We start from the raw sequence: 57671 nt of genomic DNA, 5'->3' as shown, positions 1-57671 counted from the left end.
CTAAGCAGGCACGTGAAAATGGAGCTCTCATCAAGAAAGGAGAACCGTCAGTTCCTGTGTTCAAATGGGGATTGAATGTCAAGGATGAAAACGGCAAGCGCCTGAGTGAGGAAAAATTCCTTCTCCTTTCAAAGGATGAACAGGAAAAATGCCAGGTTCGACCTTATTTGAAGGTATATAATGAATGGAACATAGACCAAACCACCTTGGAAGAGGTCAACAAGAAAAAGTATGATGCCATTCTATCGCGCTTTAACATCATTCCGCTGAAGGATGATGTGGGTATGTACAAGAATGCACCCCTTGACAGAATGTTTGAAAAGCAAGAATGGCTCTGTCCTATTCAGGTAAATTTGGAAACACCAGGTGCCAGCTATAACAAGTCGCATGATTTCATCAAGGTTCCTAAGAAGGCGCAATTCAATATTCATGAGGATATCGAAGAAATCTTCAAGGATGGACAGGAGTTCTACTCTTCTGCCCTTCATGAAATGGCTCATTCTACAGGTCATCCGTCCCGTTTGGACCGTCTTCCTCAGGCCTCTTTTGGTTCAGAAGAGTATGCCAAGGAAGAGTTGGTGGCTGAAACTACCGCTTTTGTCATAGGTAATGCACTGGGATTCTCCAGTAGAATTTCAGAAAATAATGCCGCCTATGTGGATAGTTGGATAAAGACGCTGCGTGAGCAACCCAAGTTCATTGTTACCATCATGTCAGATGTAAACAAGGCATCGCGCATGATTTTGGAAGAAATAGACAAGCAGAAAATAGCCCTGGGAGAAAAAGCCCTCTTAGAGGGTAATCTCGATGGTATTGATGAACAAATTAAAAACGATAAACAATTGGAAGAAATGAAGCAACAGAAAGAGCAAAATGTAGAAACTCCTGATAATTCAAAGGAAAAATCCCTTTCTTCTGCCGAGGCATATTTCTCGTCACTGATAAAAAATATCACTTCTGACACGGAAAGTGAGCATACTGTTCTCGCCGTTGAAAGCATCCCCGAGCTTAGAGCTTATTTTCAGGACAATGAGGTGCTGGGAAGCTGGATTGACGATGTAAGTGATGAAAAGCTTCTCTCGCTTGGAGCCAATCTCCTTCCCAAGCTTCATGCTCATGGGGAGGTCAATGAAACCATAAAGCAGAATGGCAATATGAATGATTCAGATGAGAGTAAGGGGATGAAAGATGATTCTCAGAAGAGAGATTATTATTTCTCGTATCAGTATTTGCAGAGTACTGACAGTACGGACGAGTTTGACCGTCTCACCAAATTGGAGAAATGGGAAGATTTGCTTGTTTTAGCTGAGCAGTATGACCAGGGAGATTCACTCCTTCAAAAAGACACCTTCAAAAATGCGGCCAGACAGCATGGTGATGATCTTCTTGTGGAGAATGATCACTATGCCATTGTCTATAACAATACTGTGGGTGGTACTTATGAACTTTTACGTAGAGTCAGCGAACAGGATATCCAACTTTCCATAGAAAGGTATGGATTGGAAAGCGATGCTAGCCAGGATGTGAAAAACATCGCCAATACCATGGAAAGTCAAGAGGTGGAGCAGCCCATCAGAAATGGAAAGGTAGATGCCCAACAATCTCTGTCGGCAGAAACCAAGAAAGAGGAAGAAGCGTTTCTTGATGCTGATGTGAAATCCCAGATGGAAGCTGAATTGGATGCCATAGACCAGAATTTTCCAGAAGATCATCCCAACCCACATGAGGATAGCGATATCACCACTGATGTTGCAGGCAAAGCTGAGCAGATTGCAGCCACAGGAGTTCCTATGCATGAGGCCGAGAAAGAGGCCAAAGCCATCATTGATGATGAGAAACATAGTAACTATCATGAAGAGAAGAGTCACATGATAAAGCAGGAGGAAGAAAAGAAACAGCAGGAAATGACTTCCATTGCCAATGAAAATGCTGCCAAGAAAGAAAAGAAAAGCGAAGCACATCCTGCCTCTCATGCAGATCTGCTTCTTGCTGCACTGGAAAGGGCAAAAAATCATGATGGAGTTTGGATGAATGAAAAAGGCAAGGAAAATGCTGCGTTTCTGGATTCCTTCAAGCCTATCACTGCCTTCAACAACATCATGATGAACTTGCAGAGTGATCTTGAAGGCTTCAAGACCAACCTCTATTCGAGTTATAACAAGGCCAAGGAAAACGATATGCCGGTGATGAGAGGGCAAACCTCGCTTCCTTTCAACTGGACGAAATGGGAATATCAGAACGTGGCTGACCATACGGATACGATATCTAGAGAAGAGTATAACTCTTTGCCAGAGATGGAAAAGACCAACTATGCCATCCATGCCAACCGTCAGCGACACCACGTTTATAATATTGATCAGACCATCCTTTCATCAAGTGATGCGCAACGCTATTCTTCGCTGATCAAGGAGAAGGGGCCGCAGATTGAGAACTTTGTTTCAAAACTGGGTACCTCGTCAGAGCAGCAGACTCTCCAATATGTAAGATTACATGAGGTAAAGAACCCGGAAACGGTCATTATGGTCAAAAAAGATAACTTCTATGAAGTTTTTGGTGAAAAGGCAAAGGTAGTCTCACCCATCATTGGTATCGCTTCAACGGAGAAGGATATTGCAGGTGAGAAAGTTGCTCATCTTTCTTTCCCTTCATATGCTCTTGATACTGTGTTGCCTAAGGTGATTCGGGCAGGTAACCGGGTTGCCATCTGTGATACTGTCCATGAACCAAAACTAGGCAAACAGGTTATTCCTGCTACATCTATCCTATCTAAGGCCTATCAGACGGCAGAGAATGTAGCCAAGTCCTCAGGTATCAAGTATGAGCGTGTGATGGTTTTACAGGATGCCAAGTTCGATAACAAGGCAAATACACTGACTATTAGCAGAATGAGCAAAAAGGATGGTAATGAGCACGTCAATGCGATTATGAAGGCGAATGATATTTACCGTGCCGTGGTTGCAACCACAGGAGTGGAAAGTCGTCTTGACCGCTCTGGCAGAAACAACTTCCTTCCGGATGATGATGCAAAGCATGAAATGCTTGTGAGGGAACTTACAGCAGGAGTAATGATGGCCCGTCAGGGATTACCGGCAACTTTCTCACAGGACAGCCAGAAGCTCATCCCATATTGGGAAAGAGAACTGAGAGAAAATAGAAATCTCATGGGTATCATAGAACGCGATGTAAACCTTGCATTGGAGACCATAGATAATCTGGCAGAGAAGCGTAAGGTCAATTATGAGGCCATTCGTGGTCAGCTTCCTTCCAAGGACGTTCTCTCCTCAGGGAAAGACTACTCCATCTCGGCAGATCTCAATAGATTACCTTCCATGGAATCCAAGGAAATGGTTGTGGTACTCGACAGAAAGCAGAAAACTGCCGATATCATTCTTCCTGCCGGTGCTTCCCTTTTGGTAAACAATGAGGTACCAGGCATGAACAAGACTAGAATTGGTATTGCCCTGAAGAAAGAAGGTGTGAAGATGGTTAGTTTCTATAATGCCGGTGGAAGTCTTGCCCTCAAGGAGCCAAACAGCTATTATAAGGATAAGGAAGTTACGGTGAGCAAGCTCAAGCAGTTCACTCTTCTTCCTCTTCAAACCTTGGATGTAGCAAGTCTAGCGCAGGAGAAAAAGGAAACAAAGATTGAGAAATTCCAGGCAATTCAGGACTCAGAGGGCAAATATGCTTTCTTCATCAAGCCTGAAAACGAGAAGTCTTTCTCTATATATCCCATGAAGGAGCATCTGAATGCCTACTTCAATGTAATGGGCAAGGACAATAAACTCCAGATGCATAAGGCATTGGCCCAAAAATATTATGATATGGCCTATAGATATCCTGATGCCAAGCAGCAGCTCATCATGCCAAATACGGATGGCATTGACATGAGCCGCCTGGAAAAGGTTAGAATTTGCGCAGACAAAAATGATCCCAAGACAAAGGTAGTGATAGCCACTGTAGATGGGGAGAGAATGCAAAAGCCAATTTCGAAACAGCAATGGTATAATCTCTGGCTGGCTGATGATATGGATGCCTACAAGAGAGCTGTTGCTGCCATTACCTTTATCCCGCGTATCAATCAATCAGTCCAAGCATCACTTCAGCCTGCTCAGGAAAGAGAAGCAAGGACAGCTGCTCCTCAGGAAACACCTCAGAAAGAAGAAGTACAGCAAGAAGCAAAGACACATCGCGGATTTCATCGTTAACATCCAGCCATGGGAAGCTGTTCCCATGGCTATCACCAGGGAAAGAATATGGCAATCAATAAAAATGAATTTTATGAAAAGTATGCCCCAATAGCCATTGAACAGCAGATCAAATATGGTATTCCTGCGTCTGTCACTTTGGCACAAATGGGATTTGAAAGTAGTTTCGGAACATCCCGACTGGCCAGAGAAAGCTCCAATTTCTTTGGAGTGAAGCAGGGAAGCTCCTGGAAAGGACCTATCAGCTATCATATAGATGACCATAATCATCCGGAGGCTTTCCGGGTGTACCAGGATGTGAGAGCCAGTGTTGAAGACCATTCCAAGGTTCTGCTGCTTCCTAGATACCAAAAGCATTGTGGCTCAAAGAGTTCACAGGACTATCAAGGATGGGCTGATGGGATCATGGCGGGGGGATATGCCAGCAAGGAAGATTATAAATCCGACTTGATTGGAGAAATTAAACGCTACCATCTTGACAAATATGATGAGATGGCTGTCATTCAAGCCAGGAAGATGGGTGTAGAAATGGGTTATGCCAAGCATCAGAAGAACCCACAAATTCCCATGTCAAAGGATTATGCCCTACCGATTCAATTCGAGAATCTCAAGGTAACAGGTCTGTTCCATGAAAAGAGAAGTGGTCATCTCCATGGAGGGGTTGATATTTCCACTAGTGGAAAATATTTGCCTGTATATGCTACAGAAAACAATGGTAAGGTCATTTCTGCCTGTTACGGCAAAGATACCGGAAACATGATCAAGGTTGAATATGCCCAGGATGATGGAACCACACTTCAATGCACCTATATGCACCTGAGTCAGATTCATGTGAAGGTTGGAGATACTGTACAGGCCGGACAACAGATAGGAATGTCAGGCAATACCGGACGTTCTAGTGGCGCCCACCTTCATTTTGAAACCAAGATAAAGGACCTTTCCGGTAAGATTGAGGCATTCAATCCTATCTCTTATCTCGCAGCTATAGAGGGTAAAACCGGCAAACAAACGCCACTTTTGAGAAACGGCGAAGATCTGCTGGCTGTGGAAAGAAGCAAATATTCCCCTTCTGTTCAACCGCAGGTAAAGGAAAGTAACTGGAAGGAACTTTTAGCCAATGTCACCCATTCCAATGATCCAACCAAATGGCTTGCCTATTTGATGAGCCAAAATAAGGAATATGGCAGGGATAATGATAAGGATGCGTTTTCTGAGCTGATCTCGACACTCTTTTCTGCAGCTCTGACCATGGCAGCTAAAATAAAGGCCTCAGAAATGCTGGCAGTAGTCAACAAGGATGCAAAGTTATCAGAATCTGAAGAAGTGAAGGACGATTCCTCCTTGATTAAAAGAAACAGGGAAAAGGTTGATGCTTCCAGGCTGCAGATGCTGGCTAGTACTATCTTTGAAACTGAGATTCCAGAGAACAAGCAAGCTGTTGGACTCAAGACAAGCTTGACATGACATAAATGTATCATCAATCATTAAAACTATAACAATATGATTAAATGTAATGTAACAGCCTGTGGCATTATCGTCAGCAGTGCAGTAGAGAAACAGAACAAGGAAGGGGGAAAATTCCTCGCCTTCACTTTAGTTGTCCCTATTGAGGGAAAAGACAAGAGCGTCAAGGAACTCCATATCGGGGTAACAACGGAAGGTGATCAGACCACCGCCGCTAATTATTCTGCCGGTCGTCGAGTAACTATTAAAGGCAACCTCTACATCAGAAAGGTGGAAGAAGCCGTATATTACAATCTCCGTTCAGAAGGCGCCATTGAACAGAATGAATCTTCTGCTCAAGACCGTCTGGAAGGAAGTATGGAATTCCGAGGTAAGATTGGTCCAAAGGGTATTGAATGCAAGACAAGCAAGAAGGGTTCTGCTTTCAAGGTATTCTCTGCCTTCTCTTCAGATAAAGATGGAGAAAAGCGTGCCTTTACCTGGGTTAGCTTCATGGTCAATCCATCGGTTGAATGTACTGTAGAGGCCGGTAACTATGTGGAAGTACATGGTGACTTGCTGCTTGATGTTTTCAAGAACAATCTTCAGCTGAACTGTCGCGTCAATAAGATTTCCCCTTGGGATATGAACACGGAAAAAACGGCCCCAGCTGCGGGATAAGGTAAAAAATCAATCTAGATAGAAATTCATTGCCAGTCAAAGTGGTCACTACCTATGACAAGCAATGAATTCTATCTACTCATTCATCAACGGGAATAGCAAAATATGAACGATCAAATCAATAAAGGCATTGGACATCGTCTCAAGAAGGGATGGAACAGTCTCTTCAAAAATAGTTTGAACGAGGCGTTGAAACCATTTCCGAAAGACCATTTCTTTACTAGAGAAGAGATTGAGTTCCTGAATTGCTCCACAGGTGAGCTGACTCTGCTTGAAAAATGGGCTCTCCAACTCAGCAATTGGGCAAAAGACAAGGCTGAGTGCGCTCCAACTCTACCAGCCGTCAAATGGCAGAATGGACAGTTGACAACCTGGATTGGTGGTAATGAAGTCATGGAATCCAATAGCCAGCAGGTAGAAAGACTGAAACAGCTCAAGACTGCAGGTTATAAGCTACCTGCATTATATGAGTCTATGATTGCTGAGAAACATGGACTTGATCTGGTGGGTACGTATTTTAAAGATCAATCGGGAAAGAATGAATGCATTATCCAGGTTGAGAGGTTTATCAAAGGGGATGAGACTCAAAAGCCCTCCATCGCCTACTCTCAATTCTGCAGTCCTACATCTGCCCCCATACTCCATACCCTACCCTTGCAGGCATTTCAAGACCTCATCCAATCCCATGATATAGTTAACCTGCAACCCTGTGAATTGAAGAAATGGTTAGAAATAAGAGAAAGAGTGAATACTGCTCATGAAGAGTTCCTGGGCTTGGTGGAGGTAATCCATCAGTCGTATCCCCTTATCACAGCAGGTATCCTGCCAGATAAGGAAACTTCTTCACTCTACCTCAAGCAAACTGAAAAGGACTTCCTTCCGATGTCTTGGAGTATGAGTAGTTCTGATAGCCTGATAGTTAGTGGCTATGTGGATGATAGAAGAGATAATCTTCAGAATATATATATTACCCAAGAAAATGCGCATGAACATGTAATGCTTATAAGACTTGTAGAACAACAGGTTGAAAAGGACTGCCTGAATGCTCATTTGGAAAAACTCATGAACACCATGGGAAACAGGATTGGTGATAGTATTCTGTATATACCGGCCAATTCTGATGGAATCCAAATTACTAAAGGTCATGTAGATGGTATTCTTCTTTCCAACAATGGAAAACTTTCTGCATTTAGAAATCCAGAAAATAAAGAGGTACCTTTAAGCGAAGATGACCTTCAACTCATCAAAAAGGGCTTGATCGAGGAGGGTGTCAATCAAATAGTCGGGGTGAAGAGAAATCAGATGCCAGTGACAAGGCAGGTTAATCAACTTACCAAGGAATTGCCTCTGATTCTTGGTGGAATGGAGTTTTTCAATCAACATTTGGATAAGGCTCAAGAAGTTCAAGTGTCACCCCAAAAGGAAGCAGAAGTCAAAGCTATAAAAGTTCATTCCAATTCAGATGAAGAAGTCTTCCTAATGAGAGACTATGTGCTTTCGCTTCAGGATCCACTTTGTCCACTCTCCGGCAACAAAGAGTTGCTGCCTCCAGATTCTGATGTAAAACAAATTCTAAATCAACAGGAAAAACTGGAGGAAGAATATGATGAATATGTCACCACCATGGATTTGGAAGCCCAGAATCAGATGGAAGAAAAGATCCAGGAAGCCTCTTGCAGATATGAGGAGAAACTCGCATCTCTGGTCAATGACTATCTTTTTCAAAATCAGGATTCCAAGCAGGAACCATCGAACATCGAGAATGATAAAATTTATCAAAGTCCGGAAGAAGCGTTTTTTGAACCTATCAAGGGTAGATGGCATACGGAGGAAAACCTGCAAAAACAGGCGTTTTCACAATACGGGGCCTTAATGGCTGACCGTTTGAGCCTTCAGATTACCTATCCGAAGCTCCCATGGCTTAAGAGTATGTCCTCTCTCCCAGGTACCTTGGGAGGGGCAGCGTTTGATAGCAAGTTGTCTATCCTTCTGGCTATCTACACTGAAAAGGAGGGCTATGAGGTTCCCGTTTTCTTGTCAGAAGAGGACCTCAAAGAAGAGCATCTTAAGGTGGATATCAGCAGGGAAGCGTTTCTTTTAGCCGATGAAAGCCGATGCAGAAGGATGTATAATATCGAGCAGACCAATTTCGCTGAGAGGTACCCTGAAAGATGGGAAGAGATTAAAAGCCGTTATCAAACATTCAAGGGTGACTCTTCATCCCAACTCAGAACCCTTACCATCAAAGGCCATTATCCCACACTCATTGTTTTCGATGGGAAAAAGAATATGGTGAGCTATAGCGAAAAGGAAAATGTCATTCATATGGCACCTTCCAATCACTTTGACTCAGAAGATGACTATTTAAGGGACTTATCAATTGGTCTGGTTCGCAGTACCAGGAAAGAGGCATGTAAGCTTCATAAATATGAGCATCTTGTCAAGGAAGACCTGCTTGCTCATATTGGCTGTGCCATGATAGGTCAACAGTATCATTTTGATGTAAGAAGTCTTGGTTACTGTAAATATTGGAAAAGCCTGCTTACTCAAGATCCTGCTTTTACCAAGAGCGCCCTCTCCCAGGCGGAACATTCTGCCTCTATTATTTTTCAGTATGCAGAAAAGGCTTGCCAAGCGAAGACATCTGACAGAAGCATAGATCTGCGCACCACGACTCCAATTGACATGGATGTAGATGGCAATGGTATCGTTGAAAGTCAGGAAAACATGGCAGCAGATTCAAAGCAAGGAGAAAATGAAAGAAGCCAGCCTGAAGAAACCATCCCCCTTCATGGGGGAAAGTTGAAACATATAAGATAGAGTAAGCCCTAGGAAATGTCTATCCTAGGGCTTACTAATAAAGTATAATCGAGGGATTGTAACCGAATACGTATATTGAACTTTTATCATGAAAATCAAACATAGAAAAATGAAATAATAAACAGGCATATAGAAACCACTGTAATCTAAATAAGAAAGAATAGTTCTTGTTAAATTAGAGCAGTTATAATGGAATAAAACGCTAATAAATATAAAAATAAGCATTTGTCCTTCAAATATTTATGTTAAAATTTGGAGCTTCTGTTATTTTTTTGTATTTTTGCAGTTAAGTAAAACAAATTCTATTAATTGTAAACCACAGTATGTATCAAGACAATTTAGATAATGACATCTATGAAGATGACTACTATGATACTCCGATTGAACGATCTAATTGGGGACCCAATTTATTTGCAAGAATCGTAGAATTCCTGCAGAAGTCAACATCTCCAGACGTCATCCGTTTGGGAATTATTGCAGATGTAAGAAACTCTACTCAATCTGAGGATCCTTCTACCCACTGGGAGAAGGTCGAAACCATGCGTCGCTATGCAGACAGTGTCAACAGAGGTTTGGGCTTGCCGGAGGATCCCCATCTCAGGTCACTGCTGCAGTCCACTGAATGGACGGGTTATGGACTGTTTTCCATGAACTTCATTTCCAGGCTGAATCTTGACTATGCAGGAATCTGTATGGAGGAACAGACGAATCTTACCTATGAGAGCATGATATTTCTCATTGCACTTGTCAAGGGTATGAGCATGATTAATCTCAAGCATCCATCTTCTTCTGAAGAGAACATGAACATATATACATACCTCATTCCTAGTCAGTTTTCCACTTTCTCTTATGCTTCTTTCCTCAATGTGGCAAGTAACCGTCTTGCAGACAAGGCTGAATTGACACAGGAAGACATTGATGACCTCTCTCATCTTGCTTTTAAAAGCCGCTATTGGAAACAAGGCAACTCACTAAAAGGCAAAGATAGCAAACTGTTCATCGATGTACTGAAGAATATCCTGTCAGATATCCTGGGTCTCACACTCAATGTGGATACAGATTCTTTCTCCAAGCAAGCCAGGAAAGAAGAACTGGTTGCATCCATGCCGAAAGAAATAACTCTTTCTTTAAATGATAAAGAAAGCCAAAACCTTAGTATCTCAAAAGCTGTAGAAATCGTACTCTCACAGTATTCTACTCCACAAACTAGAGAAACCCTGCTAAGGGGAGTAATGGGACTTAGACCCGATACTAAGGACAGTAGTTTTACTACAATGCTAGCCAAACTCCATAAGCAAGAGCTGATCAATTATTATGAAGGTGGTCTTATTGGTCTGAAAGGTAAAAGATTTGGAAGAGGCTACAAGAAAGTGGATCGATTACAGAAGACTGGTAAGATGAAAATAGAGTAAGACGCAAAAATAAAACTTAAGAGGGTGTACCACGGATATATGGCACACCCTTTTACTTTCTGATACCCAGTAATACGCATTTTTATGAGTTACGAAGATTTTCAATGATTTCCAAAGGTAGCAGAGTTGCTTTAGCAACCTGTTCTGCAGAAAGTCCCATAGCCAGCAAACGTTGGGCAGTTTCTGTATTACCTTCAATTTTACCTTCTCTTTTCGCAGTATCAATGGAATTCTTGATGTCACGATAAGCCCTCTTACTTGCTTCATACTCCCTCATTTCCTGCGGGGTAAACTTGGTGATCTCTGCTTCCTCAAAGAGACGGTCGAAAATCTTATCGCACAGCTCTTTCGGGCGCGCTGGGTAAGCTTATAGAGGTTTTTAAGCGCATAAAGCCATTTGTCATATAGCGTTTCCAATTCTTCCAGGGTCTTGTCGAACTTGGCAATCTCTACATAGATAAACTCCAGCTTATCATAGAATACCTTGTGGGTAGCGGTATCGCACAACTGTACATGGTGTCGGATTTCCTCCTTGTCGAAGGCTTCCTCGTTCATGTTGAAGTTAAGCAGAGTTATGGTATAGATATGACTGAGCTTGAAATCCCAGTCATTCCCCTTGGGAGCCTGTTCACGAATAGGGAAAGTCGAGTAGAAGGGTGAGCGGTCCTTGAAATATGTTTGATAGGCATTCATTAGTCCAATGGAACAACGAAATACCCTTCTGGCAGGTCGTGAAAATGCTTGCCATTTGCATCATTAGTCACATATGTTTCGTTTTCTGGATCTTCTGTAGCGAAATAGATTTCCAAATCCTTGAAACGATTTTTGAGAAGAACGCGGAAGTCTGTAATCAATGCGAGTTCTTCCGCTTCTATATATAGAAAGGCTTCTGAAAGTTCGCATTTCTTGATATTACCACAGAGATTGCAAGTCCCATAGTCTACACCAAGAGCTAAGATGATGTTTCCTTCCCAATCATCGTCCTCGTCTTCTTCCATAGCAGGGCGTTCTTTCTGTATGAAAGTCTGATAGAGGTCATATATCTCTTGCAACTCTTCTTGTTTTCCCACAATGTGGTAGCGTACTTTTATATTATGCATTTGGGATGCAAAGATAGCTAAATCTGATTCCATGTCTTGTCAATCGATTTTATAGTTATACAAAAATCTCAGTCTGTCACCACTTATTTCGAAAGCAACGATATCATGGGCATACTCATTGCTATCTACCTTGGCAGATAGGAAGAATATGTATGAGCGATTGCCGTATTCATCGTCGATACTTACTATCTTCTGTACCTCATGGTGACTGTAGTCATCCTTGGGGTGGGCAAGTTGCAGTAGAGGTCGATGTTCTTCGTGCTGCTTGCCATCTGCGGATTTAAACTTAACTACACAGTCTATGTCTGGTGCTGTTCCACCTTCGCCGGTGTCATGCCAGATGGCTGTTACGAGACTGTCATCAGAGACGATAGTGTGATAAATCTCGATAGAGTCAGATTTATCTGTTGACTTATCGAGACTTACGTTCTGTGACTTGTTCTGGCATGAAGAGCATGTAAACAATGCCAGTAGTGTAATGGCACAAAAATGAAATATTCCTCTCATGCAGCTTATAGTTTTGCCTCAAAGACTCGTCTCAGTTGTCTATCAGAGAATTCATCCGTAAACATGCAGTCAGCTAAGATTTCACCATGTTTCTTTGGGTCTAATACAAGTCCTGGAAGAGTAAGAGGCTCACTTTGTCCATCTTTGTATGAGCCAAGATAGACGTATTCCTTAGAAGGCTTAACATTGTCTTCTTCATCTAAATATACATCTGCTGCACTTGCGACCTCGAAGTAGGCATCGTCGTTATCGTAATCGTCATATTCCCATACAAAGCAAAGCTCGTATTTGAGAAAGAAATCCAGAAAGTGTCGTTCACCATTGGCTGCTGTTATGAAGTGGCAGTGTGTATCCTCTTGGTAAAACATGGGATAAAACTTTTCGTCAAACATAAAACTGCTTGCTTTAGACACAGTTTCACGAACTTGCTCCTTAATGTACTTGTTCCAAGGATATGGTGCATTATATGCTATATCCTTCTTTACTTTCATGTATATTTTCATTGCCTTTGTCTATTATTGTTGGTGATATAATTTCGATACTTTATGATTGATGACTTGCCAGCCACTCTTTAGCGAGTGTGGTGGCAAATGTATAGAAGTCTTCCTTGTGAAAGTCCAACCACAGTTCTTCTTTGTTTTGAAGATACTCTTCCAGTTGTTTTCTCAACTCTTCATTTTCCGTTCTTTCAAGAACCACTCTGATGAGTGTTAGTGCACGGATGTCGCCTAAATCTGTGTATATCATATTCTTTTTTCTTTAGTTATTTCCTTTTTTGTGAATAGCTTGCAAGATTGCTTCTCGTATCCCTTCATTTGGTCGAAACTCATCGGTTCATACTCGAATATCTCACCAGTCTCCTTAATCATACGATAACGCAGATGGGTGCGGATATGTGAAATCCTTTCTGGCCGTTTAAAGTCGTTAATTGGGGGCTGAATGGTGCTCACCTGATGATATTCCACCTGACGATTGTCTTTATCGAAGCCTTTTTCCAACACAATGTCTTCGAATGTAATAAGATTCAGCTTTGCCTCCTCCAGCAAATCTTTCAATGTGTCTGCCCAATTTTCGTTGCCCTCTATGCTATCGTATATTCTGTCCATATATCCCTCGCCTTTAATGGCTTGGAACAGTTCGATGAGATAAGCGAAACGCTTTTCCATATCATCGGCTATGAATATGTGTACACGTTGGTTCCAAGATTTGAAAGTAGATACGGCAAGCGACTTCAGTACCACTTTTCCATTGGGCAGCGTAGGAATATGGATAGGGTCAAGGCATAGCAGCACGACGTGCTTTCCCGACTCCTCCGCCAGTCTTTCGGCAATGAGCACATGGGAGTTATAGTCTCTTGCCATAGTGCATTTTATCACGACCACCTTCTGCGGCATTTTGGCGAGCGACATCACGCCAAGTTCAAAATGCATCAGCTCTGCTGGTTCGAGCTGTATTATTCTCACCATGCCTTCGCCATATATCTCCTCACCCTTTTTGCATACAAAACGGGGTAGGTTGCGACTGCGTGCCCCACTGTAGAATATTACGAGCGGCTTTTTGCGAGGTATCAGAAGATATTCTTCCACCACATCCTTTGTTTGGGGTGGCAATACTGTATGCAGTTTGTCCTCTGGCAAGAGCTGCGAGATGCAGTTCTCTGACGTCTGCTTATCTACTACCGCCACTTCTCCGTTCAGACATTTCTCTGAGAATTCGCGGAAGAAATCTCTGTCCAGCAGTTTTGAGACTTTCAGCAACAAGTCGGTATCGAGACTCGTCTTGCCGAATATCTCGTATGTGGCAGAGCTGGATTTGCACAGTTCTCTGGCAAAGACTGCCACCGAAGGAAACTTTGCCTTTACTTCCTTCAGAATTTCCTGACCTATATGATATTTTTCCATTGTATTTATACTAATTAAAAACAATCGTTTCTACTTATAATCCCATTCATCAAATGCTGCGACATTGAGTTGCGGCTCTTCTTCCTTTGAATAGTCGTTGGCTATATATACAACCGGAAGTCCTGTCTTGTTCATCAAGTCGATAGCATATTTCAGAAATGGAGCCTTCAGCTGCTCAAAGTAGCGATGGAACAGGAAAAATCTGATACCTTCACTATCTGAGATCTTTTTCTTTTCGATAACAGCGCCGTCCTTTTCGTAAACGTTGTCTCCACATGTTGCACATCCGGGAATACTCGCAATGCTGCGTCTTGCCTCATCGATTTCGCTGTTTGAGTGAAACCAGATAAGCAAAGGTCGCTTGGGATTGCCTGCGATGTATTCTGCAATTTTATCAAGTATTGTCATAACTCTATTTTGCTTAAGTGAATAAAACTGGGTGCAAAGGTAATGCTTTTTTGCCTTTGCGCCAAGTTTCTTTATTAGGAAGAACCGGAATGTGATGCCGGAAAATCAGGAAAGACGTTCTTCGCTTCGCCGCCGTTCAGAACGTCGGTAATCAATGCGAGTTCATCCTCTGTTCTTTTTGAGTGCAACAAACATAATTGTCAGCCAATACTTCTCCATTTTTCAATCCATTTTTTAGCCAATTTCGTGGCTACGTTATAGAAGTCGTTCTTGTTTTCGTCTGACCAAAGTACTTCATCATGTTTGAGATATTCTAACAGGTCTCCGTATTGATCATCAGTCAATCCGGTGTCACAAACCTCTATCATAACTCTTAATACAACCAGATGGCGTATATCGCCAACATTTTTTCGTGATGTCATATCCTTTGTATTTAATTGTTATTCTCTTTTTTGTGAATCTCTTGCAGAATGGCCTGGCGCATCCACCACACGGCATAAGCTGCAAAGGTAAATCCACGAGACTTATCGAACTTGTGGCTGGCACGTATCAGTCCGTGGCGGCTGGCTGCTATAAGTTCATCGGCGGTGTGCCCCTTTCCGACATACTGTTTAGCTACAGCCTTGATGAAGACTGTTCCGAGTTCAGCCAGGTCGTTCTCCGCATTAGAGTCGCCCTGCTGGATGAGGTCGATAAGACGCAAAGCCTCGTCGTTGTCGATGATAGGCTTCTTTCCACTGTTTGTTGTTTCGTTTTTGTTCACCATATTTCTTTATGTTTTAAAATGTTGTTGCGCGAAAAGTATCCCTTTTTTCTGAGAAAAGAAAATAAAGGCAGCAAAGAAATCATAAAACTTCTGAATTTTTGTTGAATATCAGGTAGGGCTGGGTAATGCCTCCTTAACATACGATGAAAGTTTCTTTATATGCAGACTTATTCAAAGATACTGAATATGGCTTGGATAATCCAGCCAAGAATCATAAAGGCGAGTTGTATGAGACTTATCAGTATGTAACCGCCTAATACGACTATCAAGAAACCAAATAGAAATAAAAGCATGTCTCACATCATTTTTAAAGTTTTGCCTACTCCCTTTCCAGCGTTTCGGCTTCCTCTGTTGTCACGTTATTAATGACTGTTGGAACATTATCATCAAGCAGTTTGGTAGTCTTTTAATGCTATCCAACATCCTTTATTCATGCCAATATTCTTCTGTTACCTCTTCAGTTTCCTCCTTTGTCATTGCCTTATCAATGTTGTCGGCTACGAATCTATGGAAGGCACAATAGTCTGGCTCATAAAGTTCGGTGGCCTTGGTCCATTCCTGCGGGAAATCATAAGGACCATGGCCATAGCCAATATTATCAACAACAGCAGCTACACAGATTTCATCATTGTCATCCAGTCCGATGCCGAATATTGACACTTCTGTTCCGTCACCGTCATCGCCTTCACATTCGTCTTCCCAATCAGGCACGGCAATGTATCGCTTGTCACCTTTCTGCTTCAGCAGATTAACAATGTCTTTGTATGCTTCTTCGTTAGTCAGAATGTTACTGATTTTAGTTATTCGGCGCAATGCCACAAGCAGATTCTCCAAGCTGTTCTCATCTTGAATCTTCACTTCTCGCGGCTTGCTTCCCTGTGCCACGCCCACGATTTCAGCCTTTTCCAACTGGTCCATAATTCTGACCGCACGGTCGTAGCCGATAGACAAGCGCCGTTGAATCAACGAGGCAAAGCCCGACCGCATTGTTACGATTATGCGTGCAGCTTCCTCGAACAGAGGGTCGAGCGAACTGCTGTCTATGACATTTTCTGAGTCAAGACCCATTTCTACATGCATATCCATCATTTGATTTTTCTCCATTGTTTTGTTTTTTTATTATAAAATATTCTTGTAATTATAGCATAAAAGCAATGCTCATGTCGTCCTTGCTGACAGTCCTGCTGTAATGAGAGAGAACTTCAGGTAGTTGTGCTGTAACTGTTTCTATACCATCATCGCAAACAGATTTCATGATATTGGCATAAAATCCATAAAGCAAATCTCCTGAGCCAAATGTTCCATCAACACCATCAGAGCAGATAAACACAGCCTTCGGCATGGATTCTGCATCTCCGTATGCAAAACGGAACTCATTGACAGCATCTTCATCACAAAGCGACGTAGTCATATTCAGCATACAACGATCGTCCCATGGAATTGGCTGGCTCCACTCGTTAGCTTTGTTGAGCACAACGCACCTGCCGTCACCTATCTGCAATGCCAACCAGAAATGCTTCGTTTGGACATAAGCAATAAGCGTGCAGCCGTATGAAACAATATCGTCGGCGTTCTGTATGCAGGATATTTCGTGAATCCATTCCGCCAATATGCTTATACAAAGTCTTCTGATAGTATTCTTGGAGTTGTGGATTAGCCATTCATTCCCGACATTGTTGCAAAACTCGCGCAGATGGCTCATCGTTATTTGGCAAGATAACTTTGCACCTATAGCACTATTCTTATGCCTCTCTCCACCATGACCGTCACTCACAATAATCATAGCCATGTCCTCATCCTTCCAGGATAGCGAGGCATCCTGACACTCTCCTCCAGCATCAGCATGGCTCGCACCCTTTACGGTTTGGTTCTGAACATATCTCATGATCAGTCGAATTCGTCAATGTCCAGTTCGTTCATTAATGCATCGTCGCCAACATCTATGCCCAACTCACCTTGTAGCTCCGTAGCGATGGCATCAGCCGTAAGTTGAGATTTTGAGGGAGTTGCCATTGTGTTTGATGAGGATGTGCAGACCGAAGAACTTTGACTGCAAACCATAGATGAAGTGACAACTGCAACCTTTATTACTGCCTTCAAAGCATCTATGTTGTGAACACGGAATACCAACTCGGGATTGCCAGTAAACATACCCAAAACGTTGGTATCAGCATCGTTACCTATCGCAATGGATATACGGGTAGAATGGCGGAACCACGCATTTCCTTCCAGAGTTTTCATTCCTTCGTTAAAGTCGTCAGTAGGACCTCCATCACTAAGGAGAATTACTACAGGAGCGTATGAGCCAGAGGCTGATTTCAGAAAACCAGTCTTGTGCGAGAGCTGACGATTAAGTTCGTTGCAAGCTTTGCCCAAACAGGTCATACCGCTGGCAGTCTTATCGCTCCATGACAGTTGAGATGCAGCAACCGGTTGTGGGGTCTGCCAAATAACTGTGTCACTGAACGTCATGGCAGAAAGCTTAATTTCTGCATCCGGATTGCTTTCGCCTATATTGTTGATTATAGGGATAACGTTTCGTACAGCATCATTCACTGCTGCTATTTTCTCTCCAGCCATACTGCCTGAGACGTCAATCATAAGAAAGAGGTTGAGTGTGCGACGAGCCGCAGGTGTAAGTTCGTAATCGGTAAGTGCCATAATTGTCGATATTATTTAATGAGTTATTGTATATGTTATTGTTGATTCGTTATCTGTTAGCTCTACTTTCATCCCATCCTTGACCGGGAAGAAGCCTCGTGGAGCAACTGTAACACTTTTGTTGGAAGGAGTGATTACTCTCCAATCATGAGTAGTGAGATTCTGAACGAGAAGAATATTGTTGCCTCCAGGCTTCAATGCCACACGTCCTGTTACGGCATCGCTTTTACCCATACGCAGGATGTTGTTATTGAAAAGCGGAATAGAACGGCTTTCGGTCTCCATCCACATTTCTGCTGTTGATGTTCCCCTGCAGTTGCGATTGATACATACCACACCTATTCTTCTAAAGAACGATTCGTCGCCGCACAACGGACATTCCACGAGTGAGTCGCGAATACCAGTAAAGACATCTATCCATTGCATCTCTGTCATTCTCGTTTCGGGCGCATCCAATTTAGCTTTGGCAAACTCCAGCTTAAAAGAATCCTTCAGTACATCGGGCAGCAAGTTCCACATCGTTATCGCATTCGAGTGAATACCACGCACGGGTCTATTCCTTGTGTCCGCATCATCATACATGAAGCAAAGCTGCTCACCGAACAATCGTCGTTCTATCTCCTCGGTCATACATGGATAGCGAACTACATTCATTCCTTCAAACGGATGGTCAATGCAGAAAAGCATGAATAGTATCACCGTCATACTGAAACGATCAGAATAACTGTTTGGCATGTTCTTGCCCAAAACAATCTCTGGTGCTATGTATCTTGCCTTGCCAAGCACTCCCGAACTCTCGCCATGCGGAAATACGTTATCACAGTCGCATATCAGCAGGTGTCCAGTATCGGGATGTATAAAAAAGCCACCATCGTTCAAGTCTTGAAAAGAAAGTCCTTTAGCGTGAAGAAGCCTAAATGCCTCACACAACTCGATGGCAGCGTTCAGTATTGCTCTGAACGAGGAGAAACGAACCTTTGCCAGTCTGTACTGACTAAACTCGTAATAGCCTTCAGGCTTGAGTGGCATGATGTAGCCGAAACTGCCATACCTCACCTTTGTTACAGCCTTTGGCCACAGAAACGATGATGAAGGAGCTCCGTCTTCTGCATTCTTCTGCAGGTTCTCATAGAACACGTTTCCCGGATTCTGTTTATACCATTTCAAAGCATATTCTTCGCCATCTACTGTGACGGAATAGACAAAACCTTGTCCGCCACTGCCGATGATGTTATTAACATGTGCCACATTGCCATCTTTCAGAAGTAGTGTGGCATTATTATTTAGTTCTGTTCTCATATTTTTATGATTTTGGTGCATAAAGCTGAATATCTGTAGGGCGGAACATCCTTGATAGCATATAGCCGTTCTTTACACGCCCCATGTCGTCGGTATAGGTGACGAGATGTCCACGCCCTTTGTTCATTGCCAACTGGCGCAATTTACGGTTGCCCACATTCTTGCCGAACTCCTTGGCATAGGCAATACCCGACAACAGATTGCCAGTAACGATGTAAACCCTTTCGCGAGTAGAATTAGACAATAGCGAATCCCATGTGTCAAGAGTGACTTTAGACAGTCGTTGCCTCATCACGCCAAGATGCGTTTGATTGTATATAGTCATGAGCTTACTCTCTTCGGTAAGGGGAATGTCCAATCTGCATCTACCATCATTAACCGCAAATACCGCTTTTATACTTGATCTTGTGGTCTTGCTACCAACAACCTTGAAACCAAGAAACAGTCCAACCGAAACGTAATCCACGAGTCTGTTGTCTTCTATCTCCCCATCAGCAACCAAAGCCATAGGGATACCAACCGCCTGACCATTGGTAAACTTATTGAGAAGCTCACAGAGCAATCCGGTCTGTGTCTCGACCTTGGCTATCTGCGCATTCATCATATCAGTATTGTTTGCACGCTCCTCCAGTTGTGCCAAATGGCTTGGAGTATAATGTCCTCCCAAGCTGCGAAGGCTGCTCAGTTGTCGTGCTGCATCCCTCTGCAGTTGAGTATAATATGCTCTTATGTTAGCCACTTTTTGTTTGCCATGATTCTTTATCTGTTCCAACAATACATCTGTGCTTGTCAACGTTGGCAGAATAGCCTTAATCTGACCTGATGTCAAAGGTTTGTTCAGCACATCCACCTCTACCTCATCAAGCATGGCATCATTGCCAAAGACGCTTGCCGAGTTACGTTTGCCGTTTTTGAACACCGTTCTGCTGAGCAGCGTAGCATTGAGCGGCAACACATTTGGTCTGAGGTCATTCTCACCAATCTCGTCAAGATATCTTATCAGCTCAGTATATCTATGCATCACATCATCAAGTATTTCTTTCTGCTCACTGCATTTAAGTAATCCTAAAGTGCGCATGAATCTGGTGATAAATGCCGCCTCGTCTTCTCTTCCTCTGAATGTATCATGCCCGTCATCTGCGAAATAGACTTCTTTTTCCGGGTTGTCATGGAGATATTCCAAAGCCACCTTCGTACCATACTTGTTTAGCATGTCAAATCCTGCATCGTCGGCATGTTGGTTGGCTTCCACGTTAGCATTCAACGAGCGCAGTTTTCTCTCATTCATCAAAGGACGAAGAAACAGCTTGGGCCATGTTGCCATTGGCATCAAATGCTATTAGCTCTGAGCGTTCCATCCACAACCCATCTTCACTAAGCATTCCGTTCTTTATGTTGCCGTTTGGTATTATAGTCACACCATCACTATTCAATCCTGCCTGTTGGCATGGCGTTCCATTTGGTGTTACCACTCGCAGCTCGTTCCAACCATAAACCTTTTTACGCTCCAGTTTTGTTGGATACACGGTGAAGCTTCGTCTGTCGATTCTTATATCCAGTTGCTTTGCCATATTATATTCCGTTAAAGTTGTTGTTTACAATTATTAAATATGACAGATGGTCCAATCATAACGCTGGCATATTGTTTGTAGTTGAATGCGTCTTTCCAAGATGAGAAGCGGCGCAATGGCTTGTTGCATGAATCAAAAACGATGTACATAATAGTTCCTTTCTTTTTATGAGTTTTGTTTTCAGATGCTTCTTCGCACGTTGCAGATAGCAGGTGTCGTCTGTTGAGGGCTAAGGTCCAATCTGATGACCTGGTGGCATTGTTCGAATTTGCGATTGCAAAGATAGATAGAAAATGTCGAAACTCCCAGTGAATGATTTTCAAGAATATTGAAAGAAAAGGTATAAAAATAAAACCGACCAAAGATAATATGCTTATCTTCAGTCGGTTATGCTTTCACAATTGTTGAAAACGAATATCAGAAGAGGCGTCCCATCTTCAATTTCAACTGGCGAATTTGTATCGTAAGGTCAAAGTTGGAAGTAACGCTATTGAGGTTGTAATTTCTCTCGAACCATCTCTTCCAACCTTTCGCATCAAGTGAAGGAGTTTCGCCATCAAGAAGAATAAATTGCAGTTGTGGAAGTTCAAGGTCTTCTCTGTTCGGGAAGGCTTCCTTCCATTCTGGATAAGTGATTATTGCCGTGAGTAGCGACTTCTGGTCGCATTTCTCAGAAAACCAATACATAGGGAACCCATCCGTCTTGAGAATATTGAGAGCAGAAAGGTATGCCTCGTCATCAAGCCATTCCTGCTGTTTATCATACTGATTCAAGATAAACTCCATCCATTCTTTTGGTCCATCGCAGTCGGGCATTACAGGCGAACCGCCTTGTGCTATCCAACATAGTATCTCGTCTTTGAAAGCCTCTGGCAAAGTGTTTACGCTGCCAAGGCATTTCGTGATGTGCTTACGGGTAGTTTCAGGAATAGATGGGCGTGGCGATACTGCTTCCCTCTCCAGCTCATTGAGGATTCGTCCGATTGCCTTTTTGTCATCTGTCTTATATACTCTTGAGATAAGGTATCTGGTTATGCCATAGGTGTGCAAGTCGTTTTTCATGAGTTCCATTAGCAAAGCATCCTCGTCCTTGTCCAGATTCATGCACGTTGTGCTGTGGAGGTTGTATAGGCCATCAAAACTTGGACGATAGTGACCGTTGCCATGTAGATCCTTGATAGTCTTGATCTCATTGAATGTGTCACAGACAAAGCGTTTGAGTACCGGGTGCATACGTCCTGCATTCTCCTCAATGCGAACCCATCCGTGCATCAGCTGATATGTCCAATGGAACTGAAGAAGTAGGACACTCTCATTCCATGCCTCAAGCGACTTGTCGATAGCATCCTTGTCCCACGACTCTATGATAACTATAACGTGCTTGGTCTTGCCAATTGCAGCAGAACCGTAAATTAACTTGAGCGCATCGTTGACACACCTACCAGCCTCCTTGCTCATAGGCGATGCTTTGAGCGAGGTGTAGACAACATTGTTAGGATAGTCGGCACCATCTTCCAAGAGCTTGTCGGCATCAACATACAATATGTTGTCTATGCACTCCTCAACAAGATAACTTGCGAAAGCTGCGGTATCGCAAAGCACCACAAGGGGCATCTTTGTCTCGACATTGACATAACGGTCGAAGCAAGCACTAAGGGAGTCAATCGACAGACTGCCAGCAGAATGTGTGTATTTCCTTACAAGATTGCCGAATTGAATTTCGGTGTCAAACGTCTTTTCATGATTCCCGACCTCTTGACCATGTGCCAAAGAGTAGTCGTCCATCTTCTTGAGAATGATACGCTTCTGCTCTTCAAGCCACATCTTATAAAAGGTGATGGACGTGAGCTTCTCCAAAATGATGCATTCCTTTTCGGCATACTCGTGACCCTTTTCTTCGATAAGCTTACGCGAGGTAGAGGTGCTGGGTGCCTCCATCTTGCCATAAACTTCGGCATAAGTGTCCGAGTAGTGTGAAGCAAATTGTGAATTGCTCCACCGCTTGGTGCCGACAAAGTCTTTTATCTTGTTCTGGAGAATGTCATTGAATGTTATCTTCTTTGGCATATTGGCTGTGAGTTATATCCTTTTTATCAAATACAATATTACATTTAAACAGATTGGGGAGGGTGAGCGAAATCTACTTGTTACATGGGAGCGTCTGAGTACCATGGATCGTCACACAAAATCGTCACCCAAAATCATTGATTCAAACGAACCTTGAAAGTTATAAATTGTGCCTGTATCTTTAAATACATCAATCCATATGCTGACGGCTTCTTTTGCCCTGTGTCTTTTGAACTTTTCCATATCCTCAGGACGAACAACAAGTGAACTTATCAAATGGCGTTCTCTTCCTTCATCTTCCTTGATGATAGTATCCTTGAAAGTGCTTAGTTTTTCCTTGGCTTCTGCTATGAGTTGCTTCACTTTTTCTTCGTCTATATCTTCCATATGAGAACCAAAACAATTCCTGATGGCATCTATATAGCCACAACCTTTTATCGCATTGTAAAGCTCGCGATTGTATACAAAGTCATTCTCGCAATTATCCAGCACGCATGCGAAGATGCGCTCTTTCCATGTGTCGAATGTTGGTTCGACATTTGAGCTATATACAGCTTTGTCATTGGTTATTGACACCCAATTTCTATTACTACATATCAACACGACGTGCTTTCCTGAAGCAGCAAGCAGTTTTTCTGTCAGGAGAATCACATAGTCGTATCCGTTGTCCAGTCCCCTACCGCGGTATAGAATAACGAACGCTTTCTGTGGAATGGATGTCAATATAGGGATTTGTGCCTCCAAGTCGGCTAAATTATTTGAATCCACTCTAAGCGACCTCACCATTCCTTTACCAAAGATATTTTCGCCTATTACGCATGTTTGCTTAACGCAAGCCTCCTCGCCTCTATTTTTCCATCCGCAAAATGCCACAAGTGGCTTTTTGCGTGGAAGCAGGAAGTACTCCTCAAGAACCATTTCGTGCTTATCATATGTGAAGACATGCAACTCGTCTTCCGGCAACAGACAGTTGATATGATTCTCTGTCATATCCTTGTTCTCCACAGCCACTTCTCCATTCAGACATTTCTCCGAGAACTCTCTAAAGAAATCTCTCTCAAGTAACTGTGATATTTTCAGCAGCAGGTCGGTGTCGAGACTTGTCTTGCCGAATATCTCGTATGTGGCAGAGCTCGACTTACACAAGTCTTTGGCAAAAGCCGTTACTGAAGGGTACTTTGCCTTTACTTCCTTCAGAATCTCTTGTCCTATATTATATTTCTCCATAGAATTGTATTATTATGTATGTTTATATTTCCAGTTCTCATTGGTCAGAACCATTTAAAATCCTTGTCAAACAAGTTGGATACAGGCTTGAATAATCTGCACAGGATAAGTCCGACGACTATCAAGCCTATACGCACTAATGCAGAGCCGTCCATTGTCAATCCGAGCCAAACAAGGTACAGCGGCGAGCACATAGCGGCTATGGTTATCAGCATCATTAGTGATGCGAGGAATGTTTTAATGCCCATATTTCAATTATTTTATGGTATAGTTGTACAATGGTCGCAGACTGTCACCGGCTATCTCGAAAGCCACAATGTCGCGAGCGTACTCGTTGCTTCCTACTTTAGCAGAGAGGAAGAACACGTAGGAGCGATTGCCGTACTCATCGTCAAGGCTCACTATCTTCTGCACTTCATGGTGGCTGTAATCATCATTAGGATGGGCAAGTTGCAGCAAAGGTCTATGCTCCTCGTGCAATTTGCCATCTTCTGATTTGAATTTCACCACACAGTCAATGTCGGGTGCGGTTCCGCCTTCGCCTGTATTATGCCAGACAGCTGTCACGAGACTGTCGTCAGAGACTATTGTGTGGTAAGTCTCGGTAGAGTCAGACTTACCTGAACTCTTATTGAGACTTGTATCGGAAGACTTGTCCAAACATGAAGAGCATATAGACAATGCCAACAAGGCTATGCTACAAAGCTTGAGTATCCTTTTCCCATTCCTCATCGTTTCCATTAGACATATATTCCCGTTTTAATTTTTCGTCTTCAAAATCACTCGTAAACATACATTCTGCCAAAACCTCACCATCCTCTGCGTATTCGGGGTCGAACACAAGTCCAGGGAGAGCAAGCGGTTCTTCTTGTCCATATATGTACGAACCGATATAGACGTATTCCTTGGAAGGCTCTACCTTATCTTTATCTAAAAATACATCTCTTTCGCGTGCAAAATCAGAGTACTCGTCTTCGTATCCTTCGAAATCGTTTAGTTCCCACACAAAGCAAAGCTCGTACATCAACCATTCGAAGAAGAAACGTTCGTTGTTTGCTTCAACAAAGTGGCTATGCGTATCCTCTTGATAAAACATAGGATATAACTTCGGCTCAAACATCCAATTCTGACTTACTTCTTTGACAGTTTCCAAAATTTGCTCTTTAATGTGCTTGCTCCAAAGGCTGGTAACGTGATAGGCGTTGTCTTTCTTTACTTTCAGATATATTCTCATTTTCTTTTCGTTTAGACCTTTATTTTGATGGAGGAAAAATTTGGTTGATAACAACTTCATTGTCGTAATCAAGATATGCCCCGTCTATGTCATGACCTATTGACATAAATTCATCACTCTCTACCCATCCTCCTATGCTCAATCGCTCGCTGGTTTCCTGATAGTAAGCATCCATTATCTTCTCATGGAGGTTAGGAGCTTTTTCCTTTAACCAAGGGTCAAACTTTTCCCAATAGTCTTCTTCCTCCATGCTTTTGAGAATGGTGTCTTGGGCTTCTTTCCATAACGTAAGGAGATTCTCTGCTTCTTCGTCAGAGAGTTTGACGGTAGTACCGTCATTATTTCCATTCAAATATATTTCTGCGTTAATCTCTTTCATTGTCTGTGATATAGTTTAACTTTATGATTGATGACTTGCCAGCCACTCTTTAGCGAGTGTGGTGGCAAATGTATAGAAGTTTTCCTTGTGAGAGTCCAACCACAGTTCTTCTTTGTTTTGAAGATACTCTTCCAGTTGTTTTCTCAACTCTTCATTTTCCGTTCTTTCGAGAACCACTCTGATGAGTGTTAGCGCACGGATGTCGCCTAAATCTTTGTGTATCATATTCTTTCTTCTTTAGTTATTTTCTTTTTGTGAATAGCTTGCAAGATGGCTTCGCGCATCCACCATATGGCATAAGCTGCAAAGGTAAAGCCGCGAGACTTGTCGAACTTGTGGCTGGCACGTAACATTCCGTAACGACTGGCAGCAATAAGTTCTTCCTTTGACAGACCCTTGCCAACATACTGCTTTGCCACAGCCTTGATAAAGACAGAACCGAGTTCTGCCAACTCGTTCTCCGCATTGGAGTCGCCCTGCTGGATGAGGTCGATAAGACGCAAAGCCTCGTCGTTGTCGGTGAAAGGCTTCTTTCCACTGTTTGTTGTTTCGATTTTGTTTACCATATTTCTTAATGTTTTAAAATGTTGTCGCGCGAAATTTACCCTGTTTTTCTGAAATAAAAAAATCAGACCATAGAAAATCAACAAAAATTAACTTTTTGTTGCAATCTTAGTTGCAATCATGTCTTATTCATAGTGCCAACGAGAGTCTCTATCTATTCTTTCGGAGTTATAAGACTATTGAAGTCGCGAGTCTCAAACTGAGCGGACTCATAGCCTTGGATGTTGAAGTCCGGATAATGGTTGTACTTGTTCTTTGGCACTATAATCTTTTCGAGAGATGTGCAGCCAATGAGCATCGTTGCGTTTATTTCACCAGCACAGCATGTCAATGACGGCTGCTCAAACTCAATCGTCTTTAGTGAAGTGCAGTTGGCAAACGCCATTCGCTCCACAATCTTCACATTCTTGTTTAGATATACAGACTCCAGATGCTTGCAACTTGCAAAGGCTTTGTCATAAATACAGCATTCGCAGTCATCACTTATCACGATGTTGAGACTTTTCAGCCCGGAACTTCTGAATGCAGACATGTCGACAATCTTCAGGTGACTTGGAATATTTATCTCTTCCAAAGCTTTGCAGCAAGCAAAGGCACCTGCTCTAATCTGGCGCAATGTCTCAGGTAAGGCTATTTCCTTTAAATTATAACAAAGAGCAAAACACTCTTTCCCGATAAATTCTACTCCAGGCATTGTTATCTTGAAGAGTTTGTGGCAGCTTGCGAAAGCTCTTTCACCCAAGTTGACAACAGATGCTGGCAACACCAAATCATGAAGATTGTCAAGTCCCATGAAGGCTTCATCGCAAATAGCCTTCACACCGTCTTTCACTTCAAGGTACTCTGGATTGCAGAGTACTTTCAACAAGCGAAGTCCGTCCTCGCTGTAGATTGGTCCGGAAACCTTGTTGCCTTTGGCTTCCTTGATCATTGCCTGATCCTCTTTTGTCAATCTCATTTTCATTGTATTTTTTAGTTGAATCAATAATAGAACAGTGAGTCTTGAACTTACATCTCTTCTGTAGTATTCGTATTCTTTACTTATATTGTCATAACTCTATTTTGCTTAAGTGAATAAAACTGGGTGCAAAGGTAATGCTTTTTTGCCTTTGCACCAAGTTTCTTTATTCGGAAGAACCGGAATGTGAAGCCGGAAAATCAGGAAAGATGATTATATAGAGACTGGCTTTTTCCAAATTTTGCCCAAAGGCGCATTGCCAGACTTGTGATCAATAATATTTATCTGATATCTACCGCTAATGACTTCCTTATTGTTGCAAGAAGGAGATGTCATTTGTATAGACGCCCAGTTCCAGTTAATATTATTAAAATCATATAGCTCAGTAATGATTTTCTGTATTGTAGCTTTGAATGTGGAAGCCAAAGTACCTTCTTCATCTTTGTCCAACAAGTGATTAGCCCATGCTGGAACTATAACGATATTCCACAGATTTGTAAAGTAACGTGGATCAATAGCATGCCCCCAAATGTGTGAAATGATAAAGTTTCTGAAGTGCTTTTTGTTTGTTGTTGTTCCAAGGTCATACCCTGTACGGTCCTTAATCAATTGGCACACTCTGGTATTGCCATTGCCACCTCCACAAGTGTTTCCACCACATTCTTTATTCTTACCCCTTGCTCCTTCTTGATAGATAACACAGAGACGTTGTGCTGCGTTTTGAAGCTTGAAATAGACTTTACCTTCTTCTACAACAGGCTCATGTACTCCATCTTCCGCATCTTCTTTCGAAGAGTATCGTGCAGGAAGGAACTTGACTTTGTATTGTTCTTTGTCAAAAGCAGGATCTACATCCTTTTGTTGGCAAATGTATTCTTTAATCTCTTCAAACCTTTCTACCATAAGGTCGGGAGAGAAAAAGTAAGACGATTCTATTGCCAACTTTATAAACTGCTTTGTACTAATATACTCTATTAACGAATCCATACCATCTACTTTTGGATTCTGTGATTTGTTAATTGAATCGCGTACAGAAGGTAGGGCATTTCGAATTCCATTCAATATCGCATTATCTTCTTTGCTTAATCTTTTTTTACCATAGACAATGGTTTCAACGAACTGTCTATATTTCTGAAGATAAGACAAGCGGTTAAGAGTAGTCTTAAGATTGTTTTTCTTATCAATCTCAGCTTTCCACTCTTCAAAAAGTGCATTCACATACAAGCGTTCATCTTCTATTGCGAAAACACCAATAAGATCTAAATACAAATAGTCTTTGCCATTGCATTTATATTTATCTTGTGGACAATAAGCTCCAACAGAGTTTACGCCCTGTTTAAGCAACCATTTTTCATAATCCTTTCTAAAGATAAATTGACTAGCTTTTTTTGCCATAATTCAATATCATTAAAATGTTAATATTATTTGTATAAAAGTATTATTCTTCACTCACTTCCCTCAGCTTCTCCCACAGCTTCACCATAGCCAGTGTGTCGAGGCAGCAATAGTCGAGCAGTGCTCGGCGAGCCTTCTTTTGCTTTTCTGGCTCCATAAACTGTATCTGAGGATAAATGCTCATTGCCTCGCCGCCGTTCTGAACACCGCCACTGAGGTTGTGGTAGTCGAGTTCGGGATCATCGGGGAACAATGCCGGGAGCACCTTCTTGATGGAGAACGAACCGTTCATGGCTGGCATATAGTAATAGCCGGCACGGAACGGATCGAGAAGATCCACAATGTGGGATTCGATGTTGAGAAGATGCGATGCCAGGTCGGGGAATGCCTCTGCCAGTTCCTTCAGACGAGTACACTCGAAAGCCTTGTTGTAGGCTGTGGTGCAGACGTTGAGTGGGATGTCCTTGCAGAGTTGCTCGGCTAGAGCACGGCGTGGGTCTTCGCCCGATATGCCGAGAAACTCACGATGCTTCAATTCGCCTCCTTCATGCTCTATGTAATGAAGCGAATACTGAAATGTGACCTGCTGGTATGGATGCGTGCCCTGATACTTCGGTATCACGGTCTGCTCGGTCTCGAAGTCGAGGAAATAAAGCGGATAGGAGAGCTTCTTCAAGAACTCACCGATAGCCTTCCTGTTGATATAGGAAGTATTGCCTAATGTGCATTCCAGCTGCAACTGCTGTAGGTCGGTGAGCTTCTCCTGTCTCATATCTTCCAACGACAGACGGCCTTCGTTCATGTGCTCCAATGCTTTCTTGAAAGACATGCGGTACAGGTTGAAGACTGATGGCGAAGGTATGACATTGCGACTGCAATAGTTCCAGAACGAACAGGCGTATGGCTTTTTGCAGTATTCTGCCAAATCCTGCTTGGGTTCTCCACCTTCGAGCACCTTCTTCGCAGCCTTTACCTGGGCTGGCACCTTGACATATTCGTTGGCAACCGCCTCGCTGATATCGTTTATGCGGAAGAATCCCTTCACATCGAGTTCGCCGTCAAGTACATATTCGTTATCGATGTTTACAAGATAAGTGCCCGTTATTGTAAGCCCGCAGTTGGTGAGCACATATTTCTGATATGCCACATCCTGTGCATACACTTCCAGCTCCTTCAGGTCGGTGCTGCTTTTCACCTCATATATGGCATAGCCTTGGGGTGTCTTGTGCAGCAAATCCACGGCACAGTAACACCCGTCGTATATAAAGGCAGCCTCGGCAATGTTGTCCGCCCCATCAGCAATCGCCTTTTGGGTTGCTGCAATCATAGCCTGAAGGTCGGGGCGTTGACTCCCGTCGGCAGTCATTTTGCAGACTGTCGCTTCCGTATATTCGCCAAATAAACTTTTGGCAAGATTCCCCACTTCTGTACCGGCATCAAAACGGGCTTGCGTCAATGGGTCTATCTCAATTTCTTCAGGTTTATACATCTTTAGCCACAATGCCTTTGGACATTGGCTGAAAGTAATGTATTTAGATTTTGAAAGATTGTTCATAATCTTATAGTTTACTTCATATTCTTCGCACTTAAAAGTACGAATTTGCGCCCCAAAAGTAATGAAATTAATTGAAATGACCAAACATAAACTGAAAAAAATGCGTTATATAGTTCACATTAACACCCGTTAACTAATTCATTTCAACTTGTTGCTGGGTACAAAGGTAAAAGATAGCCATACCCAACGCATTCTCATCCAATCTAATAGGCTGAAAATGACCATTATTCTCAAAATTTAGGAAATCCACGACATTCCACCATTTTTCAATATCTTCCATGGGAACATTTAAATCTGCGGCACAGCTATGCCTGTCAAGAGAGGTGGGATTCCTGTAACGCCAAAGGGAGATATGCAGTGCAGCATGAGAACTGCAAAGGTCATTGAGCAACTGGGTATCTTTTCGCCAATTCTCAAACATCTCATTATCAATACTATTGGACTTTTCCGTAGAAAGTTCCTCAGAATCCAGGAATAGACCATTATATTCATCCAAAAAATCCATAGCTGCCGCTTCATCCTCCATGCTGGCATATTGGTGACACCATTTCTTGAACCTATCACCCATTCCCGGTGAATGATGCTCAATATACTGAAGAGCAGAGATGTCTCCCTGCTCATACCACGAGAGAAGCTCATGCTCCTCATAGTAACCTGAAAGTATCATACCCATAATAATTAATTAGCGCTATCGATGAAGAGCGTTACTTCTCACTTGACTTGCCTTCTCTTCCAAGGCATCTATCATCTCCTGGGTATAATCTTCTTCTCTGACGTAAGATAAGGCTCCGTCATTTACCCAACATCCATTAATGCCAAAGCTATATAATGGAAGATCCTCTCCTGCAACTTCCTTCTCCCAGGCAACTCTATCACCATTAACTATTCTAATACCCACGTCCTCTGTCAAGTCGATACCAACGGTTATAGGTGATTCTTCCTTGCTCAGGCATAGAATTTCACCATGCATAAGTTGCTCAACATCACTACTTACCATATCAATGCTCTTTCCGAGTACCTGGATGTTATGCTCAATCACATGAGAAGGCATGGACATAATCTGATGAGTGGAAGCATCCAATTGGTAATAAAGGGCATCTTGCTCTGAGTATAAAGCGCTTCCATTCCTGAGGATGCTTTGCTGCTGCTCCTCAAATTCCTCCAGCAAGGTACTCTCCTTGTAAGGCATGAGCATGACATCAATGCCATCCTCTACTCTTACCAAGGAAAGTCTTGCGAGGTAATTGCCAGCTTTACCTTCACTATCCTGAATACTAATGGGCAGAAGCGGTGTACGCTGCCCCGAAAGCAACTGTTCCAAAACCTTCATGGGAAGATCTTCTACCATCTCCTGTGTGAGACCAAATGAGGCTAGCAACTCGTAAGGAATCTCGCTATCCTGAAATCTTTCTACTTTATTCATATTTCTAGTTTTTTGCCGCAAAGTTAACTGATTTTTCTGATTTTAACCACCTCTGCATAATCAAAGTGAAAAATTAACACTTTTCAGACTGTATCTTGACAGAAATGGCGTTTTTATGTTAAAAATGAAAATCGATTTATATCTCTCAAACATTTAAAAACATTCCTTATACCTTTGCACCAACATAATAAATAAGGTGACATGAAAAAAAGACTCAAATCGATAATTCTGTGCCACATTTTCCTGCCCTTTCAGGCACTGGCACAGATGCATACGGATGACATGAACTACTGGATAGAGAAATACCAAAGCGTCAGCTATCCCTTAAAAAGCATCCATATCAGCTCCTCCTATGGTAAAAGAGCTGACCCCTTTACGGGAAAAGGCAGGTTTCATCAGGGAATTGACCTGGAGGCTAAATACGAAGTTGTATTTGCCATGTTCGATGCAGAGATTAAAAGAGTGGGCTATGATCCTATGTCTGGTAACTTCATTACCCTGAAAGCCGGCAACTATACCATCAGCTATTGCCACCTTTCTGAAATCTGGGTCAAAGAAGATGAACTGGTTTATGCGGGACAGGAATTAGGAAGAAGCGGATCGACAGGAAGGGCTACAGGACCACATCTGCATATTTCCTGCAGGCTTCATGGTAAAATAGAGAATCCCTACCATCTGCTTACTTTCGTAAGGGACACCCAACTTAAAGCCGTAGATGCATTGGGGCTTAATAAGGACGTAAAGCTTAGTCCTGAGGATTTCCTAAGGACCTATGCTCCACAAGCCATGCACCAGCAAAGAAAGTATGGAATTCCGGCATCGGTCATACTATCCCAAATGGCATTTGAAAGTGGATGGGGCACAAGTAAGCTGGCAAGATCAGGCCATAACTTCTTTGGTATAAAGGCCAGCAGCCGCTGGATAGAAAAAGGTCTTCCCTACAGCATCCATGACGATGACAGGGAAAACGAAAAGTTCTGCAATTTCTCTTCTCCGGAAGAAAGTATGGAATATCATTCCAGGCTCTTGATGAGTGAGCGCTACAGACGATGCCATCAGTATGCCCCCACAGACCACAAGAATTGGCTTAGGGGGATCAAGGCTGCCGGTTATGCTACCAACATCCACTATGTAAGAAGCTGCGAGAAAATCATCAACCGCTATAAGCTTTATAAATACGACTATCTTGCATCCAAGACATAATCCCATTATACATTATTATATATAACAATAGAAAAAGAACGAATGAAAAGATTAAGACTATCATTCCTGGGCCTCTTCATGAGTGCCGTTGCCGTACAAGGCCAGGTCGTCTTCTCAGAGGATGAAAAGAACTATGTGGCATCTTATGCCTCTTCAACATCAATGGAAACTACAGCTACGACTCCAGGTTCACAAGACATACCGGAGAATGGATTCCATCCGTCTGGCATTTTGTCCAATTGGTATGTATCTGGAAAAGTGGCAGCAACAGCATTTGCAGGAACCCCTCAAGGATGCAGTGATCTCTTTAATAGAACCACACCCTCACTCCAGGTTACCTTGGGAAAATGGCACACCCCTTACTTTGGCACGCGTTTTTCCTTTGAAGGTCTGAAATTCAAAACTGCTCATCTGGAGAAGCATGATTTCAGAAACTACCATCTGGATCTGATGCTGAATGTATCTGCATTTCATCAGGAAAAGAACGAGAACATATCCAAATGGAAATTCGTACCCTTTATAGGAGCAGGTACAATCCATAACTCCACCCTCCATAAATCACTGTTTGCCATCAACTATGGCTTATTGTGCAGCTATCGAGTGGCTGGCCGTCTCAGTGTCAGCGCAGAATTGGGTGGAACCACCACCAGGGAGAGCTTCGATGGTATGGGTAACGGAAATCGCTTCAAGGATAATCTGATCGGTGCCAAAATGGGATTGACACTTGATATAGGTAAGCAGGGCTGGAACCACAAACAGAATCCTGGACTTATCTATAGAGCTCCAGTAGCAGAAACTGCACCCATGTCCTTCCCAAAGAATAACTATCGTGGATTAAAACAACTCACAGAAAGGGTGAAGGCTAAGGAAGAAATGGAAAAGAGCAACTTGAGGAATCATTTCGATGCACCGATACTTTTCTTCTTCAAGATCAATACCACAGACCTGATTGATGCGCAACAAAAGGTGGAAATCGCAGAAATAGCGGCAGCCATGAAGGAATATAACCTCAAGGCCAAGGTCATCGGTGCTGCAGACAGCCAAACTGGTTCTAAGCAGCATAACAGAAAGCTCAGTATCAAAAGAGCCAAATATATCGCCAAGCTCCTGATTGACGCAGGAGTAGAGAAAGAACGACTCCGTGGAATCAGCCAAGGTGGTATCAATATCTACAAACCCTATACTGCCAACCGCCATACATGCGTCATTCTTTCAAAGTATCAAGCACCAGATGATAAACAGTAAAAAATGAGTGTTCTAAGAAAAAATACAAACCCTAGGAATTGGGATATAGCACCCCAGCTCCAGGCCACGTTGAATGCCAATGGTATGCAAGCCCATCTTATCCAAACTCCTACCGGGCAGTTTCAGCTTGTAACCCTGGCACATAACTCTTCCACTCCAAGGTATTATGACCTCACCTCAAAGCAGGTGGGAAACCTTAGAAACGGAGGAACCAACTCATGGAATAAAAAAGCCTATGAGACTTTTACATCCATAGTTAGAAATGACTATTATATGCCGGGTGCATGGGCCACAGCCAAGAATGCCAACTCACCGGTAAACCACGGACTATGGGGACATACTATCATGGATGGAGAGTATGGCTACCGAGAACCGCGCTTTGGTCCTTTCATGGGAGCCAGATATGGCAGATTCAACAACTTCATGGATAGATATGCGATGCTTTCTCATAGAGGCTTCCATATAAGACGATTTGAGGGCAGACCTTATTTTGCGTCCTCAGCTCCGGTAGTCATTGACCGTCCCGACGGAAAGCTCAAACCAGGAGAGTTCAAGAGCGGTGCATATGGTTTCTATGACAAGGGAAACCAGGCTACCGATCCACTCAGTTCTCTGGAGATTCAAGCCAAGCCAAAAGTTCTCGTCCGTCCACAGGGACAGGCAGAACCACTTGATAAGGTAATGGGTACCAACCTCTATCCTACGCCAGAGCTCTTCCAACATATGCTCTCCACCCATGGGGTCATCATTGATGAGAAAAACAAGACCCTAACAATCAAGTCCTCCCAGGTGAATAGAAATCTGCAGTATGAGCTGAAGGATGAGGAACTTGCCAAGCTCATGGCGGAAAACTTCAAACCTTCGGGTAAAAAAAGCTCCAAACAGGACAAAGTTGTAACCATCGATGAGCGCCTTTCAATCATCAACCAGGTGATAGAAGGTGATTTCAAGGATCAGATTACCCGGCAGATGCTCAACTCCAAGGATTATGTCAGTATCTGTCTCAAGCCTGAGGTGGAAAAAGAGCTCTTTATCAGCCATGCAGAAGCCACTCATCACCAAAAGCAGCTTGACGTCATTGCTTTGGAGCACTCCCGTGCCAGCTATCATACAGGCTATATAGACAAATGGAACTCCATTGGAGTGGCGGATGGAAGAATGCTCTCTGAGGACAAAGGCTTCTACCTTCCCGTCAAAGATGGAAGAAGAGTGAGTGTGGGAGAAATCCAGGCCTACCCTACTCATGATGGCGAGAAAACATCATTCAGAATGACTGCCGTCATCAATAATCAGATCATGAGCCGCGAGATATCCAAAGATGAATACATCAAATTCATCAACTATGATGACGAGCATCGCCTTGTGCTATTTGACAAGGTTTTTGACGAGGTAAAGATCAAAGCTGCATCCAATGGCAAAAATGAAGATACCTTCCTCTCAGGCAATCTGGACAAAGCCCATGGAGTAGTTACCCTTGAGGGTAACTATAGCCTGGTGGGTGAATCAACCAAGGCCTATATTACATCAGCCATGGCTTGGAGGGATCAGATTTCCGGCGACTATCTTCTGAACCTGCGAGATTCCAAGGATGTGGGCATGTGGTCGTTCAAGATTTCAGAGAAGGATTATCAGGATTTCAAAAATGCCAGCAATGAAGAAAGAGCCAAAATGCTCATCCAGCTTCTTCCTCTCAAGGATGAAAAAGGCAACAAGCTGGAAGTGATGAAGGAAATCCAGCTCCCACAGTCCAAAGCAGAACAGAATCTCAATACTGGCTATAGCAACGAACGTATGTCCAGCTTCCTCAAGCAACGTGGGTTTCATGTTGAATCACTCTCGAAAAAAGACCTTCAGCAGCTTTTTGCCTCAGAGAGTAAATCCTTGGGAAACATATCATTGGAACAACTCCAAAAGGAAACCAGGATTGCCTTGCTGGGAGATGCAAAGGTCAATGGAGAAGGACTGGAGAACCTCAAACCAAGCAAACAGTGGAGAAGAGGCGGTGAACATGGACGAGCCACCGAGGTCAGTGACATCGCTGTTGAACGTCTGAAAGATGCCGATGGAAATGTCATAGAAGGCAAATATAAGATGTCAGCTGTCATCGACGGTAATGTGTTTTCACACGAGATTACCCAAAAGGAGTATAACAAGTTCCTGACGGTCAACGACTATCAGAGGATGAAGCTTTTTGACAAGCTCTTCCCAGAAGTCAAGATGCATACCAAGGAAGGCCACGGGTTTAATCTGGGAGCAGCCATACTAGCAGCTGTAACCACAGGTTTGGATGTAGCCAGCAGTCTGGCAAGACCGGCCATGCCACGTCCGGACATCTATGAACATAAGGGAGTTTATTATAAACCAGGGGTGGTATCTCCTGCCGAGGTGGCCGCTGCCAAGTTTGAGAATTTCAATCATGAAGAGTCTCTATCTAGGGGCGAAGGAAGGGGAATGGGCATCTAGTCCCACTCTCCTTTCAAAGAATAACAATCAATCCATATCATATGCATAACAATGAAAAAAATACATATCCACGGATGACGCTGCGTCCTTGCTTTAGGTACATCATTCTTACACATCTGTTTTTTGTTCCGTTGATATTGGTTTTGGCAGGGATGGATAATCCCTCCTCCACGAACAGAATTTTGGGTTTTCATACCATTGCCTTCATGTGTGGAGTTGGTGCCATAGTCAGCATTTTATCTCTGCTGATGACCAGTTACACAATAACCTCAGAACAGATCATCATCAAAAAGGGACTTATGGCAAGAACAACCCACTATATAGAGCTCTACCGTGTGGTGGATTATGAGCAGCAGCAAAACCTTCTACAGCTATTGTTCGGTATCAAAACGGTCTTTGTCCTTAGCCGTGACCGAACCAATGGCTGTCTTAAAATGGTGGGAATCGACGCAAGCAAGGATATTGTGGGAGAAATCCGGAGAAGAGTAGAATACAACCAAAAAAGAAAGGGTATTTATGAAATTAACAGTTGACAGGCAAATCCTGCTGATTGCTCTGCTTTGCTGGGCATTTGGCATCAAGTGTCATGCACAAGGAGCAGTGACCTCCAATCCATTGGAATATGCAGCCATCCAGCAGGGAGAGGCTAGAATTAATGGTCAGGTGAAAAGCCAGACTGATGGAATGGAAAACCTGGCGGGTGTGCAGGGAACCATGGTGAAGGAAGCAAACATCATGAAGAAATGGGAGAAACAGTATAACGCCTATCTCACCACTGCACAGGGTTATGCCGAAAAGATAGCTCTGGCATCCACCTTGTTTCAAGATGGCATGCAAACACTTACCCATCTTTGGGAGCTAGACCTTGCCAGAAGAATCAATCCTGAAGGAACTTTTGCTACCATGAGTATGAACAACCTCTATATGGAAACGGCAGCTGAACTTGCCAAGACCTATCGTATATTAAATAAGGGCATTAAAAAAGGAGGTAAGGAAAGCATGCTCACTGGTGCAGAACGCACCATGCTCCTCTGGCAGCTGAGCAGTGAACTGGAGCAATTGAATAAAAAGCTCCGCAGCCTGACACTTAGCATCACCATCTATGATTTTGAAGATGTGTGGAACCGTGCCATCGCAGGCAAAATAGAGAAAACCAATGCCATGATAGCTTCGGATGCCCGAAAGCGTCAAGCCAAGGCCATGAAGCAGGTGGCTAGGTTCTACAGGGTAAGGCAAGAACATAAACCATGGTTTAAATAATGAAGAAGAGATGAAGCAATATATCATATTATTGGGAGTATTTCTCCTCCTTTCTCTCCAGGCAAAGGCCCTGAGCGGAGGAGATGTGACAAGAGCCGCGCTTTTCACCACCTATGCCAAGCAAGCCAAGCAAACTCTGCTGGCTCAGAAGAAAGCCATGGGACTCAATCTCACCGGTCATAAGTTCCTGAAGGAAGAAATGGAAGAAATCACTGATTTTCAGAAGCAGTTCAATGACTATCTTGACAGTTTTGGTGACATCTTAAGCATCGCTGCAGAAGCTTATGGTATCTATTTCGAGGTGGATCAGGCATTCAAAAACATCCGTCAGCTCAAGCAGACCAGCTCTGCTTGTCCTGCCAACCTCATTGCAGTGGCTGTTTCTGAGCGGAAGAACAATATCTATACGGATATTGTAGAAAACGGTATCCAGATAGCAGGAGACATCCAGCATCTGGTACCCTTGAAGCAAGATAAGGATCAGAATGCAAAGATGACCACCCAGGAGAGAATCCAGGGCATGAGCAATGTCAGAAGAAGCCTGAGGTCTCTTAACTACAAGATGAGGAAGATGAACAGGCTTGTATCCTATACCACCCTCATGGACTCGTGGTTTGAACTTCGGGGTAATCCCAAGCGCACCAGATCCATGACAGAGATTGTCACATCCTCGCAGAAACGATGGATGCAAAAAGCCATCAGTGTCAAACATAACAAGTAAGAAATGGAAGAATCAAAAGAATTACAGGGAACCTATACCCTCTTTAGGGGCGTCATTTACGTGACACTCCTGCTGGAATTCTTCATGTATGCCTTCAGTCCCGAAGACCTGGACTTCCTGGGAGGCATCATTACGGGTATCCACCGCCAACTCCAGCATCTGTCTGTGTATCAGTTCCTGCCCTACAGCAAAATCGTGACCCTGATCATGGTCATCATCACCTGCATCGGCACCAAGAACAAGAAACAGATTGAGTATGATGCCAGGCGCATGGTCTTCTGGCCTATATCCTCCGGCCTCCTGATTACCCTTTTGTCCGTGGGTATCTACTACTGGGACTGGAACTTCAAGATAGGAATCCTGAGGGGAAACATCTGGCTATATATGCTGCTCTCCATAGTAGGAACGATTCTGGTACATGTAGCCTTGGACAACATTTCCAAATACTTCAGAAGCGGCATGCTCAAAGACCGGTTCAACCTGGAGAACGAGAGTTTCGAGCAATCTACAGAATGTGTCAGCAACGCCTACTCCGTAAATATCCCGATGCGATTCTACTACCAGGGGAAGTTCCGACATGGCTGGATCAACATTATCAATCCCTTCAGAGGAACATGGGTTGTGGGAACTCCTGGTTCCGGTAAGACCTTCTCGGTGATAGAACCCTATATCAGGCAGCACTCCAAAAAGGGCTTCTCCATGGTGGTGTATGACTATAAGTTCCCCACTTTGGCAACCAAGCTCTACTACCACTATAGAAAGAACAAGGAACAGAACAGACTCCCCGAAGGATGTAAGTTCCGAATCATCAACTTCGTTAACGTGGAATACAGCTGCAGGGTCAACCCTATCCAGCAGAAGTATATCGGCAACCTGGCTGCCGCCCAGGAAACTGCCGAAACCCTGATAGAATCTCTTCAGAAAGGTCAAAAAGGTTCTGGAGGAGGTAGCGACCAGTTCTTCCAGACATCCGCTACCAACTTCCTGGCCGCCTGTATCTATTTCTTCGTCAACTACGGCAAGAAGCCATACGATGAACAGGGTAATGAACTGGATGCTGAATATAGCGAAGACCCGGAGACACACCATAAGCGTCTTACAGGTAGAGTGTATGCCAAAGGCTGCCTGGGACAAATGGATAAACTGGTAGAACCTGCCTACTGGAAAGGCCAGTACTCCGACATGCCTCATGTGCTATCCTTCCTGAACCATTCCTATGAGGAGATTTTCGAGGTTCTGGTCACAGACCCAGAGGTCTATCCACTCCTGGGACCATTCAAGACAGCCTTCGACAACAAAGCCATGGAACAGCTGGAAGGTATGATCGGTACGCTTCGAGTTCAGACATCGCGCCTAGCTACCAAGGAAGCCTACTGGGTGTTCAGCGGAGATGATTTCGACCTGAAGGTTTCTGATCCTAAAAATCCAAGCTATCTGCTTATCGCCAATGACCCGGAAATGGAAAGTATCATTGGAGCTCTGAATGCTTTGATTCTCAACCGTCTGGTAACCCGAGTCAACAGTGGACAGGGCAAGAACGTCCCTGTAAGCATCATTGTGGATGAGCTGCCGACTCTCTATTTCCACAAGATAGACCGTCTCATTGGTACTGCCCGAAGCAACAAGGTGGCAGTAACGCTGGGATTTCAGGAACTTCCACAGCTGGAAGCCGACTATGGTAAGGTGGGTAAAGACAAAATCATCACCACTGTGGGTAATGTCATCAGTGGTTCGGCCAGAAGCAAGGATACCCTGGATTGGCTCTCAGGTGATATTTTCGGTAAGGTTGTCCAGCTCAAAAAGGGTATCACCATTGATAGAGACCGTACATCCATCAACCTCAATGAGAACATGGATAGCCTGGTACCAGCTTCAAAAATCAGTGACATGGCATCCGGTTGGATCTGCGGACAGACAGCCAGAGACTTCACTGTTACCCAAACCGGCAAGAACGGCTCCATGAATATCCAGGAAGCAGAAGAGTTCAAAACCTCCAAGTTCTTCTGCAAGACAAACTTCAACATGGACGAGATCAAGGCAGAGGAAGCAGACTACAAGAACTACCCTCTCCCCATATTCTATAACTTCAAGTCCACTGATGCCAAGGAACGTATCCTCTATAACAACTTCAACCGCATCGATCAGGAAGTGAAAGATATGATCAAGAAGATACAGACAGAATACGGCAAGTCAGGAAAAATGGAAGCTCCTGCGTCCAAATAACTATGGATAGGAGTCTGCAAAATGCGGACTCCTATCCATAAACCTTTATGTTTTCGCATCATATCACTATCTTGAAACAATTGCTTCAACTATTAACTATGACGATATTGCTCGTCAATTCAAGAACATATTTTTCCATGAGCCCTCTTTTTCAGTCTTAGAGTTCTATTGTATCAGTTTTTTTATTATCTTTGCAGCAGAAAAAAGATGAAAACAATCAGTATCATGAATCTAACTGATTAGAAGTAAGAAAACATTAATTGAATCTATAATGACAGATATGTCCATAAACATACCAATAGTTCTCGGATTAGCAGCCATCATTATGATAGCTGTCAGTTTGTACGTCTGCATCAGAAGACGGCTTCAAGCTATCGTGAAGGATAAAAATGAATCAATCACAGAAGAGCTCTATGGTTACGACGCAGGAAAGAGACAGCTAGAAAATGAAATAAACGGGAGACCCAAGAGTCATGATGACATAAATGACTTCGTTGAGAGCAAGTTTGCAGACTCTTTCATTTCCCATGAAAATGAAAGAGAAATTAAAGACTTCTTCAATCCCCTCTACGTGGAACTTAGCTCACTCCTTAAAAGAATGAATATCTTTTCCATCACAGATGAAAAGATAACAGACTTCATCTATCAATATGAACACATATCCAACCTGGTTAAGCAGCACAATGCCCAGCAGGAAGATAGAAACATCAAAACTACGAAGGACTTCTTTGACCATATCCTCAAGTATCCTTTGGACCTGCAACAGAGAAAGGCTATCATTTCAGAGGAAGACAATTGCCTGGTAGTAAGCAGTGCCGGCAGTGGCAAGACCTCCTCTATTGTAGGAAAGGTCAAATATCTAACTGAAATCAAGCACGTAGATCCCAAAAAGATCTTGCTCATCAGCTATACCAACAAGGCTGCAGCAGAATTGACAGACAGAATGGATATCCAGGGGCTAAGAGGTTATACCTTCCACAAATTGGCATTGGATATCATCGCCAGGGAGCAGAAAGCCAAACCGAGCATCTGTGACAATACAGATTCCCTCTTTGTTTCAATCTTCCATCAACTCCTTGAGGATGAAAAATTCAAGCAGGCAATTCTGGTATATTTCATCGACTACCAGGTACAGGAGACCGATGAAGAGAAAAGATTAAAGCAAAAACGCCAAAAACTTGCCTCCATGAAAGATAACAGAATCAAGGCTGTAATGCCAGACATGGATGGCAAACCTGTTTACGTAAGAAGTGAAGAGGAGAAAAAGCTATGCTTTGTTCTTTCCTCTCTTGGGCTCAAATTCAGATATGAAGAAGCTTATGAGCATCAGGTCTTAGACGAATATCATAGCCAGTACAGACCTGATTTCAGTATTCACTATGAGAAAAATGGCATTCAGAAGCGACTCTACCTGGAAAATTTTGGCGTGGACGAGCACGGTATGGTTCCCATGTGGTTTGCTGAAAGCAAAGGCATTTCATACGAGGAATGCAATAAGCGATATGGCGATGGAATCACCTGGAAAAGAGAACTCCACAGAAAGTTTGGTACCACGCTCATAGAAACCAGCAGTGCTGATTTCCATTATTTCGATATAGCAGAAAAAGTAAAAAAGCTTTTAAAGAAAGAAGGTGTTCCATTTGCAGAAATACCAGGAGAAAAGCTCTATGATATGGTTCTGCCTAAAAACAGCAAGGAGGAAAAGGTATTCATCCGCCTCGCAGTTACCTTCATTACACTGATGAAAACCAACTGCAAGAGTATTTCTGAAATCAGGAACCTGGCCAATAAGGCACATGACGAGAGAAGCCTATTCATCATTGATAACATCATCTGCCCAGTGTATGAGAAGTATGTGGAGTGTATGGAGAATAACCAGCAGAAGGATTTTACGGACATCATCCTTGAAGCTACCAAGCTCTGTGAGAAATGGCAACAAAGTCCTTATGAGTATATCATTGTAGATGAGTTCCAGGATATATCCATGGATCGATACAGATTTCTGCAAGCCCTGAGAAAAGGTGAACCTAAGGCCAAGCTTTTCTGTGTGGGAGATGACTGGCAATCCATCTACCGATTCTCCGGAAGTGACCTCTCTTTGTTTACGGATTTCGAAAGCTTCTTTGGGCATACGGACTTGAAAAAGATAGAAACCACCTATCGATTCGGTAATCCTCTGGTAAAACTGTCTTCTGAGTTCATCCAGAGAAATCCGGTACAGATAGCAAAGCACATCTCTCCATTCAATGAATCGGCCCATACAGATATGCTGTTCTATGAATATGACAGATATAACTATGCATCTACTGTCAGCAGTATCATAGCCAGCATTCCAAGTGACAAATCCGTATTCCTCCTTGGTAGATATTCCTTTGATGACTACTATCTGTCCCATAACTTCCAAAGCGTGAAAAGAGGCAACAAGTTCTTCTATATCATCAACGGAAGGGAAATAGAGTTCCTCACGGTTCATAAGTCAAAGGGACTGGAGGCAGATTATGTCATCTTGCTTCAATGCAATAAAGATACCTTTGGTTTTCCATCACTGATGAATGATGATCCTATTCTCAATCTCATTCTTGGCAAGGGTGATGAATACCCTTATGGAGAGGAGCGGCGTTTGTTTTATGTGGCAATCACAAGAGCCAAGACAAGAACATTCATCATGTATCACACCAAGTGTCCTTCCGTCTTCGTAACGGAATTCCTCCATCCGGAAAGACTCAAAGAGGATTATAGCCCTCATAAGAATGCCAATAAACGATGGGGCAGAAAGGGAGATGCATATCTCTTGAAGCTATTCTCAGATGGCATGAGTATCAAGCAGATCTCTCAACTCATGGGACGTAGTCAGACATCAATAGTCATGCGCCTTCAGAAGCTGGGTGTCAGCTTTTAACTTACAGGAGAAATTCAAAAAAGAAAAATGTGCAGACTAAATAACTAGGTCTGCACATTTTATATATTCCTTATGGTGAACAAAGCTATTAAGACTCCCTGTCACTACCAAATATTGGAAAATACCAACCATCAAAACGGTAGCGGCCCCATTGGATCAGATAAAGGAGGTGGTGGAATGCTGCCTTTCTTCTTTAACTGATCAGAAACTTCAAAACCCATGTTATCAACCAAATCTGATGCATCACTCATCAAACCAGTAGAAGTATTGAACTTGGCATAGCAACGTCCCAAAGGTCCCAGTCGATTCTTGGGCACACTTATCTCTATCAGACCATGAAGGTCATTTCCCCGCTCATCCGAATAAATATGATAATACTCTGGACGATGCAACAAGATAACCATATCACTGTCATCTGCCACAGTTCCACTATCCCTCAAATCAGCCAGACGCGGACGTTTCTCCTCCAATCCTTCACCATCAATCCTGTGACGATTCAACTGGGAAAGAATGACCACAGGAACCTCCAGCTCCTTGGCCAGCTCTTTCAAGCGGCGAGTGATGTAGTTCAAGTCAAGATAACGATTGTCTGAATATCCGTCCCTTGCATTGAGCAGCTGTACATAATCAATGAATATGATATGTATGTCATGCTTTTCCTTAACCTCACGGGCCATCTCACACAACTTGTCTATATGGTTAATCATCTTGGCTTCCAGATATATGTGAGCATTTTCTGCAGATCTTGATAGCTTATCGAAGGCCACCCATTCGTCAGCATTGAGTTCTCTTGAATTCAATGCCGTAGTCTTGATATTGCAGACAATAGACAGGAGCCTATTGGTCCAAGAAGTATATGTACCCTCTAAAGAAAAGAAGAGCACAGGATGTTGCTGCTTGATGGCAAATTCATTTACCAGATTGAGCGCAAAAGAGGTTTTCCCCATTCCGCACATTCCACCAATCGTCACCAATGTTCCCGAATAGAAGTTCCTCAAGAGTTCATCAAGATGCCTGATACCACTTCTAAAGGTGTTGAAATTCTTGTTAGCAGCCGCATTAATAAGTTGATATCCAACAGTCTGCAGCAGCTGAGATATGGGTTTGACGTTTTCTTCCATTTTCTATATTAAAAAAAATCATATATTAAACCTATTATTTACCAAAAAGGAATTTGAGAACATCCCCAAGTCCAAAAGTGGTTCTGCGATACACCCTATTATAGAGAGATTTCTTGGGATTGGTCAGCAAGCCAATCCCTCTTCTCCCATAACCAGGAATGATAGCACGTTTGATAGCACGCTTGGCTCTTCCAGTAGTTCAGGCAGAGATACTGCGCTTAAGTGATGGTGTTCTAAATCCGAATTTCATGATCTTCACCTCCAATTATCTTTTTGATTTACTACTACTCACCCAATAAGAATAAGAAGAACTCTTAGACGGTATTCTTCCCCTTACCTGTCCTCTGCCAGTAACCTGACCATACTTGTCACGATAGGTGATGGTACCCTTGTTACCTGAATGACGATAAATGCTGGTTCCAGTTTTCTGTCCATATCTATCCTTGTAAACAGTAGTGGTGGTTGGTGAAAATGCCCCCTTTGTCCTGCTGATGGAAGTACCTGTTTTCTGGCCATACTTATCACGATAAATAGTAGTGGTCTTGCCTAAAGGATTGGTCCTGGTTTCCGAGGTTCCAGTCACCACTCCATACTTGTCTCTGTAGACAGTGGTAGTTTTTCCACCACGCACTCTGGTTTCAGATGTACCCTGGTATTCCCCAAACTTTCCTCTGATAGTTTCCTTAAGAGTCTGAGCCTGCAACCCCATGGAAAACATCAATGTGATCAATAAGAAATAACCCTGTTTCATAAGCTACTTTTTTAAGTTAGCGGACGACCATATCCGTTTTCAGACTGTAAAAGTACAAAAATTATAGATACGGCGTCTCATTTTTCTTCATTATTTGCCACAAAGGTAGAAAAAATCAGTGCATCCTATCTGCACAGCGCTAAAAAACATAAGATTTCGCGATTTCATCGCTAACTATCAAGTTGTCCTCATGCTATACCCTTCAACTGCAGAGAAGATATATAAGGCTATATAACATCGAAAGAAAAGAAACAGCAATAGAGACAAAGAGTAAACCCATGATAACAGATTCTATTCAAACGTAGGTTTAGAGAATGTTGTCAGAACTTGTCACTACGCTTTGATTTTTCCTGAATTTCTTTTTTAAATTGTTCATCAGCCCTGTCTATATATCAAAGGGCGAAGAGACTAAGGTTTAAAATGAAACTAAAGAGGTCTTCGTGTGACCTTTAGGTCATATGAAGACCGTGCTATATAACTTTCAAATTGATAGTGCTCAGACTTTTTCAAGTGGACTCATTCGTTTAATGATAGAAAAAGAAGTAAACTCGACTCTTTGTATATATAAAAATGAATAAAACTATGAACTATAATAAAAAAAACGAATACTGTTAACGAAATTTAGCATAAATATGCTTTTTCGTAGGTACATAGAGGCTCGTCGGGGCTGACTGCTCAGCCCCTAGCCGCCAAGGCGTTCCCTCAGCAGGAGAGATGGTTTATGGCTTTGCAGACTTATACCCATCAACATAGGGCTTCTCTTGTGTTACCACAGCGAAGGCTTGCCTAATGAGTTTGTTTGCAACGGCAATGATTGCAACTTTCCCAGGCTTGCCGTTAGATCGCAATCGTTCAAAGCATGCCTTGCATTCGGTGTTGCACCGTAATGATGCCATGGCTCCTATATAAAGCTGGCTTCGCAAGTGAGCATCTCCATTGCGATTGATGTGACCTTTGACATTGACTGACGTACCAGACTGTTGGTAAGTAGGCGACAATCCCAAGTATCGAGTAAGTTGCTTGGCGTTATCAAAGTAGGTGAATCCACCTGTGGCAATTATGAGTGCTGCTGCAAGTGTCGCTCCAATTCCCTTAATGGATGTGAGCAAATCCATCTGTTTCTTGTACTCAATCTCAGCCAAGGAGGTTAACTCTTCCTCCATTTCTTTGATTTGTTTCTGTAGAAACTTGATGGTCTTTTCAAGAACCTTCTTGCTTTTAGAATCAATGAATGGCAGGACTTTAAGCGAACCTTCTAGGTTTGTGTTGGCTGTAAGTTGCTTCTTTAGTTGACGCAATACAGTGCGTTTCTGCTTAAGCAACAAGATGGAGTCATTGCGAAGTTTGAATGGAGCAGGCTGCATTCTCTCACCATATAAGGCTATGAGGCGAGCATCAATCTCATCAGTCTTGACAACTGAGAGCATGACACGTGCAAAGTTCTTTATCTTCAGAGGATTCTCCATACTGACAACAAAACCTGCCTTGGAGAGCAAATAAACAAGTAACATACTGTAGTTGCCTGTTGCTTCCAATACACAATGGTTCTCTTTTGGAGATATGGTCTGGATAAACTCTCGAATACCTTTGACGGTATTCTTGAAAGTTTTGGTTTCACTGCCTTTGGCAGATGAGTAAGCGACAACGAAAGTTGCCTTGCTGACATCAATTCCTACGTAAGTCATAGTCGTAATATTTATATTTAAACAAACATCTATACATCATGAGCTATCATTGCAAATACGGGGTCTATGCCCTTTGAACTATCCAGATTCTGATGTAAGGGTGTGGGGACGGAACATAGTTTACGATCTGTGGGACTAATGAGTAGTCGGTCTTATTCCACACCCTGATGTTGTAATTTTATGCAAAGATAATAATAAAAATTGATATACAATGATAAGAGAAATTAAAGGACTCAAATGTCCACACCATGATTTGATCCGTGACGATCATCATTTCAGATACCAAGAGGCTTACCCAGGTGCAAGACCTCTTGAGAGTACCCGTTGCATGCGTTGTGGTTTCACAATGTCACTTCATAAAGTTCAACGATAATGCGCATACAGCTATGGAAACAAGTTACATCCTAAGAAGAATAGGGGAATCGGACATTCCCTTTCTCTACGAACTCTTCCATGATTCAGAAGTAACAAAGCTCATGAGTCATTCTTTTCAAACAGAAAATGATGCTCGTGAGTATTTTGTTTTCATCTCTGGAGTCAATGAAGAAGGCAGCGAACCAGGCAAGGTCTATGTAATTCTTAACGGAAATAGTGCACCTATAGGAATAGTTGGGTTCGATTATATACTAGGACCAACCGCTTACCTTGTATTTGCCCTCTCACCAAAGTATTGGGGACGGGATATCATGAGCAGAGCACTACATGAGTTCCTGCAGAAAGATGGCAAGCCCTACAGAAACATCATTGCAAGAATCAACGACTGTAACGAGCCAGCACTAAAACTGATTCAGGAATTGCCTTTCAAGATTCAGATAGAGCTTCTCAAAAGCAGCAACTATTGAACATAAACATTAACAACCCTTAACGAGAGCCTTCGGTTGATTCAAGACTCAACTGTAAGTATTTTGAGGTACCCCTCTGTTTCGAAGGCACTTTTTCAAGTTGACTCATAAAAAATCTATTTATGCGCAAAAAAATATAGTTCATTATAGTTAGATAAACGATTTTGTGTTAAATAAGCGTAAAATAGTTTTCTAGTTTTCCTATTTTGAACTATTTTTTTCTTATTTTTAATTAATTTCTGTATTTTTGCATTTAATTTAATTGAGTGTCTGATGTTGTTATTAAAAAGATACTTTTGTAACAGCATCTTCAACTGACATTCTTTACTAAATAGAGTCTTTGATAACAGAAGACAATATTTGAGATTTTATCTTCTACTGAATAACTGTAGAGTTAAATGGACGCATTGCCTAATGCAGACAACCGAAGAGGCGGTAAAAATCCCTCCAGTGTTGGACTTATCTCCAACACCTCCCCCGAAGTTCAAGGTCTAAAGACCGAGAACTCCCATACAGGGGTGTCCTCGGATTGTGTGCCAAACGGAAAGAAGCAATGGTTTGTTCTGCGTGCAACTTATGGTAGGACAGAAAAAGCCCTTGAATATTTTAAAGCCAAGAATGTAGAGACATACTTGCCGATGCATTATGTCATTAAAGAAATAAATGGGAAGCGAAAACTCGTTCATGAGCCTTTGCTTCCCAATCTTATTTTTGCATATATGACACGCGAGAAATCGCATGAGTTTGTAAAGAAGCCATCCGTTACTGCTTCTTGGCTTAAATACTATACAGACAAAACAAAAGAAGTAGAGAAATATACAGGAAAGAACCCTCCTGTTACGATTCCCGACAATGATATGACAAATTTCATCAAGCTGACAAGTGTAAACAGCGAGCATATCATGGTAGTACTACCCAAACGTTGTCATTTCAAAAGCGGTGACTTGGTGAGAGTGATAGATGGTCCGTTTACCGGAGTTATTGGACGTGTTGGTAGAGCTGCAGGCCAACAGCGAGTGTTTGTCGTTCTTGAAGGTGTTTGTACTGTGGCAACAGCCTATATACCAAATGACTTTATTCAAATTATTGAAACATTTTAAGCTAAAAGTAACTAGTCATGCAATATACCGAATTTATCCATCCTGAAGATGCTGCAGCACTGAAGGCTTTAAAGGCCATACCAATGCTTTCGACAATAGTGAAGAAAGTTATGGATATAGGAGCCGAACAGTTGCAGACAGGATTAAATATGGCCTCAAAGGTAAAGCTCTCTCCCACACAATTGCCTCGGCTCTATAACATTTTGCCACCAATATGTGAACAGTTGGAAATCAAGGAGCCAGAATTCTATCTGGAAATGAATCCGGCTCCAAACGCTTATGCTTTTGGAGACACGCAGACTGCAATCACCATCACATCAGCCTTGGTGGATATGATGTCAGAAGAAGAACTGATAGGCGTGGTCGCTCATGAATGTGGGCATATCGCCTGTCGTCACATGCTATATCATACATTGGCACAGATTATTGCCAATGCTTCGGGTATGTTCGAGACGTTGGCAAAACTCGCTGTGCCTATCCACTATGCCTTGATGTATTGGCAACGCAAGAGCGAATTGAGCTGCGACCGTGCAGCAGCCTATATCGTTGGTCCAAAGGCTACAGCATCGATGTTGGCACGCTTAGCTGGCGGTCCGAAATCAATCACTTCTGAACTCAATCTCGAAGAACTGGCTGAGCAAGCCGACCTTTATGATGCTTTCTGCAAGAACGGTTTGTGGAACAAGACATTGCAGACCTACGCAGTGATGGATCAAGACCATCCTTTTACATCTGTCCGTGTCAGAGAGATGTTGAAATGGGTAGAGAGCGAGGATTATCAGAACATGGTCAAGAATAATCCCGTATGCCCTCATTGCCATAAGGCGATAGATGCATCATGGAAGTTCTGCCAGCATTGCGGACATAAACTATAACAAAGAAAAATACTCATATAATGAATATAGCTCCATTTTTAGCAAAGGCCTGTCAGGAACTTGACAAGGCGATGCAAGGTACTCTCGACGGAACAAAGATTGCCTGTATCAGTGAGACTATCAGCGGTTATGCCATAGCTGCTGCTATAGCGAGTGGCGTGGCTGGCGTTGCTCCTGGATTTGCAGGAGTGGCTGCGGCATTGACCCAAGCAGGTTTCGTATGGGCAACATACGTCAAGATTAACAAGACACTCGATATATCCATGTCAGAGAACACGGCAAAATTTATTGGTTCTGCCATAGTCACAAACTTGATAACAAGTGCAGGTGCTTTTGTCGCCGTACTCATTGGTTCGTCAATCGTTTCCATAATCCCTGGTGCCCAAGTCGTTTCTGTAGCTATGAACGCTGCCCTTGGTTATACCATAGTATATGTCTCTGCTATCATCTACCTTAAACTCATCACCCGGATGATGCAACCTGACGGTACGCTAAAGGTTTCGGAGTCGGATGATACCAAGCACATTATCCGCGACATCATCAAGGAATCAAATATTAAGGATATGGTGAAAGAGGGCAAAGCCGCCTACAAGCAAGCAAAGAAAGATGGTAGCTTCGACAGGACGAAGAATGCAAAGACGTGCCCGAAATGCGGAGCAGAAGTGAAGGACGGACAGAGGTTTTGCTCAGAGTGTGGAACAGAATTGTAAAGTTCAATTGAAATTAAATAGAAATGAAGAAATACGATGTTTTTATTAGCTATCGACGTGAAGGTGGATATGATACAGCTAAACACTTGTCTGATTTATTAACACGAGATGGTTACAGAGTCAGTTTCGACATTGACACTTTAAGAAGTGGAGATTTCGATACACAATTATATGAGCGTATTGACTTATGTAAGGACTTTATTTTAATTGTAGACAAACAAGCTTTCGACAGAACAATTATTGAAAAAATTCCACGCCAGAAAGATTGGTTGAGATGTGAACTTGCCCATGCATTAGAAAAAGGAAAGAACATAATTCCTGTTTTCTTATCTGACATTAATGAATTTCCTGACGGACTACCTGATGACATATCAGGAGTTACTAAGAAAAACGGACCAAAATATGATCGAATTTATTTCAATGCTTTTTATCAAGAATTAAAAAAACGTTTTCTGCACAAGAAGATAAGTCTAAAGAGAAAGGTTGGATATATAATACTTGTTGTATTGTGCATAATTGGTATCATAATTATTAAACCTTCACCAACAAATGGATACAAATACAAAGCGTCTAATGAGTTTGTTGAAAACATAAACAAATGGAACTCATTGAAATCATTTAAGGATAATGCAGGAAAAGAGGGAAACAAATACATGTCATGGTATCTAAAGGATATAGACAAAAGAGACATGGCTCAGAACAAGGAATTTGGAGAAGTCTACTTAAAATATATTGTCATCAAGCCCTTAGTTTTAGCATATGTCGCTTTCTCTACAGGTAATTCTGAAGCAGAACAGAATGCGGATTTTATTAATGACATAATTGACGATTGTTATATGGCCATACCTGAAGATCATAAAAACTCTTTTGCATTCAATGCAAATAAAAAAGAACAAAGGATTGAATCATTAAAATCAGATTTAGACATCTGCATACAGGAATTACAAAAAAGGAATGATTTAACAAAGATGCAAGATGATTTCATACCCTTATTAAAGGCAACAATCATTACTTCCTTTTGGGGATTTTAAACTGACATAATATGACAGACAAAGAAATAATATCCTCCCTCATCGTCCATGACCCTAAGGTAACAGCGCAATTCTTCTTCAAGGATTGCCGTCCATTATTCCTTAGTGTCATCAGGCGAGTGTTCGGGACACAGATAGTTGATTACGACGAGATAATCAGCGAGTTATACATACTCCTTATGGAGAACGATGCGAAGAAGTTGCGCTCGTTTAAGTTTGAAAGTACGCTCTACCAGTGGCTAAAGACCACTGCCATAAGACATTGCCTATTGCTGAAAAGCAAGGCAAAAGTGATAGATGACGAGAGCCAAGAACCTCTTAACAATAGTCATCGTGAACTATCGTTGGCAGAAAGTTCACAAGCACGAATGGATATGGAGACACTATTAAGACAGATGAAGAACCAACGTTACGCATTGGTGATCCGTCTGCTGATGATAGAAGACAGAACGCCGGATGAGGTGGCACGACAACTATGCGTGACCGTGGACAACCTCTATAATATCAAACGCAGAGCGATACTGGCTCTCACAAAAGTTGCACTTAAAGACAAAAAGCATTATGAACGATAATCATATTATTACATCAGATGAACTGTTGTCTGCCTTCTTGGACGGCAACACGTCAGCGGAAGACACCATGCGTGTGTTGAAAGCTGCAGGACAAGATGAAAATTTACAGGAAATCATTCGCATTGCAAGTGAAGTGGATGAAGATATGGCAACCTTGAAACCTGCCATAACAAAACCTGTCCCCATGACAGCCATGGCAGCCAAGCAGAAGGAAAATTATCTTTGCGATATAGAGTGTGAAGAGTTTATCCTCCATCAGTTTGGCATAGAGACCACACACAAGACACTCCTCGACGATGCCTACCGCAACTGCTGGCTAAAAGACAAAGGCATGCCACTATATAATATAGGTAGGCTCTTGGAGAAGAACAACCTGTCTGTCAGCCGTCGCTACGAATCCACGATAGAAGATATTGCTCGCCTTTTAGCAAATGGTAACCAATTGATAGCCGTAATTGATAACTCTCAATTACTTCATGACGTGGTAGAGGACACCACACTGCCCAACCATGCCGTAGCTATCAGTTCCATTTCTGTAGAGTCTGATGAAATAACCCTCTTCAATCCTTATACCGAAGAGGAACTCACCACCTATCACCTTGCATCTTTCGTTAAGGCTTGGGCGCAATCCAACCATTATCTTGTAGTTGTGAATACCACCGACCGCTTTATTTATGAGCCATACCCAATAAGTCTTGATGATGTTTCTCTTGACGACGACCTCACCGAACTGCAAGAGGCCATAGCCGAGAATGCTCACGAGATATGGGCAAAGGCTCGTACTGATCAAGGCTGGACATACGGACCCGAGCGTAACGACCAGAAGAAGGAAACTCCCGATATGGTGCCTTACTGCAATCTGCCAGAAAGCGAGAAGTTGTATGACCGAGAGATGGCGATGCAGACGCTGAAGTTGGTGAAGAAGTTAGGATTTGAGATAAAGAAAAGAAAATGAACATGATATATTATAGTATAGACAATATTATAAAGAACTGTAGTCTGTTGGCTAGTTCTGAACCAGACAGCCATATTTTTAGATTCATAGACAATTTCCCAACTTCTTCTCTGTTTAATAGTATCAAAGAGTTCTTAAGTGGCATTCAAATGAACTTCTGGAACATACTCGGATGGTATTTACTTGTTGCCGTTGGGATTGTAGTGACCACAATCTCCGTTTGGAATCTGCTGAATTTGTTGCTAAAGAAAGGTTTAAAAGACAAGACTTCAAGAAAAAGTTCTGTGTTTACTACTTTAGCCATCATGGTGTTTACATGGGGTGTAGCACTCTACTACATCGGATACGACTACGGGGGAACACACACAAATACCTTTACTTTGATGCTCCGCTCCGTATTGTCATCCTTTGAGATGTTCCTTTCCAAGTCAAACTTGATAGGAATAGCAAATAACTGTAAGGATAGCGAACTTTATATGTTTTGCTTTGCTATTATCCATGCATTAGCCTTGACTATAAGTACATTGTTTGCTGTCTTGTGTTTTGGCAAGCGCATACTATATTGGTATAGAGGTTTCAAGTGGAGACTTATAGATTCAGATGACATAACTAACGTGTTCTGGGGACTCAACGAGCGTAGTTTTGTGTTAGCACACGATATAACAAAAAGCAGCGATAAGAAGGAACGTTTCATCTTTGTTGACTTTCCATTACAAGAGGAGTCCCCATCAAAGGGTCAGAGTTTCAGTGGTATTCTTGGACTCTTCTCGTATAAGATAAATGCATTGAGAAAGATTTCGGGATTGCGCAACTGCATTATGATGCGCAGTTCATTGCGTCCATCTAGTGTACAAGATACCAATGTCGACTTCTTTGACGCGATGAACATCTATCGACTAAAGCAAATTCTCGATAAATCGACTAGAGTGCGCTTCTTCTTGTTGACTACCGATGAGGATGCCAACCTCAAGGCAGCTATCAATATGCTCAACAAAAACGTATGTGCTAATGCAAAGTTGACCATATACTGTTCCTCAAGAAAAAATATGCTTAACCGTCTTATCGAGGAGCGATGGGAGAATAAATTGAAACTGATAGACGACTCACGAGTCGCAGTGACGCAACTGAAGATGGAGCCAGACAAGATGCATCACCCGATAGATTTCGTTGATATAGACAAGGGGCAAGGTTGCGTCACATCCAAGTTCAAGGCTATGATTGTCGGCTTCGGCTCTACCGGGCAGGATGCACTGCGCTTTCTATATGAATATTCCGCATTCGCTGACAAGGACGGCAACAAGTCGCCAGTTGAGATACATATTATAGACAACAACCTGTCGGCAGTAAAGGGCAAATTCTGGCAGGAAGTTCCGGGGATGGATATGCTGGTAGACAAGGAAGTGTTCTTCCACGATATTTCGGCAGGTTCTGTAGAATTTGACAAGTTTCTGAACGCCAACATCGAACGAATGAACTACATTGTAGTGGCAGCAGGTAGCGATGAGACCAACATGGACATCGCATCAATGATAATGGATAAGGCTCTGTTGTACCGTAAAAAGAAAATGTCGCATTTCAAGGTGTTTGTAAGAATGTACAGCGACAACAGCATTGTGAAGTTTGATGCAGCCGTAAAGGTTTATAAAGAGTTTTGTTCTGGAAACGAATATGCGCCATTGGAATATTTCGGTAATACAAAAGAACTATACTGCTACAACATAATAGTAAAGAACCATTATGAAGAGGAAGCTGTTAAGTTCTATAATTCTTACTGCAAGGCTGTTGGTTCCAAAACAACATGGGATGAAAGACGCGAAAAGGAAATAACGAAACTTGGCAAGATTTATGGGAAACGTAGCCTCCGCCGCAAAGAGGGACAGGATAAAGCCAACTGTCAGCACTGCTACACAAAGATGAAACTCCTGAATATCACAGAAAGACAAGTTTCTCTTTCGCTCCCGAACTGGAAGAAAGACAAATCCATAATCGACATAGACAAAGAAGAAATCACTCCATGGCTCATCAGTCTCTACAACGTGTCAATATGTGAACATCTGCGCTGGAATGCCTCGCACATCATGTTGGGATATGTTCCTATGACTGCTGAAGTTCAGAAACTTGTCAGTGGCACATGCGATGAAGTAACAAAGCAACATTCATGCATTAGGGATTGGAAAGAACTAGATTGCGAAACGCAGAGCTATGACTATGAAGTGGTGAAGACTACAGTATTGATGGCTCAATAACTAAACGACGGGCAAAGCTAACTAAAATAATTGAAATGATGAACAATTCCATAGAAATATACCGCTCTCAGGACGGAAGCATACAGCTGAACGTGAAGCTGGAGAATGATACAGTGTGGCTGACTCAGAGCCAGATGGCGGAGTTGTTTGGAGTAGATAGAACTTCTATAGTTCGACATATTCGTAATATTTACAAGTCGGAAGAACTTGATCAAAATTCAACCTGTGCAAAAAATGCACAGGTTCGAACAGAAGGAAATCGTAGTATTCTTCGTGAAATTCCTTATTACAACTTGGATATGATAATATCCGTTGGCTATAGGGTGAACAGTAAGAATGCGACCTCTTTCCGACGTTGGGCTACTTCTGTCCTCAAGCAATACCTCATCAAGGGCTATGCCATCAACCAACAGATAAAGTTTGACCGCTACAACGAACTCAAGGACGTGGTGCGCTTGATGTCTCGTACCGTGGGCTTACAGGAGAAGGTTACCTCTGGGGAATACGGCGGACTCTTCAACGTCATCAGCGACTATGTCTATGCGCTCGACACGTTGGACCACTACGATTATCAATCCCTCTCCATACAGAAGACCACCAAGGAAGAGTCGTTCCGTGCTACCTACGATAATGCGATGGAGGCTATCAATGCCTTGAAGGAGAAGTTCGGCGGAAGCCAGTGGTTTGCTAATGAGAAGGACGAATCCTTCAAGAGTAGCATCGGACAGATTTACCAGACTTTTGGAGGCGAAGACCTCTATCCTTCAGTTGAGGAAAAGGCTGCCATGTTGCTTTACCTCGTAGTAAAGAACCATTCCTTTAGCGATGGCAACAAGCGTATTGCCGCCATGCTGTTCCTATGGTTCCTCAACAACAACCATGTGCTATATGCAGAGGACGGTCACAAGCGTATAGCCGACAACACCCTCGTTGCACTCACGCTGATGATTGCCGAGAGCAGGACCGAGGAGAAAGATGTGATGGTGAAAGTGGTGGTGAATTTGATAAATAAGGAGAATCATTAAAGGTAAGTTCATGGAATCACGACAATATACATTCAACAACTCTACGCTTACAGTAAAGTTTGGTAGCATACTTGACACACAGGCAGAGGTAATCGTCAGTTCAGACGATTGTTATGTGACGATGGGTGGTGGTGTGTCAAGGGCCATTCTTCGTGCAGGTGGCGATGTCATCATCCAGGATGCACAGAAGATGGTACCCATACCGCTTGGTGATGTCCTGGCCACCACGGCTGGCAAACTGGAGTGCCAGAAGTATGTCTTCCATTGCATTACAATCGACAAGAAACGTAGGATGGAGATTTACTCGCACCAAGTGACAGAAGAGGATGTGCTCAACTATCTCCTGCAACATGCTGTGGACAAATGCTTCTTGTTGATGCAAGCCATGGACCTCACTTCCATAGCCTTTCCTGCCATAGGTGCTGGAGCTGCCAGGATACCCATCCAGAAGGTGATAGAGCAGATGTCCATAGCCATTGCCCGAAATCTTGGAAGCACGAACAAGTCGCTCAACGTGGAAATGTACCTGTACGACATCTACAACCTCTACTCAGAGTCCGATTATATCACGCTTTTTTAGAGGCTTGCTGCAAAGGCTGCATTGTTGGAATACAAAAAAAAGCAGGAGGAAGGGGAACTAGATGCCGAACCCACCTTCATCGGCAAAGACAAAAAGTTACCCGCACGCAGTTCTATGAAGCATCAAGTCTTTTTCAGTTATTCTCGCAAGGAAGCGGCCGACTGCCTGTGCGAGATTCTGAAAGAAAATGCCATTGTGTATTGGATTGACAAGGAAGGTATTTACAGCAGTTCCAACTACAAGGAACTAATTGTCGATGCCATTGACGTTTCTCAGGCTGTCATCTTCATCAGTTCTGCCAATTCCAATACCTCTATCAACGTCATTCGTGAGGTTGGCTATGCCGTGAACATGAATAAACCCATCCTCCCTCTTGTTCTCGATGATGCCCCATACGCCAAAAGTATCCGCCTTGACATATCCGATATAGACCAGATAGACTTCAGTAATCCTGCAATGTCAAGCAATAAGTTGATAACGAGTTTGATGTATGTGGTGAATAAATAATTAGGGTGTCCAGTTCTGTGTTCTAATTTTCGAGTTAAAAAGAAGCTTGTACTTCTTCTAACATTATGAGAATCAGAT

At 42.7% G+C, this 57671-nt stretch carries 51 protein-coding genes and 2 pseudogenes (1 of these 53 running past the window's edge); 24 read left to right on the top strand and 29 right to left on the bottom strand.

All coding sequences use genetic code 11. The features are described from left to right. From AAAT87_RS03755 to AAAT87_RS03735, 5 genes are all read left to right on the top strand, one after another. Nucleotides 1-4208: the 3' portion of a zincin-like metallopeptidase domain-containing protein gene (locus AAAT87_RS03755; RefSeq protein WP_349225674.1), read on the top strand. Its footprint begins 265 nt before the window's first position; 4208 of the gene's 4473 nt are visible here — the last part of the coding sequence; the start codon falls outside the window, past its left edge; its stop codon occupies nt 4206-4208. A 48-nt stretch (nt 4209-4256) separates the two neighbouring features. Next, a complete protein-coding gene (locus AAAT87_RS03750; protein ID WP_349225673.1) occupies nt 4257-5672 on the top strand; it encodes a glucosaminidase domain-containing protein in 1416 nt (471 codons plus the stop codon). A gap of 36 nt (nt 5673-5708) precedes the next feature. After that, on the top strand, nt 5709-6332 hold the full coding sequence (locus AAAT87_RS03745; protein WP_089543201.1) for a hypothetical protein: 624 nt from the start codon (nt 5709-5711) through the stop codon (nt 6330-6332). A 105-nt stretch (nt 6333-6437) separates the two neighbouring features. Then, nucleotides 6438-9152: a hypothetical protein gene (locus AAAT87_RS03740; protein WP_349225672.1), complete on the top strand. Its 2715-nt coding sequence runs from the start codon at nt 6438-6440 to the stop codon at nt 9150-9152. 323 nt (nt 9153-9475) lie between these two features. Continuing rightward, on the top strand, nt 9476-10564 hold the full coding sequence (locus AAAT87_RS03735) for a hypothetical protein (protein ID WP_349225671.1): 1089 nt from the start codon (nt 9476-9478) through the stop codon (nt 10562-10564). 82 nt (nt 10565-10646) lie between these two features. Here AAAT87_RS03735 and AAAT87_RS03725 read toward each other — a convergent pair. From AAAT87_RS03725 to AAAT87_RS03600, 26 genes and pseudogenes are all read right to left on the bottom strand, one after another. Next, nucleotides 10647-11266 (bottom strand): annotated as a pseudogene (locus tag AAAT87_RS03725) (Rpn family recombination-promoting nuclease/putative transposase); the annotation flags it as partial. Then, nucleotides 11257-11697, bottom strand: a complete 441-nt coding sequence (locus tag AAAT87_RS03720; RefSeq protein WP_349225668.1) for a hypothetical protein — start codon at nt 11695-11697, stop codon at nt 11257-11259. The pseudogene AAAT87_RS03725 and the gene AAAT87_RS03720, both read right to left, overlap by 10 nt. A gap of 6 nt (nt 11698-11703) precedes the next feature. Beyond that, the gene (locus AAAT87_RS03715; protein ID WP_349225667.1) at nt 11704-12171 is read right to left on the bottom strand and encodes a hypothetical protein; all 468 of its coding nucleotides are present in this window, start codon (nt 12169-12171) and stop codon (nt 11704-11706) included. 5 nt (nt 12172-12176) lie between these two features. Then, nucleotides 12177-12674 carry a hypothetical protein gene (locus AAAT87_RS03710; RefSeq protein ID WP_349225666.1) on the bottom strand — a complete coding sequence of 166 codons (498 nt, stop codon included), beginning with the start codon at nt 12672-12674 and terminating at the stop codon, nt 12177-12179. 40 nt (nt 12675-12714) lie between these two features. Further along, nucleotides 12715-12918, bottom strand: coding sequence for a hypothetical protein (locus AAAT87_RS03705; RefSeq protein ID WP_349225665.1), 204 nt, complete (start codon nt 12916-12918; stop codon nt 12715-12717). Next, nucleotides 12915-14072, bottom strand: coding sequence for a hypothetical protein (locus AAAT87_RS03700; RefSeq protein ID WP_349225664.1), 1158 nt, complete (start codon nt 14070-14072; stop codon nt 12915-12917). The genes AAAT87_RS03705 and AAAT87_RS03700 overlap by 4 nt, the downstream gene beginning before the upstream one ends. 30 nt (nt 14073-14102) lie before the next feature. Then, a complete protein-coding gene (locus tag AAAT87_RS03695; protein ID WP_349225663.1) occupies nt 14103-14480 on the bottom strand; it encodes a hypothetical protein in 378 nt (125 codons plus the stop codon). A 433-nt stretch (nt 14481-14913) separates the two neighbouring features. Then, nucleotides 14914-15246, bottom strand: coding sequence for a sigma factor (locus AAAT87_RS03690; RefSeq protein WP_349225662.1), 333 nt, complete (start codon nt 15244-15246; stop codon nt 14914-14916). An 807-nt stretch (nt 15247-16053) separates the two neighbouring features. After that, nucleotides 16054-16290, bottom strand: a pseudogene (locus AAAT87_RS03685) (DNA translocase FtsK); the annotation flags it as partial. A gap of 94 nt (nt 16291-16384) precedes the next feature. Then, the gene (locus AAAT87_RS03680) at nt 16385-17131 is read right to left on the bottom strand and encodes a PP2C family serine/threonine-protein phosphatase (RefSeq protein WP_349225661.1); all 747 of its coding nucleotides are present in this window, start codon (nt 17129-17131) and stop codon (nt 16385-16387) included. A gap of 2 nt (nt 17132-17133) precedes the next feature. Beyond that, on the bottom strand, nt 17134-17847 hold the full coding sequence (locus AAAT87_RS03675; RefSeq protein ID WP_349225660.1) for a vWA domain-containing protein: 714 nt from the start codon (nt 17845-17847) through the stop codon (nt 17134-17136). Between the two features lie 75 nt (nt 17848-17922). Next, the gene (locus tag AAAT87_RS03670; protein ID WP_349225659.1) at nt 17923-19206 is read right to left on the bottom strand and encodes a protein kinase domain-containing protein; all 1284 of its coding nucleotides are present in this window, start codon (nt 19204-19206) and stop codon (nt 17923-17925) included. A 4-nt stretch (nt 19207-19210) separates the two neighbouring features. Then, nucleotides 19211-20530: a hypothetical protein gene (locus AAAT87_RS03665; protein WP_349225658.1), complete on the bottom strand. Its 1320-nt coding sequence runs from the start codon at nt 20528-20530 to the stop codon at nt 19211-19213. After that, the gene (locus AAAT87_RS03660; RefSeq protein ID WP_349225657.1) at nt 20487-20777 is read right to left on the bottom strand and encodes a hypothetical protein; all 291 of its coding nucleotides are present in this window, start codon (nt 20775-20777) and stop codon (nt 20487-20489) included. The genes AAAT87_RS03665 and AAAT87_RS03660 overlap by 44 nt, the downstream gene beginning before the upstream one ends. Nucleotides 20778-21194: 417 nt before the next feature. Next, the gene (locus AAAT87_RS03655) at nt 21195-22844 is read right to left on the bottom strand and encodes a hypothetical protein (RefSeq protein WP_349225656.1); all 1650 of its coding nucleotides are present in this window, start codon (nt 22842-22844) and stop codon (nt 21195-21197) included. A 111-nt stretch (nt 22845-22955) separates the two neighbouring features. Then, nucleotides 22956-24071, bottom strand: coding sequence for a hypothetical protein (locus AAAT87_RS03650; RefSeq protein WP_349225655.1), 1116 nt, complete (start codon nt 24069-24071; stop codon nt 22956-22958). A 255-nt stretch (nt 24072-24326) separates the two neighbouring features. Beyond that, nucleotides 24327-24731 (bottom strand): hypothetical protein, encoded by a 405-nt coding sequence (locus tag AAAT87_RS03645; RefSeq protein ID WP_349225654.1) that lies wholly within the window; start codon nt 24729-24731, stop codon nt 24327-24329. Between the two features lie 37 nt (nt 24732-24768). Next, on the bottom strand, nt 24769-25305 hold the full coding sequence (locus AAAT87_RS03640; protein ID WP_349225653.1) for a hypothetical protein: 537 nt from the start codon (nt 25303-25305) through the stop codon (nt 24769-24771). 19 nt (nt 25306-25324) lie between these two features. Continuing rightward, nucleotides 25325-25684: a hypothetical protein gene (locus tag AAAT87_RS03635; protein WP_349225652.1), complete on the bottom strand. Its 360-nt coding sequence runs from the start codon at nt 25682-25684 to the stop codon at nt 25325-25327. A 21-nt stretch (nt 25685-25705) separates the two neighbouring features. Then, a complete protein-coding gene (locus AAAT87_RS03630; protein ID WP_349225651.1) occupies nt 25706-25909 on the bottom strand; it encodes a hypothetical protein in 204 nt (67 codons plus the stop codon). After that, nucleotides 25906-26250: a sigma factor gene (locus tag AAAT87_RS03625; RefSeq protein ID WP_349225650.1), complete on the bottom strand. Its 345-nt coding sequence runs from the start codon at nt 26248-26250 to the stop codon at nt 25906-25908. Before AAAT87_RS03625 ends, AAAT87_RS03630 begins: the two co-directional genes overlap by 4 nt. A 152-nt stretch (nt 26251-26402) precedes the next feature. Next, on the bottom strand, nt 26403-27206 hold the full coding sequence (locus AAAT87_RS03620; protein ID WP_349225649.1) for a leucine-rich repeat domain-containing protein: 804 nt from the start codon (nt 27204-27206) through the stop codon (nt 26403-26405). Nucleotides 27207-27419: 213 nt separating this feature from the next. Beyond that, nucleotides 27420-28601 carry a hypothetical protein gene (locus AAAT87_RS03615; RefSeq protein WP_349225648.1) on the bottom strand — a complete coding sequence of 394 codons (1182 nt, stop codon included), beginning with the start codon at nt 28599-28601 and terminating at the stop codon, nt 27420-27422. A gap of 43 nt (nt 28602-28644) precedes the next feature. Then, nucleotides 28645-30156, bottom strand: a complete 1512-nt coding sequence (locus tag AAAT87_RS03610) for a DUF2779 domain-containing protein (protein ID WP_349225647.1) — start codon at nt 30154-30156, stop codon at nt 28645-28647. A 133-nt stretch (nt 30157-30289) separates the two neighbouring features. Beyond that, nucleotides 30290-30823, bottom strand: a complete 534-nt coding sequence (locus tag AAAT87_RS03605; protein WP_349225646.1) for a hypothetical protein — start codon at nt 30821-30823, stop codon at nt 30290-30292. A gap of 21 nt (nt 30824-30844) precedes the next feature. After that, nucleotides 30845-31579 (bottom strand): DUF4099 domain-containing protein, encoded by a 735-nt coding sequence (locus tag AAAT87_RS03600; RefSeq protein ID WP_349225645.1) that lies wholly within the window; start codon nt 31577-31579, stop codon nt 30845-30847. A gap of 201 nt (nt 31580-31780) precedes the next feature. Here AAAT87_RS03600 and AAAT87_RS03595 point away from each other — a divergent pair, with 201 nt between their 5' ends. The 8 genes from AAAT87_RS03595 (at nt 31781) to AAAT87_RS03560 (ending at nt 43593) form a co-directional block, all read left to right on the top strand. Beyond that, nucleotides 31781-32782: a glucosaminidase domain-containing protein gene (locus tag AAAT87_RS03595; protein ID WP_349225644.1), complete on the top strand. Its 1002-nt coding sequence runs from the start codon at nt 31781-31783 to the stop codon at nt 32780-32782. A gap of 42 nt (nt 32783-32824) precedes the next feature. Beyond that, the gene (locus AAAT87_RS03590) at nt 32825-34027 is read left to right on the top strand and encodes an OmpA family protein (RefSeq protein WP_349225643.1); all 1203 of its coding nucleotides are present in this window, start codon (nt 32825-32827) and stop codon (nt 34025-34027) included. A 3-nt stretch (nt 34028-34030) separates the two neighbouring features. Beyond that, nucleotides 34031-36490: a hypothetical protein gene (locus tag AAAT87_RS03585; RefSeq protein WP_349225642.1), complete on the top strand. Its 2460-nt coding sequence runs from the start codon at nt 34031-34033 to the stop codon at nt 36488-36490. Between the two features lie 41 nt (nt 36491-36531). Then, on the top strand, nt 36532-37023 hold the full coding sequence (locus tag AAAT87_RS03580) for a PH domain-containing protein (RefSeq protein WP_349225641.1): 492 nt from the start codon (nt 36532-36534) through the stop codon (nt 37021-37023). After that, on the top strand, nt 37007-37750 hold the full coding sequence (locus tag AAAT87_RS03575; protein WP_349225640.1) for a hypothetical protein: 744 nt from the start codon (nt 37007-37009) through the stop codon (nt 37748-37750). Before AAAT87_RS03580 ends, AAAT87_RS03575 begins: the two co-directional genes overlap by 17 nt. Before the next feature lie 10 nt (nt 37751-37760). Continuing rightward, nucleotides 37761-38471: a hypothetical protein gene (locus AAAT87_RS03570; RefSeq protein ID WP_349225639.1), complete on the top strand. Its 711-nt coding sequence runs from the start codon at nt 37761-37763 to the stop codon at nt 38469-38471. Nucleotides 38472-38474: 3 nt separating this feature from the next. Continuing rightward, a complete protein-coding gene (locus tag AAAT87_RS03565; RefSeq protein WP_349225638.1) occupies nt 38475-40694 on the top strand; it encodes a type IV secretory system conjugative DNA transfer family protein in 2220 nt (739 codons plus the stop codon). 280 nt (nt 40695-40974) lie between these two features. After that, complete coding sequence (locus tag AAAT87_RS03560; RefSeq protein ID WP_349225637.1) at nt 40975-43593, top strand: UvrD-helicase domain-containing protein; 2619 nt, start codon at nt 40975-40977, stop codon at nt 43591-43593. 131 nt (nt 43594-43724) lie between these two features. Here the strand turns inward: AAAT87_RS03560 and AAAT87_RS03555 are convergent, their stop codons facing one another. From AAAT87_RS03555 to AAAT87_RS03545, 3 genes are all read right to left on the bottom strand, one after another. Next, the gene (locus AAAT87_RS03555) at nt 43725-44714 is read right to left on the bottom strand and encodes a DnaB-like helicase C-terminal domain-containing protein (RefSeq protein WP_349225636.1); all 990 of its coding nucleotides are present in this window, start codon (nt 44712-44714) and stop codon (nt 43725-43727) included. Nucleotides 44715-44979: 265 nt separating this feature from the next. Continuing rightward, entirely contained in the window at nt 44980-45465 is a 486-nt protein-coding gene (locus AAAT87_RS03550) for a hypothetical protein (protein ID WP_349225635.1), read from the bottom strand. A 719-nt stretch (nt 45466-46184) separates the two neighbouring features. Beyond that, a complete protein-coding gene (locus AAAT87_RS03545) occupies nt 46185-47150 on the bottom strand; it encodes an IS110 family RNA-guided transposase (protein ID WP_349225634.1) in 966 nt (321 codons plus the stop codon). 386 nt (nt 47151-47536) lie between these two features. Between AAAT87_RS03545 and AAAT87_RS03540 the strand changes: the two genes are divergently transcribed. The 11 genes from AAAT87_RS03540 to AAAT87_RS03490 all read left to right on the top strand — a co-directional run bounded on the left by AAAT87_RS03540 (nt 47537) and on the right by AAAT87_RS03490 (nt 57593). Continuing rightward, nucleotides 47537-47992: a GNAT family N-acetyltransferase gene (locus AAAT87_RS03540; RefSeq protein ID WP_349225633.1), complete on the top strand. Its 456-nt coding sequence runs from the start codon at nt 47537-47539 to the stop codon at nt 47990-47992. 398 nt (nt 47993-48390) lie between these two features. Further along, entirely contained in the window at nt 48391-49092 is a 702-nt protein-coding gene (locus AAAT87_RS03535) for a UpxY family transcription antiterminator (RefSeq protein ID WP_349225632.1), read from the top strand. A gap of 110 nt (nt 49093-49202) precedes the next feature. Then, nucleotides 49203-49967, top strand: a complete 765-nt coding sequence (locus AAAT87_RS03530; RefSeq protein ID WP_349225631.1) for a M48 family metallopeptidase — start codon at nt 49203-49205, stop codon at nt 49965-49967. A gap of 20 nt (nt 49968-49987) precedes the next feature. After that, nucleotides 49988-50677 carry a zinc ribbon domain-containing protein gene (locus AAAT87_RS03525; protein WP_349225630.1) on the top strand — a complete coding sequence of 230 codons (690 nt, stop codon included), beginning with the start codon at nt 49988-49990 and terminating at the stop codon, nt 50675-50677. A 23-nt stretch (nt 50678-50700) separates the two neighbouring features. Then, nucleotides 50701-51708, top strand: coding sequence for a toll/interleukin-1 receptor domain-containing protein (locus tag AAAT87_RS03520; RefSeq protein ID WP_349225629.1), 1008 nt, complete (start codon nt 50701-50703; stop codon nt 51706-51708). 11 nt (nt 51709-51719) lie between these two features. After that, nucleotides 51720-52280 (top strand): sigma-70 family RNA polymerase sigma factor, encoded by a 561-nt coding sequence (locus AAAT87_RS03515; protein ID WP_349225628.1) that lies wholly within the window; start codon nt 51720-51722, stop codon nt 52278-52280. Further along, on the top strand, nt 52270-53235 hold the full coding sequence (locus AAAT87_RS03510) for a RyR domain-containing protein (RefSeq protein WP_349225627.1): 966 nt from the start codon (nt 52270-52272) through the stop codon (nt 53233-53235). The genes AAAT87_RS03515 and AAAT87_RS03510 overlap by 11 nt, the downstream gene beginning before the upstream one ends. 284 nt (nt 53236-53519) lie before the next feature. After that, nucleotides 53520-55481 (top strand): potassium channel family protein, encoded by a 1962-nt coding sequence (locus AAAT87_RS03505; RefSeq protein WP_349225626.1) that lies wholly within the window; start codon nt 53520-53522, stop codon nt 55479-55481. A gap of 35 nt (nt 55482-55516) precedes the next feature. Beyond that, nucleotides 55517-56506, top strand: a complete 990-nt coding sequence (locus tag AAAT87_RS03500; RefSeq protein ID WP_349225625.1) for a virulence RhuM family protein/type II toxin-antitoxin system death-on-curing family toxin — start codon at nt 55517-55519, stop codon at nt 56504-56506. A gap of 10 nt (nt 56507-56516) precedes the next feature. Beyond that, a complete protein-coding gene (locus tag AAAT87_RS03495) occupies nt 56517-57086 on the top strand; it encodes a macro domain-containing protein (RefSeq protein WP_349225624.1) in 570 nt (189 codons plus the stop codon). A gap of 24 nt (nt 57087-57110) precedes the next feature. Next, nucleotides 57111-57593 carry a toll/interleukin-1 receptor domain-containing protein gene (locus AAAT87_RS03490; RefSeq protein WP_349225623.1) on the top strand — a complete coding sequence of 161 codons (483 nt, stop codon included), beginning with the start codon at nt 57111-57113 and terminating at the stop codon, nt 57591-57593. The last annotated feature ends 78 nt before the right edge of the window (nt 57594-57671 follow it).

This window comes from Segatella sinensis (genome assembly GCF_040095255.1).
Taxonomy (GTDB): domain Bacteria; phylum Bacteroidota; class Bacteroidia; order Bacteroidales; family Bacteroidaceae; genus Prevotella; species Prevotella sinensis.
This window is presented reverse-complemented; position numbering and strand designations above follow the sequence as displayed.

What these genes read in the sequence shown, in the direction of transcription:
- AAAT87_RS03670 (WP_349225659.1), bottom strand. Translation starts at nt 19,206, where the DNA reads ATGAGAACAGAACTAAATAATAATGCCACACTACTTCTGAAAGATGGC.
- AAAT87_RS03610 (WP_349225647.1), bottom strand. Translation starts at nt 30,156, where the DNA reads ATGAACAATCTTTCAAAATCTAAATACATTACTTTCAGCCAATGTCCA.
- AAAT87_RS03680 (WP_349225661.1), bottom strand. Translation starts at nt 17,131, where the DNA reads ATGAGATATGTTCAGAACCAAACCGTAAAGGGTGCGAGCCATGCTGAT.
- AAAT87_RS03640 (WP_349225653.1), bottom strand. Translation starts at nt 25,305, where the DNA reads ATGAGAATATATCTGAAAGTAAAGAAAGACAACGCCTATCACGTTACC.
- AAAT87_RS03705 (WP_349225665.1), bottom strand. Translation starts at nt 12,918, where the DNA reads ATGATATACACAGATTTAGGCGACATCCGTGCACTAACACTCATCAGA.
- AAAT87_RS03635 (WP_349225652.1), bottom strand. Translation starts at nt 25,684, where the DNA reads ATGAAAGAGATTAACGCAGAAATATATTTGAATGGAAATAATGACGGT.
- AAAT87_RS03745 (WP_089543201.1), top strand. Translation starts at nt 5,709, where the DNA reads ATGATTAAATGTAATGTAACAGCCTGTGGCATTATCGTCAGCAGTGCA.
- AAAT87_RS03585 (WP_349225642.1), top strand. Translation starts at nt 34,031, where the DNA reads ATGAGTGTTCTAAGAAAAAATACAAACCCTAGGAATTGGGATATAGCA.
- AAAT87_RS03615 (WP_349225648.1), bottom strand. Translation starts at nt 28,601, where the DNA reads ATGGCAAAAAAAGCTAGTCAATTTATCTTTAGAAAGGATTATGAAAAA.
- AAAT87_RS03525 (WP_349225630.1), top strand. Translation starts at nt 49,988, where the DNA reads ATGAATATAGCTCCATTTTTAGCAAAGGCCTGTCAGGAACTTGACAAG.
- AAAT87_RS03660 (WP_349225657.1), bottom strand. Translation starts at nt 20,777, where the DNA reads ATGGCAAAGCAACTGGATATAAGAATCGACAGACGAAGCTTCACCGTG.
- AAAT87_RS03540 (WP_349225633.1), top strand. Translation starts at nt 47,537, where the DNA reads ATGGAAACAAGTTACATCCTAAGAAGAATAGGGGAATCGGACATTCCC.
- AAAT87_RS03530 (WP_349225631.1), top strand. Translation starts at nt 49,203, where the DNA reads ATGGATATAGGAGCCGAACAGTTGCAGACAGGATTAAATATGGCCTCA.
- AAAT87_RS03500 (WP_349225625.1), top strand. Translation starts at nt 55,517, where the DNA reads ATGATGAACAATTCCATAGAAATATACCGCTCTCAGGACGGAAGCATA.
- AAAT87_RS03595 (WP_349225644.1), top strand. Translation starts at nt 31,781, where the DNA reads ATGAAAAAAAGACTCAAATCGATAATTCTGTGCCACATTTTCCTGCCC.
- AAAT87_RS03710 (WP_349225666.1), bottom strand. Translation starts at nt 12,674, where the DNA reads ATGAAAATATACATGAAAGTAAAGAAGGATATAGCATATAATGCACCA.
- AAAT87_RS03555 (WP_349225636.1), bottom strand. Translation starts at nt 44,714, where the DNA reads ATGGAAGAAAACGTCAAACCCATATCTCAGCTGCTGCAGACTGTTGGA.
- AAAT87_RS03735 (WP_349225671.1), top strand. Translation starts at nt 9,476, where the DNA reads ATGTATCAAGACAATTTAGATAATGACATCTATGAAGATGACTACTAT.
- AAAT87_RS03570 (WP_349225639.1), top strand. Translation starts at nt 37,761, where the DNA reads ATGAAGCAATATATCATATTATTGGGAGTATTTCTCCTCCTTTCTCTC.
- AAAT87_RS03515 (WP_349225628.1), top strand. Translation starts at nt 51,720, where the DNA reads ATGACAGACAAAGAAATAATATCCTCCCTCATCGTCCATGACCCTAAG.
- AAAT87_RS03520 (WP_349225629.1), top strand. Translation starts at nt 50,701, where the DNA reads ATGAAGAAATACGATGTTTTTATTAGCTATCGACGTGAAGGTGGATAT.
- AAAT87_RS03565 (WP_349225638.1), top strand. Translation starts at nt 38,475, where the DNA reads ATGGAAGAATCAAAAGAATTACAGGGAACCTATACCCTCTTTAGGGGC.
- AAAT87_RS03655 (WP_349225656.1), bottom strand. Translation starts at nt 22,844, where the DNA reads ATGCCAAAGAAGATAACATTCAATGACATTCTCCAGAACAAGATAAAA.
- AAAT87_RS03720 (WP_349225668.1), bottom strand. Translation starts at nt 11,697, where the DNA reads ATGGAATCAGATTTAGCTATCTTTGCATCCCAAATGCATAATATAAAA.
- AAAT87_RS03590 (WP_349225643.1), top strand. Translation starts at nt 32,825, where the DNA reads ATGAAAAGATTAAGACTATCATTCCTGGGCCTCTTCATGAGTGCCGTT.
- AAAT87_RS03605 (WP_349225646.1), bottom strand. Translation starts at nt 30,823, where the DNA reads ATGATACTTTCAGGTTACTATGAGGAGCATGAGCTTCTCTCGTGGTAT.
- AAAT87_RS03620 (WP_349225649.1), bottom strand. Translation starts at nt 27,206, where the DNA reads ATGAGATTGACAAAAGAGGATCAGGCAATGATCAAGGAAGCCAAAGGC.
- AAAT87_RS03580 (WP_349225641.1), top strand. Translation starts at nt 36,532, where the DNA reads ATGCATAACAATGAAAAAAATACATATCCACGGATGACGCTGCGTCCT.
- AAAT87_RS03600 (WP_349225645.1), bottom strand. Translation starts at nt 31,579, where the DNA reads ATGAATAAAGTAGAAAGATTTCAGGATAGCGAGATTCCTTACGAGTTG.
- AAAT87_RS03560 (WP_349225637.1), top strand. Translation starts at nt 40,975, where the DNA reads ATGTCCATAAACATACCAATAGTTCTCGGATTAGCAGCCATCATTATG.
- AAAT87_RS03665 (WP_349225658.1), bottom strand. Translation starts at nt 20,530, where the DNA reads ATGGCAACATGGCCCAAGCTGTTTCTTCGTCCTTTGATGAATGAGAGA.
- AAAT87_RS03510 (WP_349225627.1), top strand. Translation starts at nt 52,270, where the DNA reads ATGAACGATAATCATATTATTACATCAGATGAACTGTTGTCTGCCTTC.
- AAAT87_RS03700 (WP_349225664.1), bottom strand. Translation starts at nt 14,072, where the DNA reads ATGGAAAAATATCATATAGGTCAGGAAATTCTGAAGGAAGTAAAGGCA.
- AAAT87_RS03535 (WP_349225632.1), top strand. Translation starts at nt 48,391, where the DNA reads ATGGACGCATTGCCTAATGCAGACAACCGAAGAGGCGGTAAAAATCCC.
- AAAT87_RS03690 (WP_349225662.1), bottom strand. Translation starts at nt 15,246, where the DNA reads ATGGTGAACAAAAACGAAACAACAAACAGTGGAAAGAAGCCTATCATC.
- AAAT87_RS03750 (WP_349225673.1), top strand. Translation starts at nt 4,257, where the DNA reads ATGGCAATCAATAAAAATGAATTTTATGAAAAGTATGCCCCAATAGCC.
- AAAT87_RS03625 (WP_349225650.1), bottom strand. Translation starts at nt 26,250, where the DNA reads ATGGTAAACAAAATCGAAACAACAAACAGTGGAAAGAAGCCTTTCACC.
- AAAT87_RS03715 (WP_349225667.1), bottom strand. Translation starts at nt 12,171, where the DNA reads ATGAGAGGAATATTTCATTTTTGTGCCATTACACTACTGGCATTGTTT.
- AAAT87_RS03545 (WP_349225634.1), bottom strand. Translation starts at nt 47,150, where the DNA reads ATGACTTACGTAGGAATTGATGTCAGCAAGGCAACTTTCGTTGTCGCT.
- AAAT87_RS03675 (WP_349225660.1), bottom strand. Translation starts at nt 17,847, where the DNA reads ATGATTGACGTCTCAGGCAGTATGGCTGGAGAGAAAATAGCAGCAGTG.
- AAAT87_RS03495 (WP_349225624.1), top strand. Translation starts at nt 56,517, where the DNA reads ATGGAATCACGACAATATACATTCAACAACTCTACGCTTACAGTAAAG.
- AAAT87_RS03630 (WP_349225651.1), bottom strand. Translation starts at nt 25,909, where the DNA reads ATGATACACAAAGATTTAGGCGACATCCGTGCGCTAACACTCATCAGA.
- AAAT87_RS03650 (WP_349225655.1), bottom strand. Translation starts at nt 24,071, where the DNA reads ATGGAGAAATATAATATAGGACAAGAGATTCTGAAGGAAGTAAAGGCA.
- AAAT87_RS03575 (WP_349225640.1), top strand. Translation starts at nt 37,007, where the DNA reads ATGAAATTAACAGTTGACAGGCAAATCCTGCTGATTGCTCTGCTTTGC.
- AAAT87_RS03550 (WP_349225635.1), bottom strand. Translation starts at nt 45,465, where the DNA reads ATGAAACAGGGTTATTTCTTATTGATCACATTGATGTTTTCCATGGGG.
- AAAT87_RS03695 (WP_349225663.1), bottom strand. Translation starts at nt 14,480, where the DNA reads ATGACAATACTTGATAAAATTGCAGAATACATCGCAGGCAATCCCAAG.
- AAAT87_RS03740 (WP_349225672.1), top strand. Translation starts at nt 6,438, where the DNA reads ATGAACGATCAAATCAATAAAGGCATTGGACATCGTCTCAAGAAGGGA.